Annotated in this window: 50 protein-coding genes (1 of these 50 only partly in view); 30 read left to right on the top strand and 20 right to left on the bottom strand. The window is 64.9% G+C overall.

The window, feature by feature from the left end:
* Window positions 1-141 precede the first annotated feature (141 nt).
* Window positions 142-900, top strand: a complete 759-nt coding sequence (locus RBB16_RS00750; protein ID WP_306044292.1) for an HpcH/HpaI aldolase/citrate lyase family protein — start codon at window positions 142-144, stop codon at window positions 898-900.
* Window positions 897-1,343 (top strand): YaiI/YqxD family protein, encoded by a 447-nt coding sequence (locus RBB16_RS00745; protein WP_306044291.1) that lies wholly within the window; start codon window positions 897-899, stop codon window positions 1,341-1,343. The genes RBB16_RS00750 and RBB16_RS00745 overlap by 4 nt, the downstream gene beginning before the upstream one ends.
* 256 nt (window positions 1,344-1,599) lie before the next feature.
* On the opposite strand, the gene mazG is transcribed toward RBB16_RS00745, so the two are convergent.
* Entirely contained in the window at window positions 1,600-2,409 is an 810-nt protein-coding gene (gene mazG / locus RBB16_RS00740) for a nucleoside triphosphate pyrophosphohydrolase (RefSeq protein WP_306044290.1), read from the bottom strand.
* A 67-nt stretch (window positions 2,410-2,476) separates the two neighbouring features.
* Here mazG and RBB16_RS00735 point away from each other — a divergent pair, with 67 nt between their 5' ends.
* Window positions 2,477-3,640 carry a M20 aminoacylase family protein gene (locus RBB16_RS00735; protein ID WP_306044289.1) on the top strand — a complete coding sequence of 388 codons (1,164 nt, stop codon included), beginning with the start codon at window positions 2,477-2,479 and terminating at the stop codon, window positions 3,638-3,640.
* A gap of 229 nt (window positions 3,641-3,869) precedes the next feature.
* On the opposite strand, the gene RBB16_RS00730 is transcribed toward RBB16_RS00735, so the two are convergent.
* Window positions 3,870-4,373, bottom strand: a complete 504-nt coding sequence (locus RBB16_RS00730; protein WP_306044288.1) for a flavin reductase family protein — start codon at window positions 4,371-4,373, stop codon at window positions 3,870-3,872.
* Between the two features lie 124 nt (window positions 4,374-4,497).
* Here RBB16_RS00730 and speB point away from each other — a divergent pair, with 124 nt between their 5' ends.
* From speB to RBB16_RS00700, 6 genes are all read left to right on the top strand, one after another.
* Complete coding sequence (gene speB, locus RBB16_RS00725) at window positions 4,498-5,469, top strand: agmatinase (protein WP_306044287.1); 972 nt, start codon at window positions 4,498-4,500, stop codon at window positions 5,467-5,469.
* A 78-nt stretch (window positions 5,470-5,547) separates the two neighbouring features.
* A complete protein-coding gene (locus RBB16_RS00720; RefSeq protein ID WP_306044286.1) occupies window positions 5,548-6,462 on the top strand; it encodes a lysophospholipid acyltransferase family protein in 915 nt (304 codons plus the stop codon).
* Entirely contained in the window at window positions 6,443-7,255 is an 813-nt protein-coding gene (locus RBB16_RS00715) for a glutamate racemase (RefSeq protein WP_306044285.1), read from the top strand. Before RBB16_RS00720 ends, RBB16_RS00715 begins: the two co-directional genes overlap by 20 nt.
* A gap of 80 nt (window positions 7,256-7,335) precedes the next feature.
* A complete protein-coding gene (gene ccmE, locus RBB16_RS00710; RefSeq protein WP_306044284.1) occupies window positions 7,336-7,806 on the top strand; it encodes a cytochrome c maturation protein CcmE in 471 nt (156 codons plus the stop codon).
* Window positions 7,807-8,045: 239 nt separating this feature from the next.
* Window positions 8,046-8,657 carry a holin-associated N-acetylmuramidase gene (locus tag RBB16_RS00705; RefSeq protein WP_306044283.1) on the top strand — a complete coding sequence of 204 codons (612 nt, stop codon included), beginning with the start codon at window positions 8,046-8,048 and terminating at the stop codon, window positions 8,655-8,657.
* Entirely contained in the window at window positions 8,648-9,175 is a 528-nt protein-coding gene (locus tag RBB16_RS00700; RefSeq protein ID WP_306044282.1) for a holin family protein, read from the top strand. The genes RBB16_RS00705 and RBB16_RS00700 overlap by 10 nt, the downstream gene beginning before the upstream one ends.
* A gap of 16 nt (window positions 9,176-9,191) precedes the next feature.
* Here RBB16_RS00700 and RBB16_RS00695 read toward each other — a convergent pair whose 3' ends face one another.
* On the bottom strand, window positions 9,192-11,618 hold the full coding sequence (locus tag RBB16_RS00695; protein WP_306044281.1) for an FAD-dependent oxidoreductase: 2,427 nt from the start codon (window positions 11,616-11,618) through the stop codon (window positions 9,192-9,194).
* Window positions 11,619-11,828: 210 nt separating this feature from the next.
* Here RBB16_RS00695 and RBB16_RS00690 point away from each other — a divergent pair, with 210 nt between their 5' ends.
* Window positions 11,829-12,224 (top strand): hypothetical protein, encoded by a 396-nt coding sequence (locus RBB16_RS00690; RefSeq protein WP_071690019.1) that lies wholly within the window; start codon window positions 11,829-11,831, stop codon window positions 12,222-12,224.
* Between the two features lie 3 nt (window positions 12,225-12,227).
* On the opposite strand, the gene RBB16_RS00685 is transcribed toward RBB16_RS00690, so the two are convergent.
* Together RBB16_RS00685 and RBB16_RS00680 are read right to left on the bottom strand one after the other, a co-directional pair.
* The gene (locus tag RBB16_RS00685) at window positions 12,228-13,595 is read right to left on the bottom strand and encodes a M20/M25/M40 family metallo-hydrolase (protein WP_306044280.1); all 1,368 of its coding nucleotides are present in this window, start codon (window positions 13,593-13,595) and stop codon (window positions 12,228-12,230) included.
* A gap of 60 nt (window positions 13,596-13,655) precedes the next feature.
* Entirely contained in the window at window positions 13,656-14,387 is a 732-nt protein-coding gene (locus RBB16_RS00680) for a VIT1/CCC1 transporter family protein (RefSeq protein WP_306044279.1), read from the bottom strand.
* A gap of 165 nt (window positions 14,388-14,552) precedes the next feature.
* On the opposite strand from RBB16_RS00680, the gene lipA reads away from it, so the two are divergent.
* Entirely contained in the window at window positions 14,553-15,506 is a 954-nt protein-coding gene (gene lipA / locus RBB16_RS00675; RefSeq protein WP_306044278.1) for a lipoyl synthase, read from the top strand.
* 55 nt (window positions 15,507-15,561) lie between these two features.
* On the opposite strand, the gene RBB16_RS00670 is transcribed toward lipA, so the two are convergent.
* Window positions 15,562-15,993 carry a hypothetical protein gene (locus RBB16_RS00670; RefSeq protein ID WP_306044277.1) on the bottom strand — a complete coding sequence of 144 codons (432 nt, stop codon included), beginning with the start codon at window positions 15,991-15,993 and terminating at the stop codon, window positions 15,562-15,564.
* A gap of 202 nt (window positions 15,994-16,195) precedes the next feature.
* Here RBB16_RS00670 and RBB16_RS00665 point away from each other — a divergent pair, with 202 nt between their 5' ends.
* From RBB16_RS00665 to RBB16_RS00655, 3 genes are all read left to right on the top strand, one after another.
* Window positions 16,196-17,479 (top strand): tetratricopeptide repeat protein, encoded by a 1,284-nt coding sequence (locus RBB16_RS00665; RefSeq protein ID WP_306044276.1) that lies wholly within the window; start codon window positions 16,196-16,198, stop codon window positions 17,477-17,479.
* Between the two features lie 66 nt (window positions 17,480-17,545).
* Entirely contained in the window at window positions 17,546-18,913 is a 1,368-nt protein-coding gene (locus tag RBB16_RS00660) for an SEL1-like repeat protein (RefSeq protein ID WP_306044275.1), read from the top strand.
* A gap of 23 nt (window positions 18,914-18,936) precedes the next feature.
* Complete coding sequence (locus RBB16_RS00655) at window positions 18,937-20,280, top strand: SEL1-like repeat protein (protein WP_306044274.1); 1,344 nt, start codon at window positions 18,937-18,939, stop codon at window positions 20,278-20,280.
* On the opposite strand, the gene RBB16_RS00650 is transcribed toward RBB16_RS00655, so the two are convergent.
* The 3 genes from RBB16_RS00650 to hpt all read right to left on the bottom strand — a co-directional run bounded on the left by RBB16_RS00650 (window position 20,272) and on the right by hpt (window position 22,424).
* Window positions 20,272-21,162 (bottom strand): cytochrome c, encoded by an 891-nt coding sequence (locus RBB16_RS00650; RefSeq protein WP_306044273.1) that lies wholly within the window; start codon window positions 21,160-21,162, stop codon window positions 20,272-20,274. The genes RBB16_RS00655 and RBB16_RS00650 overlap by 9 nt on opposite strands.
* A gap of 60 nt (window positions 21,163-21,222) precedes the next feature.
* Window positions 21,223-21,708: a cytochrome c gene (locus RBB16_RS00645; RefSeq protein ID WP_306044272.1), complete on the bottom strand. Its 486-nt coding sequence runs from the start codon at window positions 21,706-21,708 to the stop codon at window positions 21,223-21,225.
* 173 nt (window positions 21,709-21,881) lie between these two features.
* Window positions 21,882-22,424, bottom strand: coding sequence for a hypoxanthine phosphoribosyltransferase (gene hpt, locus RBB16_RS00640; protein WP_306044271.1), 543 nt, complete (start codon window positions 22,422-22,424; stop codon window positions 21,882-21,884).
* A gap of 95 nt (window positions 22,425-22,519) precedes the next feature.
* On the opposite strand from hpt, the gene RBB16_RS00635 reads away from it, so the two are divergent.
* From RBB16_RS00635 to RBB16_RS00625, 3 genes are read left to right on the top strand one after another with little or no spacing between them, the layout of a single operon-like run.
* The gene (locus tag RBB16_RS00635) at window positions 22,520-22,981 is read left to right on the top strand and encodes a type II toxin-antitoxin system RatA family toxin (RefSeq protein ID WP_306044270.1); all 462 of its coding nucleotides are present in this window, start codon (window positions 22,520-22,522) and stop codon (window positions 22,979-22,981) included.
* An 8-nt stretch (window positions 22,982-22,989) separates the two neighbouring features.
* Window positions 22,990-24,057, top strand: coding sequence for a nitronate monooxygenase family protein (locus RBB16_RS00630; protein ID WP_306044269.1), 1,068 nt, complete (start codon window positions 22,990-22,992; stop codon window positions 24,055-24,057).
* 23 nt (window positions 24,058-24,080) lie between these two features.
* Window positions 24,081-25,385, top strand: coding sequence for an MmgE/PrpD family protein (locus tag RBB16_RS00625; RefSeq protein ID WP_306044268.1), 1,305 nt, complete (start codon window positions 24,081-24,083; stop codon window positions 25,383-25,385).
* A gap of 13 nt (window positions 25,386-25,398) precedes the next feature.
* Here the strand turns inward: RBB16_RS00625 and RBB16_RS00620 are convergent, their stop codons facing one another.
* The 4 genes from RBB16_RS00620 to RBB16_RS00605 all read right to left on the bottom strand — a co-directional run bounded on the left by RBB16_RS00620 (window position 25,399) and on the right by RBB16_RS00605 (window position 28,897).
* Window positions 25,399-26,595: an ammonium transporter gene (locus RBB16_RS00620; RefSeq protein ID WP_306044267.1), complete on the bottom strand. Its 1,197-nt coding sequence runs from the start codon at window positions 26,593-26,595 to the stop codon at window positions 25,399-25,401.
* A 114-nt stretch (window positions 26,596-26,709) separates the two neighbouring features.
* Window positions 26,710-27,234: a CinA family protein gene (locus RBB16_RS00615; protein ID WP_306044266.1), complete on the bottom strand. Its 525-nt coding sequence runs from the start codon at window positions 27,232-27,234 to the stop codon at window positions 26,710-26,712.
* Entirely contained in the window at window positions 27,234-27,725 is a 492-nt protein-coding gene (locus RBB16_RS00610; RefSeq protein WP_306044265.1) for a phosphatidylglycerophosphatase A, read from the bottom strand. The genes RBB16_RS00615 and RBB16_RS00610 overlap by 1 nt, the downstream gene beginning before the upstream one ends.
* Window positions 27,722-28,897, bottom strand: coding sequence for a bifunctional 2-C-methyl-D-erythritol 4-phosphate cytidylyltransferase/2-C-methyl-D-erythritol 2,4-cyclodiphosphate synthase (locus tag RBB16_RS00605; protein WP_306044264.1), 1,176 nt, complete (start codon window positions 28,895-28,897; stop codon window positions 27,722-27,724). Before RBB16_RS00605 ends, RBB16_RS00610 begins: the two co-directional genes overlap by 4 nt.
* A 169-nt stretch (window positions 28,898-29,066) precedes the next feature.
* Between RBB16_RS00605 and dusB the strand changes: the two genes are divergently transcribed.
* The 5 genes from dusB to RBB16_RS00580 all read left to right on the top strand — a co-directional run bounded on the left by dusB (window position 29,067) and on the right by RBB16_RS00580 (window position 36,272).
* Entirely contained in the window at window positions 29,067-30,050 is a 984-nt protein-coding gene (gene dusB / locus RBB16_RS00600; protein ID WP_306044263.1) for a tRNA dihydrouridine synthase DusB, read from the top strand.
* Window positions 30,047-31,129 carry a nitrogen regulation protein NR(II) gene (locus tag RBB16_RS00595; RefSeq protein ID WP_306044262.1) on the top strand — a complete coding sequence of 361 codons (1,083 nt, stop codon included), beginning with the start codon at window positions 30,047-30,049 and terminating at the stop codon, window positions 31,127-31,129. Before dusB ends, RBB16_RS00595 begins: the two co-directional genes overlap by 4 nt.
* 11 nt (window positions 31,130-31,140) lie before the next feature.
* Window positions 31,141-32,517: a response regulator gene (locus tag RBB16_RS00590; RefSeq protein WP_306044261.1), complete on the top strand. Its 1,377-nt coding sequence runs from the start codon at window positions 31,141-31,143 to the stop codon at window positions 32,515-32,517.
* A 138-nt stretch (window positions 32,518-32,655) separates the two neighbouring features.
* Complete coding sequence (locus RBB16_RS00585) at window positions 32,656-34,872, top strand: PAS domain-containing sensor histidine kinase (RefSeq protein ID WP_306044260.1); 2,217 nt, start codon at window positions 32,656-32,658, stop codon at window positions 34,870-34,872.
* The gene (locus RBB16_RS00580; RefSeq protein ID WP_306044259.1) at window positions 34,869-36,272 is read left to right on the top strand and encodes a sigma-54 dependent transcriptional regulator; all 1,404 of its coding nucleotides are present in this window, start codon (window positions 34,869-34,871) and stop codon (window positions 36,270-36,272) included. Before RBB16_RS00585 ends, RBB16_RS00580 begins: the two co-directional genes overlap by 4 nt.
* 4 nt (window positions 36,273-36,276) lie before the next feature.
* Here the strand turns inward: RBB16_RS00580 and RBB16_RS00575 are convergent, their stop codons facing one another.
* A complete protein-coding gene (locus RBB16_RS00575) occupies window positions 36,277-36,726 on the bottom strand; it encodes a hypothetical protein (protein WP_306044258.1) in 450 nt (149 codons plus the stop codon).
* Between the two features lie 157 nt (window positions 36,727-36,883).
* Here RBB16_RS00575 and trkA point away from each other — a divergent pair, with 157 nt between their 5' ends.
* The 5 genes from trkA (at window position 36,884) to RBB16_RS00550 (ending at window position 42,240) form a co-directional block, all read left to right on the top strand.
* Window positions 36,884-38,260, top strand: a complete 1,377-nt coding sequence (gene trkA / locus RBB16_RS00570) for a Trk system potassium transporter TrkA (RefSeq protein ID WP_306044257.1) — start codon at window positions 36,884-36,886, stop codon at window positions 38,258-38,260.
* 24 nt (window positions 38,261-38,284) lie between these two features.
* A complete protein-coding gene (locus RBB16_RS00565; RefSeq protein ID WP_306044256.1) occupies window positions 38,285-39,778 on the top strand; it encodes a TrkH family potassium uptake protein in 1,494 nt (497 codons plus the stop codon).
* A gap of 145 nt (window positions 39,779-39,923) precedes the next feature.
* Complete coding sequence (hfq, locus tag RBB16_RS00560) at window positions 39,924-40,157, top strand: RNA chaperone Hfq (RefSeq protein WP_071689997.1); 234 nt, start codon at window positions 39,924-39,926, stop codon at window positions 40,155-40,157.
* Window positions 40,154-41,455: a GTPase HflX gene (hflX, locus tag RBB16_RS00555; RefSeq protein WP_306044255.1), complete on the top strand. Its 1,302-nt coding sequence runs from the start codon at window positions 40,154-40,156 to the stop codon at window positions 41,453-41,455. The genes hfq and hflX overlap by 4 nt, the downstream gene beginning before the upstream one ends.
* Window positions 41,456-41,511: 56 nt before the next feature.
* Window positions 41,512-42,240, top strand: coding sequence for a class I SAM-dependent methyltransferase (locus RBB16_RS00550; protein ID WP_306044254.1), 729 nt, complete (start codon window positions 41,512-41,514; stop codon window positions 42,238-42,240).
* Window positions 42,241-42,243: 3 nt separating this feature from the next.
* Here the strand turns inward: RBB16_RS00550 and RBB16_RS00545 are convergent, their stop codons facing one another.
* The 6 genes from RBB16_RS00545 to RBB16_RS00520 form a co-directional block, all read right to left on the bottom strand.
* Window positions 42,244-42,465, bottom strand: a complete 222-nt coding sequence (locus RBB16_RS00545) for a ribbon-helix-helix domain-containing protein (protein ID WP_306044253.1) — start codon at window positions 42,463-42,465, stop codon at window positions 42,244-42,246.
* Between the two features lie 27 nt (window positions 42,466-42,492).
* On the bottom strand, window positions 42,493-43,419 hold the full coding sequence (locus RBB16_RS00540; RefSeq protein ID WP_306044252.1) for a Hint domain-containing protein: 927 nt from the start codon (window positions 43,417-43,419) through the stop codon (window positions 42,493-42,495).
* Window positions 43,420-43,478: 59 nt separating this feature from the next.
* Window positions 43,479-43,667, bottom strand: coding sequence for a DUF4169 family protein (locus RBB16_RS00535; RefSeq protein ID WP_306044251.1), 189 nt, complete (start codon window positions 43,665-43,667; stop codon window positions 43,479-43,481).
* Window positions 43,667-45,061, bottom strand: a complete 1,395-nt coding sequence (gene fumC, locus RBB16_RS00530; RefSeq protein ID WP_306044250.1) for a class II fumarate hydratase — start codon at window positions 45,059-45,061, stop codon at window positions 43,667-43,669. Before fumC ends, RBB16_RS00535 begins: the two co-directional genes overlap by 1 nt.
* A gap of 163 nt (window positions 45,062-45,224) precedes the next feature.
* Complete coding sequence (locus RBB16_RS00525; RefSeq protein WP_306044249.1) at window positions 45,225-45,785, bottom strand: methyltransferase type 12; 561 nt, start codon at window positions 45,783-45,785, stop codon at window positions 45,225-45,227.
* 95 nt (window positions 45,786-45,880) lie between these two features.
* Window positions 45,881-46,363 (bottom strand): SspB family protein, encoded by a 483-nt coding sequence (locus tag RBB16_RS00520; RefSeq protein ID WP_306044248.1) that lies wholly within the window; start codon window positions 46,361-46,363, stop codon window positions 45,881-45,883.
* Between the two features lie 222 nt (window positions 46,364-46,585).
* On the opposite strand from RBB16_RS00520, the gene RBB16_RS00515 reads away from it, so the two are divergent.
* The 3 genes in view from RBB16_RS00515 to RBB16_RS00505 are tightly spaced (at most 3 nt apart) and all read left to right on the top strand, a layout consistent with a single transcriptional unit that may run on beyond the window.
* Window positions 46,586-52,939 carry a type I polyketide synthase gene (locus RBB16_RS00515; protein WP_306044247.1) on the top strand — a complete coding sequence of 2,118 codons (6,354 nt, stop codon included), beginning with the start codon at window positions 46,586-46,588 and terminating at the stop codon, window positions 52,937-52,939.
* Complete coding sequence (locus RBB16_RS00510; protein WP_306044246.1) at window positions 52,926-53,924, top strand: glycosyltransferase family 2 protein; 999 nt, start codon at window positions 52,926-52,928, stop codon at window positions 53,922-53,924. Before RBB16_RS00515 ends, RBB16_RS00510 begins: the two co-directional genes overlap by 14 nt.
* Before the next feature lie 3 nt (window positions 53,925-53,927).
* On the top strand, window positions 53,928-56,992 hold the 5' portion of the coding sequence (locus RBB16_RS00505) for a MupA/Atu3671 family FMN-dependent luciferase-like monooxygenase (RefSeq protein ID WP_306044245.1). The gene runs 1,495 nt beyond the window's last position; only the first 3,065 of its 4,560 coding nucleotides appear in the window; it begins with the start codon at window positions 53,928-53,930; its stop codon lies beyond the right edge, outside the window.

Here is a 56,992-nt window from a genome sequence, read left to right as displayed (position 1 = left end):
AAAAGGGCCGAAATGGACCCTTTCAGCCTGCCAACCGATATTTTTTGTCAGAAAAGGCAAAGCGGCTGAAACCGGCTTTCAAATCGGGTGTTTTTCCTACAGGTTCGCCGCATACAGCCTTTCAGACCAAGGACCATGCCCATGCCCGCCCCCAGGAACAGGTTGAAATCGGATCTCGCCGCCGGGCGGCTTTGCAAGGGGATCTGGCTGAACCTCGGCTCGCCGCTGGTGGCAGAGCTGGCCGGGAACAGCGGTTTCGACTGGTGCCTCATTGACGGTGAACACGGGCCCTGGGACCCGACCGCGATCCGCGCGCAGCTGATGGCGCTGGCGGCAACACCCGCGCAGGCGGTGGTCCGGGTGCCGGTGGCCGAGGACTGGGTGATCAAACAGGCGCTCGATCTGGGGGTGCAGACGCTGCTGGTGCCCATGGTCGACAGCGCCGAGGAAGCCGCCGCCGTGGTCCGCGCCTGCCGCTACCCGCCTCAGGGTTTGCGCGGGCAGGGCGCGCTCGTCGCCCGTGCCACCGGCTTCAACGCGATTGCCGATTACACCACCAATGCCAATGACGAGATCTGCATTCTGGTGCAGGCCGAAAGCCGCGCCGCGCTGGTCGATCTTGACCGGATCGCCGCTGTTGAGGGCGTTGACGGCGTCTTCATCGGCCCCGCCGATCTCGCCGCCGATATGGGCCACCGCGACGATCCCGGCCATCCAGATGTGCAGGCGGCCATTGCGGCGGCCATCCCGCGCATCCGCGCGGCGGGCAAGGCCGCGGGCATAATTCTCGGCACGCCCGAGGCGCGTGCGACGGCGGTGGCGCAAGGCGTCAACTTCCTGGGGCTTGGCAGTGAAGCGACACTGCTCACCGATGCGCTCCGCGCGCTGGCCGCGGAATGATCCTCGTCGATGCCGATGCCTGCCCGGTCAAGCAGGAGGCCATTCGCGTGGCGCTGCGCCACGGGCAGGTCATTGTCTTCATCGCCAATCAGGGCCTGCGCCTGCCGGATCATCCGCTGATCAAACAGTTCACCGTCGCGGACGGGTTCGACGCCGCCGACGATGCCATCGCTGAAACGGCTGGCCCCGGCCACCTGGTGATCACCGCCGATATCCTGCTGGCCGAACGCTGCCTGAAAGCCGGGGCAGAGGTGATGGACCCAAAGGGCCGTGCCTTCACCAAGGACAGCATCGGCAGCCAGATCGCCACCCGCGCCATCATGGCCGATCTGCGCGCGGGTCTCGATGGTCAGGGGATCGGCGGTCAGAAACCCTTCTCGAAGACCGACCGCAGCCGCTTCCTCGACGCGATGGAAACCACGCTGAGACGGCTCAAAGCCTGACCTCTTTCATCTTGGCAAAAATACCTCCGCCGGAGGCATCCTGTCCCCGCCACACGGACAGTCGTCCTCGCTGCAAATCCCCCTTCCCACAGGTCCGTGGCAACGCGGGCCGACGAGGCCTCCCGCGCAAGCGGGGGGTTGAGGAGGGCCGCTCTCCGGTCGACGCCGGCAGGCGGCGAAATCGCCGTTTCGTCTGCACGGGGGGTGTACAGGGGGTGTACGGGGGGTGCACGCATGGCGACGGGCCGAATCGGGGTCAAAGCCCCGCCGCCTTCGCCGCGTCCCACAGCGCGTCCATCTCCTCCAGATCGCTCTCCGAGGGCTGCGTTCCCCGCGCCTCCAGCTCCCGTTCGATGAAGTGAAAGCGCCGCACGAACTTCGCGTTCGCATTGCGCAGGGCGGTCTCCGGATCGACCTTCAGATGCCGCGCCAGATTGGCCATGACAAAGAGCAGATCACCCATTTCCTCGGCGATCTTCTCCTGCGGCAATGCCTCCCGCGCTTCTGCCAGTTCGCGGGCTTCTTCGGCAATCTTGTCAACCACATGCCCGATATGCGGCCAGTCGAACCCGACCCTTGCGGCACGTTTTTGCAGCTTCTCGGCGCGCATCAGGGCAGGCAGCCCGATCGCCACGTCATCCAGCACACCGCCCCGCGCTTTCGCCGCCCGTTCCGCCGCCTTGATCGTTTCCCAATCCTGCGTCTGCTGTTCCGCCGATTTCTCCCGCGGCTGGTCGCCAAACACATGCGGATGGCGGGCAACCATCTTGTCCGACATCGTGTCGGCCACGTCCTGAAACGAAAATAACCCTTTCTCTTCCGCCATTTGCGCGTGAAAGACAGATTGGAACAACAGGTCGCCCAACTCGCCCTTCAGCTCGCCCCAGGACTCGCGTTCGATGGCGTCGGCGACCTCATAGGCCTCTTCGATCGTGTAGGGCGCGATGGTGGCGAAATCCTGCTCGATATCCCAGGGACAGCCTGTATCGGGGTCGCGCAACCGGCGCATGATTTCCAGCAGGCGGGGCATGCCGCCATGGGGGTCATTGATCAGCGCGTCATCCATTGCCGGGCCTCCGGTTTTCGGTCAGGGTGCCCCCGACTAACACCCATGAGCCCCGGAGAGTCCACCCATGCCCGTCCTCAACCGCATCGCCGGATTCGCAGATGATATGACCGCCTGGCGCCGCCATCTGCACGCCCATCCGGAACTTGGCTTTGCCTGCCACGAAACGGCTGCCTTCGTGGTCGCGCGGTTGAAGGACTTCGGGATCACCGAGATTCACACCGGCATCGCCGAATCGGGTGTCGTGGCGATCATCGAGGGGCAGGGCGAGGGGCCGACTATCGGGCTGCGCGCCGATATGGATGCGCTGCCGATCGAGGAGGAGACGGGGCTCGATTATGCGTCTGAAAACAAGGGCGTGATGCATGCCTGCGGTCATGACGGGCATACCACGATGTTGTTGGGGGCCGCGAAATATCTCGCGGAAACACGGAATTTCCGAGGCCGCGTGGCGCTGATCTTCCAACCCGCCGAGGAGGATGGCGGCGGGGCGGACATCATGTGCCGCGAGGGGATCATGGACCGGTTCGGCATCGCTGAGGTCTACGCGATCCACACCACGCCCGCGCTGCCCCTGGGCCATTTCCAGACGACGCCGGGGCCGGTCATGGCCGCTGTCGACAGTTTCGACGTGCATATCAAGGGCAAGGGCGGGCACGGGGCCTATCCGCATGAATGCGTCGATCCGGTGATTGCCGCCGTCCACATCGCGCAGGCGCTGCAAAGCATCGTCGCGCGCAACCATTACGCGCTGCAGGATCTGGTGGTGTCGGTCACCATGATCCACACCGGCACGGCGGAAAACATCATCCCCGACACCGCCTATCTGGGCGGCACGGTGCGCAGCTTCGACCCGGATGTGCGGGACATGGTCGAGGCGCGGATGGGCGAGATCGTGGCCGGGCAGGGGGCCAGCTTCGGGGTGGAGGCGGTGCTCGACTACAGGCGCAGCTACCCGGCGACGGTGAACGATCCGGCCAAGACCGAATTCGCTGTGGGCGTGGCCGAGGAGATCGTGGGACAGGGGGCCGTGGATGGTGCCCAGTGGCGCGAGATGGGGGCAGAGGATTTCAGCTACATGCTGGAGGAGCGGCCCGGTGCTTACCTGTTCCTGGGGCAGGGGGAGGCGGCGGGGCTGCACCACCCGCGGTTCAATTTCAACGACGAGGCCGCGCCCTATGGGGCGAGCTTCTTCGCGCGGCTGGTGGAGAGGGCGCTGCCCCTTGGATAGCGGTTTTCTGGCGACGCGGGCCCGCCTCTGACCAAATTGTGTGGGCTGCGCCCACGCTCTATTCTTTGGATTGGCACTTGCGATGGAAGATGGACATGTCGCCGGTCGCCATGGCGGCGCGAAGCCGAGAGTGCAGAACGCCTATGCCCGACTGCGTTCCTCCGGAACCGAGGCAGCGGCCGGTCGCCGAGGAATATCTGCTGCGCGCGGGTGCAGTGCTGAGAAAGGATCAGTGCTTTTCGGCCCGCAGATAGCTGCGCATTCCATAGAGAAGCGGCGAGCCATCGGGGGCGACGCGCACCTCTCGCACGGCGCCGATGCAGATATGGTGGGTGCCGATCTTGTCGGCCGAGACCAGTTCGCAATCGAAGCTGACAAGGGCGCTGTCCATCATCGGCGCGCCGGTGGGTCCTGGGGTGAAGGGCGCGGCGTTGAAGCGGTCGCCATCGGGTGCGGGCAGCCGGCCCGAGAACGTATCGGAGATTGCCTGCTGGTCGATCCTCAGCACGTTGATGCAGAAACAGCCATTTTCCAGAAGCGGCGGCAGGACGGAGGAGGCGGCGTTCAGGCAGACCAGCATCGTGGGGGCTTCGCCATCGGCGCTGACCGAGGTCATTGCGCTGACCGTGATCCCGTGCTGTCCCGCCGGCCCGTCAGTGGTGACCACGCTGACCGAGGCGGCGGCACGGCTCATGCCTTCCAGGAACTGCTGGCGTAGCGTGGTGTCGGGCATGGGGCGGCTCCTGCTCTGCTCTGTCCCCTTGATGTAGGGCGCGGGCTGCGCTTGCAAGCTGGCATTGCCTTTTTCCCCGGGACAGGCTTTGCATGGGGCGCGGAAGTGACAGGAGAGGCCCGAAATGGCGCTGGAAGATGCAAAGAAGGATATCGACGGGGCATTCACGCGGGAAGGGCTGAAGGGGCGCGCGTTCGAGAACACCTTCGGGGGGGCGGTGAGTTTCCTGCGCCGTCGCTACACCAAGGACCTGACATGCGTCGATGTCGCGGTGACGGGTGTGCCTTTCGATCAGGCGGTGACGAACCGGCCCGGCACCCGGCTTGGACCCCGTGCCATCCGCGAGGCGAGCGCGTTGCAGGTCTATGACCCGCCCTATGGCTGGGGCGGCTATGACCCGATGAGCGATCTGGCGATTGCCGATTATGGCGATCTGGCCTTCGACTATGCCAATCCGGGCGAATTTCCCAAAGTGCTGGAGGCCCATGCCGATGGCATTCTGTCCCAGGGCGCGGCGATGGTGACGCTTGGGGGCGATCATTCGATCACCCTGCCGCTGTTGCGGGCGCATGTGAAGAAGCATGGGGCCGTGGCCCTGCTGCAGTTTGATGCCCATACCGACACCTGGCCCGATGATGATCCGGTACGCGTCGATCACGGCACCTTTGCCTATAAGGCGGTGAAGGAGGGGCTGATCGACGTGGCCCGCTCTGTTCATGTGGGCATCCGCACGGTGGTGGAGGACAATCTCGGCATCGAGATTCTCGACGCGCGTGCCGTGCATGAGCAGGGGCCGCAAGCCATCGCCGCGCGGATCAAGGAGATCCTGGGCGACGCGCCGGTTTACCTCAGCTTCGATATCGACTGCCTCGACCCGGCCTATGCGCCGGGCACCGGTACGCCGGTCTGGGGCGGGCTGACCTCGGCTCAGGCGGCGATGATCCTGCGCGACATTGCCGGGATCAACCTGGTGGGGGGCGATGTGGTCGAGGTCTCTCCGCCCTTCGACTCGGCCCAGATCACCGCCGTGGCGGGGGCGCATGTGGCGATGGAGCTTTTGTGCCTCTGGGGATGGGCGCGGCGCGGGATGTCATGAAACTGTGACGTGCTTTCGCTAGCGGGAATCGCCCAAGGGGCGTATCCAGCATCAACGGCAGCGGTGTGTATCAGGACCATGGCACGCAAGCGACATTCCAAAGAAGACAGGCAGATCGCGCGCGAGATCTCTTATGCGCATTCGGCCCGGACCAAGGGCGGGCGGGCGATGATCCGCGCGATGGAGAACACCACCGGGCGGCTGAAGCTGATCAAGCAGGCGCAGGGCTACGAGACCGAGGTCGCGGCGGGCCGGGATTTCTGGCAGGTGATGGTGGACCGCTACGGGCTGACGCTGGAGGTGATGGGCGGCAGCCTGGACAATATCCCGCGCGAAGGGCCGGTCATCGCCATCGCGAACCACCCCTACGGCATTCTCGACGGGCTGATGCTGGGGCATATCCTGTCGGTCGCGCGCGGGGATTTCCGCATTCTGGCGCATCGGATTTTCCGCAAGGCAGAGGATCTGGACAAGGTCATCCTGCCCATTTCCTTCGATGAGACGAAAGAGGCGGTGGCGCTGAATATCCAGACCCGCAAGACGGCGCTGCGCTACCTGTCGGAGGGCGGCGCGATCGGGATTTTTCCGGGCGGTACGGTGTCGACGGCGCAAAAACCCTTCGGGCGGCCCATGGACCCTTATTGGCGCGGCTTCACGGCGCGGATGATCACCAAGTCAGCAGCCACCGTTGTGCCGATCTATTTCGACGGGCACACCAGCCGGCTCTTTCAACTGGCCAGTCACCTGCACAACACGCTGCGTATGGGGCTCTTGATCAAGGAGTTCAAGAAGCGGGTGAACACACCTGTGCGCGTGGTCATCGGCGACCCGATCCCGCGGGCCGAGCTGGACCGTTTCGCAGGCGATACGCGGGCGATGATGGACTTCCTGCGGCAATCGACCTACGAATTGTCGCCAACACCCATAAACCCGGCTGAAATCGGGTTCGAATTCGAGGAAAAGCACAAGCGAAATGGCGGTCGGGATCTTTGACAGTGGCTTGGGCGGGTTGACGGTGCTGGATGCCGTCAGCAAGCGCCTGCCGGACGTGCCCTTTGTCTATTACGGCGACAATGCCCATGCGCCCTATGGCGTGCGCGATGCCGATGACGTCTACGAGTTGACGACAGCGGGGGTTCAGCGCCTCTTTGAGGCGGGCTGCGATCTGGTGATCCTTGCCTGCAACACCGCAAGCGCCGCGGCCCTGCGGCGGATGCAGGAATCGTGGGTGCCAGCGGACAAACGGGTTCTGGGCGTCTTCGTGCCGCTCATTGAGGCTCTGACCGAACGTCAATGGGGCGACAATTCCCCGCCGCGTGAAGTGGCCGTGAAACATGTGGCACTGTTTGCCACGCCCGCGACGGTCAGCAGCCGGGCGTTCCAGCGCGAACTGGCCTTCCGCGCCATCGGTGTCGACGTCGAGGCGCAGCCCTGTGGCGGCGTGGTGGATGCCATCGAGGATGGCGACATGATTCTTGCGGAAGCCCTTGTGCGCAGCCATGTGGAGGCGCTGCAGCGGCGCATGCCCAAACCCGAGGCGGCGATCCTCGGCTGCACCCATTATCCGCTGATGGAAGACGTCTTTCAGGACGCGCTTGGGGAGGGGGTTGCGGTCTATAGCCAGGCCAATCTGGTGGCCGAAAGCCTTGCCGACTATCTGACCCGTCATCCCGACAAGCTGGGGGAGGGGGCTGAATCCGCCTTCCTGACGACCGGCGATCCGGCAAGGGTGTCGAACAAGGCCACCCAGTTCCTGCGGCGCAAGATCGCGTTCGTCAAAGCCTGAGGCAACCTGTCAAGGCGGCACCTCTCGACGCGGGGCGCGGCCTTGCCTATCTGTGGGGCAGCAGGACGTGGAGGACAACCATGCGCGGATTGAAGAAACAACGCCGGATCCAGGTGATCATCGTCGCGATGGTGGCGCTGGCGGTGTCTGCGGGGCTGATCGGCTACGGGTTGCGTGACGGCATCAATTTCTTCCGTACCCCGACCGAAGTGGCGGAAACCCCGCCACCGCCCGATGAGGTCTTCCGTATCGGCGGGTTGGTTCTGGAGGGCACGCTGGTCCAGGATGAGGGGCTCGATTTCACCTTCACCGTGACCGATGGCGGTGCCGATATCCCGGTGCGCTATATCGGGACCGACGCGCCGCCTGATCTGTTCGGGGAAGGCCAGGGGACTGTGGCGACCGGCACCTATGAGGACGGGGTGTTTCTGGCGACAGAACTGCTGGCCCGCCATGACGAGACCTATATGCCCGCCGAGGTGATCGACGCGCTGGAGGCGCAAGGGGTCTACCGGCACGCGGAAGATGAGGAGCCGGCGCCGAGCTATTGAGGGCGGGCGCTTCTCCTCAAGCCCCCTTCGGGAGCCTTCGTCGAAGCGCGCTGCCGCGGATGCTTGGCCGGGTTGTGTGAGGGTCGATCCGTAAGTGCCTGTTTATACGTCAGGATCGAGGGCTCTGCCCTCGAGCTCCCGAGGTATTTTTGCCAAGATGAAGGGGCTTTAGCGAAATCTTAATCCTCGTGTGATTGGCTTTTGCGTATCTTGAACCTTGAGCATGGGAGGGCTGAACCATGCTGTCGGTTCGCCAGATTGCGTCTGAAATCGTCGATCGAGAGGGAGGATTTGTGAATGACCCCAATGACCCCGGGGGCGCGACAAATTACGGGGTGACAATCCATACGATGCGGCGTTTCGGGCTGGACCTGGATGGCGATGGCGATGTGGATGAGGCCGATGTGCGCGCCCTGCCGCGGGAGCGGGCGGTCGAGATCTTCATCGAGCATTATTACCATGCCCCCCGGATCGACCAATTGCCGGAACCATTGCAGCCCACGGTCTTCGACATGCAGGTCAATGCCGGATCGAACGCAGTGCGCATTTTGCAGCGGCTGATCAGGGATATGGGGCTGGAGATTGCCGTTGACGGGGTGATCGGGCCGCAGACCATTGCAGCGGCGACTGCGGCCCATGACAGCGCAGGGCAAAGCATGGTGGATGCCTACGGCATTGCCCGGCGCAATTTCTACTATCGGATCGGGGACCGGCGCCCGGCCTCTCGCCGCTATGCCACGCGGCGTGATGGGGGCAAAGGGGGCTGGATCCGGCGGGCGGAGGAATTCATCTCGCCTGAGTTTCATCTTACGGACGCGGAACACCGCGCGCGGGTGGCGGCATGGGGTTGATGCAGCGCATTCTTGGCGGGCCTCAGACCATTGCGGCAGCGGGCGAAGCCGTCAGCGATGTGGCCGAGATCTTCCACGCCAATGAAACAAGGGCGATGGAACTGTCGGCCGAGGCGCATCGGGCGGCGCTTGACGCCCATGGTGACGAGTTTCAATACGCGAGACGGGGGCTGTTCGACCGCGTGATCAACGGCATCAACCGGATGCCACGCCCGATGCTGGCGCTTGGCACGATCGGGCTGTTCGTCTTTGCCATGGTCGATCCGGAGGCCTTTGCCTCGCGGATGGTGGGGTTGAACGAGGTGCCGGAACCGCTCTGGTGGCTGTTGGGCGCCATCGTCAGCTTCTATTTCGGGGCGCGGGAGATGCACTATTTCCGCACGCCCAATGGCGGCAGGCTGCCCCGGATGCGACCCCGAGACCTGGCGGAGGACGCAACCGAAACGGCAGCGGACCCCAACCCGGCGCTGGAACGGTGGTTCCGCGAGCAGCGGGACAGTGAAGAGGGCGGGGATTGACCCCGCCCTGATCGTGTCAGCCGCGCATGCGTTCGAAATTGGCGTCGAAGAGCGGTGAGTGCTGGGGCTGTGCATCCAGCATCTGGCCGAGCAACTCGATGGCCCAGGGGCCCTCGCTGTCGGCAACCTCTTTCGCGACATAGCCCATGGCCACGGACTGGCCCGCGTTATGGGCATAGCCGCCAGAGGTGACCCAGCCCACGACCTTGCCGTCATGCCAGATGGGTTCGTCCCCGATAACATCGGCGTCAATCGCGGCAACGGTGAAGGCGCGCAGGCGCAGTTTGCCGCCGCTGTCCCGCTCCGCCAATGCTGCGGTTTTCCCAATGAAATCAGCGTCTTTTTCGTAGGCTATGAAGCGGTCGAGACCAGCCTCCAAAGGCCCGTAGACGGGGCGGAATTCGCGCGCCCATCCGCCGAAGTTCTTTTCCAGACGCATGGCGTTGAGCGCGCGCAGGCCGAAGGGTTTGAGGCCCAGATCCTTACCCGCCTCCAACAGGCGGTCAAAGACATGGCGCTGGTATTCGGGCTTCATCCAGATCTCGTAGCCCAGATCACCGGTGAAGCTCACGCGGCCCACGAGACAGGGGGCAAAGCCCACATCCATGCGCTGGATGTCCATGAAGCGGAACCCGGCGTTGGACACATCCGCAGGAGTCAGGCGCTGCAACAGGTCACGAGATTTGGGGCCTGCGATGGACAGGCCGACCATGCCGAGCCCGACGACTTCCAGCGATACCGACCCGTCCTGCGGCATATGGCTTTCCAGCCAGCGGGCGTAGAACACCTCCGCCATGCCGGAGCCTGCGAGGAAATACTCGGTCTCGGACAGGCAGGCGACGGTCAGGTCACCCTGTAGCTTGCCGTTTTCCTTCAGCATCGGGGCCAACGTCATGCGGCCTGGTTTGGGCAGCTTGCAGGCCAGCACCTTGTCGAGGAAGGCCGTTGCCCCCGTGCCGCGCACGTAGAACTTGGAGAAGCCGGAGATTTCCATCACGCCCACGTCTTCACGACAGGCGCGGACCTCTTCCTTCACATGCTCGAAATCGGTGGAGCGGCGCCAGCTGAATTCGTCCTTGGTGCCATCGGGCGAGAACCAGAGCGGTGCCTCAAGACCCCAGCTATCCCCCATCTGCGCGCCGAGCGACAGCATGCGGTCATAGATCGGCGTGGTCTTGTAGGGGCGGGCGGCCTGCAATTCCTCATTCGGGAATTTGATCGAGAAGCGGCGGGAGTAGTTTTCCTGCACCTTGGGGTTGGTGTAGCTCATCGTCGCCCAATCGCCATAGCGCGCGATGTCCATGGCCCAGACATCGAAGCCGGGATCGCCCTGGGTGATCCAGTTGGCCAGCGCCAGACCCACGCCGCCACCCTGAGAAAAGCCCGCCATGACGCCACAGGCCGACCAAAGCCCTGGCATGCCACGAATGGGGCCGATCAGCGGGTTGCCGTCGGGGGCGAAGGTGAAGGGGCCGTTAATGATCTGCTTGATGCCGGCATTGGCGAAGGCGGGGAAATGTTCGAAGCCCACTTCCAGCGACGGCGCGATGCGGTCGATATCGGGTTGCAGCAGCTCATGCCCGAACTCCCATGGCGTCGTGCGTTCCGACCAGGGCACGCAGGCTTTCTCATAGGTGCCCATTAACATGCCGCCGCGTTCCTGACGCAGGTAGAGCTCGCCGTCGAAATCGACCGCGTGGATCACTTCCTTGCCGGTTGTCTTATTGATTTCAGCGACTTCCGGCATGTCCTCGGTGATCAGGTACATATGTTCCATCGCCAGAACCGGCAGTTCGAGCCCCACCATGCGGCCCACTTCGCGGGCCCAGAGGCCACCGGCATTGACCACATGGTCACAGGCGACATCACCCTTGTTGGTCTTGACGATCCAGCCGCCATCACGGGCGCGCAGGATCTCTTCGACCTTGCAATGCTGTTCATAGGACGCGCCCAGTTTCTTCGCCGATTTCGCATAGGCCCAGGTCACGCCGGAGGGGTCCAGATGGCCATCGACCACGGTTTCCAGCCCGCCCACGAATTGCGCGGGGTCGATCAGCGGCATCAGCTCATGCGCTTCTTCAGGCGTGATCACGCGGGACTGGATGTCCTGATAGCGGCCCTTGGCCATGGTGGATTTCAGCCAGTCGAACCGTTCGGGGGTGGAGGCCAGCATGACACCGCCGGTCATGTGAAAGCCTGTGGACTGGCCCGACAGTTCCTCGATCTCCCGATAGAGCTCGATCGTGTATTTCTGCAACTTGGCGACATTGGGATCGCCGTTGATCGTGTGGCAGCCCCCCGCCGCGTGCCAGGTGGAGCCCGAGGTCAGTTCGGACCGCTCCAACAGCAGGCTGTCGGTCCAGCCCGCCTTGGCCAGATGATAGAGCACCGAGCAACCGACGACGCCGCCGCCGATCACCACAACACGTGCCTGGGTCTGCATGAAAATCTCCTGTTTCGCAGTCCTGATTTCCGGAAAGGGTAGCGTGACGGTCGGGTTTCGGATCGCACGTTTTCGACAAAGACAGGGGGCGATTTGGCGGGAACGGGCGTTGTCATGGGCAATTGTGAACTGCACCAGCGGGCGAATTGTGATAGGGTCCCCCGCATTAGAGGCCCCTTGGGGCCAGCAATCATTCAACGGGAGGATCTCATGTTTGTACGGATCGTGGCCTTTGCGGCCTTCTTGTTCGGGGTGATACCTGCAGGACCGGCAGCAGCGCTCAATTGCGACAATCGCGGCGTGAACTGGCAAGGCCGCATCGACCTGCCAAGCGGGATCTACGGGTTTGAACTCAGGCGCCTGACCTGTGCGGCTGACAGTCTGTGGAACTACTATATCTGGAACACCACCAGCCGTTGGGAGGGCACGGCCACGGTCGGCCTCGTGGGGACGTCCCTGACGGTCAATACCGTGTCGGGCAGCCTTGCGGGCTGTTCCCTGAGCGGTACGTGGTATCCGCGCGATACCACCAACGGCATCCCCTATAGCGGGCGCGGTGCGGCCAGTTGTTCCGGGACCGGCAGCTGGAGCGCGACGATCCAGTAGGGATCACGCCAGCCCCAGGCCGGACCGACCGGCAGCGCCGATGTCGTGGTAAAGCCCCGCCATCAGGGCAATCGCACCGGGGATCATCGCCTTGGGCAGATGTTCATCGGGGGCGTGCTGGCTGCAACCGGGATAGCTGTGCGGCACCCAGACTGCGGGAAGGCCAAGCGTTTCGGTGAAGACGTGGTTGGGAAGAGAACCGCCAAGCGAGGGCAGCAGCACCGGATCTGCCCCGGTGCTGCGGGCAATGGACTGTACTGCGAAACGGGCGAAAGGGTGATCTGGCGGCGTGGCCGAGGCGGGGAAGCGGGCGTCGGGTTCCTCGATGTCAACAAAGTCGAAGCCTTCAGCATCCAGATGCGCGCGCAGGGCGGGCATGATCGCTGTGGGGTCCAGCCCGGTCACATAGCGCAGCTGGATATGGGCCTGCGCCTCTGGCGGGATGGCATTGACGGGCCGTTCCGGGGTGCCGCAGGTGAAGGCCAGCACCTCGACCGCAGACCACGCAAAGACCCGTTCGGCGGGCGTCAGGCCGGGGGTGCCCCAACCGGGGTCGATCTCTCCGCCTGCGGGGGTGATGCCCGACAGGATCGCGCGGGTGTCGTCCGGCACCTTCTCCGGTGTCCAGCCGGGTACGAGACATTCGCCGCGCGGGCCGATGATGCAGGCAAGGGCGTGGGCCATCTCGGTGCCGGGATTGCGCAGAAGGCCGCCGAAATTGCCGGAATGGCGCCCGGCCTCGCGGTGACAGATCGACAGCTTGACGGTCACGGCCCCACGTGCGCCAAGAAACACGGTCGGTCGATCCCGAGACAGGCGCGGCCCGTCAGAGGCCAGCACCAGATCGGCGTTCAGGTCGTCCTTCAGCCCCGCGCAGATCGCATCCAGCCCCGGCGAGCCGACCTCCTCGCCCATTTCCACCAGCATGTGGCAGTTGAAGCCAAGCGCGCCTTGTTGCTCCAGCACCAATCGTAGCGCCGTCAAGTTCACCAACAGTTGTCCCTTGTTGTCGGCCACGCCGCGCCCGTAGAGCTTGCCGTCGCGTTCGGTCAGCGCCCATGGCGCCAGACCCTGTTGCCAGCGCCCCTCCATCCCCGGAACCGTATCGGCATGGCCATAGCCGAGGATCGTCGGCAGCCCGTCGCCCTCGTGGCGCGACAGGACCAGCGCGGGCGGATGGTCGCCCTCGATCCAGCGGGCTACGAAGCCGTGTCCCGCCATCAGCCCGGCGATATGCTTCAGGCAGGCGGCATGGGCATCAATTGCACCCGGTTCCGTCGGGAAGGCCACCAGCGCGGTCAGGTTCTCGACAAAACGGTGAAGCGTCTCGGGCGTGTCGGCGCGGGCTGTGATCTGGTCGCGGGCGGTCATGGGGCATCCTTTTTCGGGCTTGGCCCGCAGCCTGCCGGTTTCGCCCGGTTTTGCAAGCTTCTAGCCGCCGACCAATACGCCGACGCCGAAGGCCACGAAGGCACAAAGCCCCCCGACGATCACCGTTTCGCCGATGCAGCGCAACGCCGTCTCGCCTGTCACACGCCAGCGCAAAACCCCGAGGCCGAACAGGGCAAGGAATGTCGCCGCGACGGATATGGGGAAGGCGCGGGCCGGGTCCAGACCCGCGATATAGGGCAGCAACGGGATAGAGCCGAGCGTGATGAACGCCATGAAAGTGGACATCCCGTCGCCCGCGGGATTGGTGCTGCGCGGGTCGGTCATCTCGAATTCATAGGCCATCATCAGGTCAGCGGCGAAATCATGGTTGCGCATCAGGATATCCGCCACCTGATCGGCATCCCCCCCCGGCAGCCCGCGTTCGCGCAGCATCTGTTGCAGCTCCAGCCGTTCACGATCGGGATCGGTGGACAGTTCCTGCAACTCCATCGCGCGCCGCGTATGATAGAGATCGCGTTGCGACCGGCCCGACAGGAATTCCCCAAGCCCCATCGACACCCCGTCGGCAAAGAGGTTGGCCAAACCGAAAACCAGCACCGCGAGTGCCCCGATCTGCGCGGTGTTTTCGGCAGAGGCCCCGGCGAAGCCCGCCACGATGGCGAAGGTTGTGACGATGCCGTCATTGCCGCCATAGACGATTTGCTTGAGAAACTCCTGCGCGCGGGTGATATGATGATCCTGCGTGCGGTGCTGCGCCCAGTTGATGGCCATGCCGTTTGTCTCCTGTCCGGTCGGGTCAGTCTGGACCTGCGCACAGGGCCTGACAACCGGCAGGGCTGCGCCAAGGAATCGCAGGGCTGCATAGCCGCTTCCCGCGCGAGACGGGGTTACTTTTGGATCGTTTAGCGTTAAACAGTCGCCAGTTGGAGGAACCCCATGCGCGATCTCAAGATTCCCGAACAGCGCCACCCCGAAAAGGCGCGCCGCCCGGACAACCCGCAGCCCAAGAAACCGTCCTGGATCCGGGTCAAGGCGCCCGTGGGCGAGGGCTACAAGAAGACCCACAAGATCATGCGAGAGCACAAGCTGGTGACGGTCTGCGAAGAGGCGGGCTGCCCCAATGCCGGCGAATGCTGGAGCCAGGGCCACGCCACGATGATGATCATGGGCGAGGTCTGCACCCGCGCCTGCACCTTCTGCAACATCGCCACCGGCAAGCCACCCGAGGATCTCGATGTGTTCGAGCCGGGTCGCGTCGCGGATGCCGTGCAGAAACTGGGGCTGAACCATGTCGTCATCACCTCGGTGGACCGCGACGATATCGAAGATGGCGGGGCGGAACATTTCGCCCAGACCATCCGCGCCATCCGTCATCGCAGCCCGGACACGACGATTGAAATCCTGACGCCCGATTTCATCCGCTGCGCCCCCGAGGCGCTGGAGGTCGTGGTCGCGGCGAAACCGGATGTGTTCAACCACAATCTCGAAACCGTGCCGGGGCTCTACCCCGAGGTGCGCCCCGGTGCCCGCTATTTCCATTCCCTGCGGCTGTTGCAGCGGGTGAAGGAACTGGACCCGACCATGTTCACCAAATCGGGGATCATGGTGGGGCTTGGCGAGGACAGGCAGGCGGTCATCCAGGTCATGGAAGACATGCGCGCCGCCGATATCGACTTCCTGACCATCGGCCAGTACCTGCAGCCCACGCCCAAACACCACGCGGTAGACCGGTTCGTGACGCCCGAGGAATTCAAGGCCTATGAAAAGGCCGCCTATAACAAGGGGTTCCTGATGGTCTCGGCCACGCCGCTGACACGGTCGAGCTATCACGCGGGTGACGATTTTGCGCGGCTGCGCGCGGCGCGGATGAAGAAACTGGGACAGGCCTGATACGAAAAACCCCGGCGCGAGGCCGGGGTTTTCTTTTTCGACTGCAACTGAGGGATCAGGCGCCCCAATAGACCGGCGTTCCGGGGTATTCGTCGATTGCCCAGGTTTCACCACCCGAGGCATAAGTTGTGCCGTCATTGCTGGTATAGACGACGTTGCCGGTGGCGGGATCGACCAGGGGGCTGTCGAAATTGTAGCCTTCCGGCATATCGGCAATCGCTTCCTGCTGCGCCCAGTAATAGGTGGCACCATTGTTGCCGGGGGCGAGGGCTGCGCCGATATTGTAGTAGTCCTGCGATGTGCGGCCCGACCAGGACCAGCCGCTGTCGCCGCCAGCCACGCTGGCGAAGCTGGTCGAGATGGTCTGGCTTTCCATCTGGCCGCGCATGTCGCCGCTAAGATCCTCGACCCCGGTGCTGACCACGGCCATGGTGGCCAGCCCAAGGCCGACCAGCCCGGCGGTCAGGACGACCCAGTCGACGGTCACGGCGCCGCTCTCGTCTGAAAGAAAGTTCTGTTTCTGTTGCATTTCTGGATACTCCAAATTGCCGTCTTCCGCGGCTGTACTGCTTGTGTTGCTCCGAGATACACTCCAAAGTTGCAGAAATGGTGGCGCTGATGGGGCGCTGTCATGGGATGATCAGGGCCGATGCCGATCACGGCGCTGACGGCCAGGCAGGGGGACACGCATGCGCCGGGACAGGATGACGGATCGCTACGGGCTGGACATTTCGACAGGGTCCGATCTGGCCGCCGAGGCCTATCAGCGCGGGATGGACCTCTATCTCGCTGGAATGGCCGGAGTGGAAGCGGCGCTACAGGCAGCCATCGCGGCGGACCCGGAGTTTACCCCCGCCCATGTGGCGCTGGCCCGGAATTATCAAACCTTTGGCCATATGCCTCAGGCAAAGGCGGCTCTGGCGGCGGCGAGGGGCTGCGACCGGGCGCTGACCCCGAGAGAGGCCGCGCAACTGGAAATCTTCGGCCATCTGATCGAGGGTCGCGCGGGGCAGGGCTATGCGCTCATCCGTGCCCATATTCGCGAATACCCCCGTGATGCGCTGGTGGCGCAGACCGTTCTTGGGGTCTTCAGCCTGATCGGCTTTTCCGGCCGCGTGGGCCGCGAGGCGGAACATCTGGCGGTGGCCGATTTCCTGGCCCCCCATTACGAGGGCGACTGGTGGTTTCCCGCCCAGATGGCCTTCGCGCATCTCGAAATCGGGCAATTCCAACAGGCCGAGGGGCAGATCGACCTGGCGCTTGCGCGCAACCCCCACAGCGCCCATGCCGCCCATATCCGTGCGCATCTCTACTACGAGGTCGGGGAAACGGCGGACGGGCTCGCGTTTCTGGGCGACTGGATGCAGGGCTATGACCGCACGGGCCTGATGCATTGTCACAATACGTGGCACGTGGCGCTGTGGGCGATGGCGACGGGCGACGAGGCGCGCATGTGGCGGGCGGTGGACGAAGACCTGGCCCCCGGCGTCAGCCAAAGCCCCGCGATCAATATCGTGACCGATCTGGCAGCGCTCTATTATCGCGCCTCGCTGGCGGGGGTGGAGATCGGGCAGGCCCGCTGGCAGGCTCTTGGGGATTTTGCGATCTCCGCCTTCCCAAACCCCGGAATGGGCTTCGTCGATGTGCATGCGGCGGTGATCCATGCCATGAGCGGCAATGCAGAGGCGCTCGACCGGCTCATATCGGACGCCAAGGGGCCGATTGGTGACATGGTGCCGGGCTGCGCCGAGGCGTTCCGGGCGATTGCCGCCGAAGACTGGGCCGGGGCCGAGGCGCGGCTGATCCCCGTCGTGGCGCAGTCGGAACGGGTGGGCGGCAGCCGGGCACAGCGCGATATCCTCGAATTTGCCCTGATGAATGCGCAGATCCAACAGGGTCGGGCGGACGAGGCACTGCGGCTGCTCGCCCTGCGCCGCCCCCATATCGACGCGCCGGCGCATCTGAGCCACTGACCGCAAAGCATTTTGCGATTTTGCCATGTTGCGCTAGCATTCCCGCATTTAAGGGAGGTTTTTGCCATGGTTCGTGTTCGCGCCGGTCTGTCCGCTGTTGCTGTCTGTCTGTTCCTCGCGCCCCTGTCGGTCCATGCCGACTGGCTGGACGATGCCCGCACGGCCTTTGATGGCGGCGACTATGACACCGCACGCCAATTGTCGGAACCGATGGCCGAAGCGGGCGATCCCGCGGCCCTGAATATCCTCGGGGTGATCTATTTCCACGGCCAAGGGGTGGAACAGGATGTGCAACGCGGGCTCGACTATTACGAGGCTGCCGCCGCACAGGGCTATGCGGTTGCACAGGCAAACCTGGCCTGGATCTTGTATAAGGGCGTATACGGTGCCCCACGCGACCTGACCCGCGCATGGGAGCTGGCAGACGCCGCCGCAGAGGCGGGCAATGCCGAAGCACTGAACACCCTTGGTGCCATGTCCGAGGAAGGCGCCCTTGGCAGCCCGGACTATGCCGCAGCAGCGGCCTATTACCGGCAGGCCATGGATGGGGGCTCGGCGGCGGCCCATAGCAATATGGGGGCGCTCTATGCCCAGGGGTTCGGGGTGATCCAGGATGATGCGCAGGCACGGCTTCTCTTCGAACAGGCGGCAGCGCTTGGCCACGGGCAGGGCACCCGCAACCTCGCCTATATGATGGAGCTTGGCCGGGGCGGCCCGCAGGACATTCCCGGGGCGATTGAAACCTACCGGCAGGCCATCGCGCTTGGCTATGGCGGGGCGGGGAACGATCTGGGCATTCTGCTGCTCAATGGCGCGGCGGGGATGGCCCCCGACCCGGCAGCCGCCGCCGAAGCCTATGAACAGGGCACGGCCCTGGGCCATGAGTGGGCGCCTGCCAACCTGGCCTATCTTCTGTCCGATGGTGACCCGTCAGTGCCGGATGATATCGACCGGGCGGTGACGCTCTATCACCTCGCCTATGAGCGCGGGAATATCGAGGCGCTGTCCGATCTGGCCTATATGCACTGGGACGGCGTCGGCGTCGCGCAGGACCATGCAGAGGCCCGCCGCCTGTTGCAGACCCTGGCCGATCTGGGCTTGCCGGGGCCGATCAACGATCTGGGCTACATGCATGAGGCCGGGCTTGGCGGGCCAGTGGACTTTGACGGCGCGCTGGCGCTTTACCAGCAGGCTGCCGCTATGGACTATCCCTTCGCGGCCTGGGGCGCGGCGACGGTCTATCTCAACCCCGACTATGCCGGGGCCGACCGGGTCGAGGGCTATGCCTGGTGCGCCTATGCCATTGCGCGCGAAACCGATTCCGGCCGCATCGCCGAGTATCAGGAAAGCTGCGGAACCCTGCCCGAAACCCTGTCCGAGGCCGATATCGAAGCGATCGCGACCCGGACCGAGGAATTGCTGACCACCTACTGACCCATTCAAGAAGGAGAGCCATTATGAATCTCAAAGCCATCTCCGTCGCCGCGCTGCTCTGCCTTGCGGCCCCCCTTCACGCGCAAACGGCCGATGACGCCGTCGAAGCCTATCGCACGGGCAACTACGCGCTGGCGCTGGAAATTTCCCGCCCACTGGCCAATTCCGGCGACGCGGTGGCGCTGAACATGATGGGCATTCTCTACGAGAACGGGCTTGGCGTTCCCGCCGACGGGTTCCGGGCTGTCAGCTACTATCAGGCCGCCGCCGATCAGGATTTGCCGCAGGCGCTGAACAATCTGGCCGATCACTATCTCGACGGCTGGTCCGGGCAGGACCCGCGCCCCGATCTGGCCATCCCGCTGATGCTGCGGGCCGAGGAAATGGGCTATGCCGGGGTCTACAACAACCTTGGCGTGTCCTATTTCGAAGGCCATTTCGGCACCCCGGATTCGCGCCGCGCGCTGGAGTATTTCCGCCGGGCCCATGAGGCGGGCTATGTGGACGGCACCGCGAATGTGGGCTGGATGTATGCCCATGGCGAAGGGGTGGAGGAAAACCAGGCCGAGGCGCGGCGCTTCTATGCGCTGGCCCATGACAATGACGGCCCCCTCTGGGCGCTGGAAAATCTTGCCGACATGCTGCGGGAAGGCGAGGGCGGGCCGGTCGATCAGCCACAGGCGGTGGCGCTCTACGAAGAGGCCGCCGAGCGGGGCAGCGCCTATGGGGCGAACTGGCTTGGGTATTACTATGACAATGGCGAAGGCGGCCTTCCCGTCGATCACGACCGCGCGGTGGCCTATTTCCTGCAGGCTGCCGAACAGGGCAGCACGACCGGCTATTACAACCTGGGCTCGATGTATGAAGGCGGGCGCGGGGTCGAGGCCGACCCTGATATGGCCCGACACTACTATCAACTGGCCTCCGATCAGGGGGATGCGGATGCGACCTATGAACTGGCGGTCATGTATTGGCACGGGGATCTGGGCTATTCCGATGAAATCGAGGCCCGCCGGCTGATGGAACTGGCCGCCGAACGCGGGGCCGAACTGGCCTTTGGCGATCTTGGCCTGATGCTGCGCAACGGTGTGGGTGGCGCCCGTGATCTGCTGCGCGCGGGCGAGATGTTTCAGCGCGGACTGGAGGAGAACGACTCGCTGGCCTACGTGAACCTTGGCGAGGTCATCTCCGATCCGGCCCATCCCGGCCACGATCCGGTGCGCGGCCTCGCCCTTTGCCTGCGTGCGGTCGAGATCACCTCGAGCGAGGAGCGGCAGGTGCAATACAGCCGCCGCTGCAATCGGCTATCGCGGGCGCTCAGCCCGGCGCAGCAGGCCGAGGCGCGGGAGATGATGGGCTCACTCTGAGGCGGGAAGCGCCTGAAGATAGGCGGCAATGGCCGCGCGGTCGGCGTCGGGCAGGTGGGCCATGTTCAGGATCACCTCGGCCATCTCGCCGCCCGCGCTGTCGAACTCGGGCGTGAACCCGTCGCGCAGGTAATTGGCGATGTCAGAGGCCGACCATGTCAGCGCGGCGGGCGTGATGTTGGGAATGCGCCCTTCGCCAGAGGGGTTCGGCGCGCCCGCCAGCCAGTTCGCGTAATCGAGCCCCCCAAGCGCGTTCCGTGGCGTGTGGCATTCGCCGCAATGGCCGAGCGATTCCACAAGGTAGCGCCCGCGCATCACCTGAGGCGACAGGTCATCGCCCTCGATCACCCAGTCATCCGAGGCAAAGAGAAGCTTCCAGCCGCCAAGCGACCGTCGGATCGAGAACGGAAAGCCCACATCATGATCGCGTGACGGCGTGGCATCGGCGGGCAGGGTCTGCATGAAGGCCCAGAGGTCTTGCAGATCCGTGATCCCGGCCCGCGCATAGGTGGTGTAGGGGAAGGCCGGGTAATAATGCTGCCCCTCGGGGCTGACCCCGTTCCTGACGGCGGACAGGAATTCCGCCTCGGACCATCCACCGATCCCGTGGTCGGGGTCCATGGAGATATTGGGCGCGTAGAAGGTGCCGAAATCCGACGGGAAGGCGCGCCCCCCGGACATGATCAGACGCGCGTCGCCCTCTGCGTCCTCGGCGGCGTGGCAGGATGCACAGCCAGCGGCCCAGAAGACCAGCTCTCCATGTTCTGCATCCCCGTCTCGCTCGGGAATATCCGAAGCAGCCAGTGACTGCGGGGCGGTCAGATACCACCCGGCGGCGGCACCCAGAATGGCGAGAATGACGAGAAACCGAAGAAATCGCATAGGGAAATGGCCTTTCATCGGGACGGCAAGGCGGAATTGCGATGCCGTCCCGAGACGAACTTAGTCGTCGGACTGACGGAAGTTCCGGTGGCAGCTGCCACATGCGCCGCCAAGCGGGCCGATGGCTGCCTGAAGCGCCTCCAGCCCGTTGCCGGCTGCGTCGGCCATGCCGCTCGCAGCAGCACCATAAGCCATCCACTCTTCACCGAAACCGCCCATATCTTCCCAGATCGCGGGCAGGGCGCGGGTGGCATCGCCAAGCGCGGCATTGTCGGACCCGGCGGGCCAGGTCGGACGCCCATCGACGCCCGCCATGGCAGCAAGGTTGTTGGCGGCGGTCTGCGCGGCCTCGGCGTCATAGTCGATATTGCCCCGCGCCATGCCTCCCAGAACGCCGATATTGAAGGCGAGGATCTGCATATAGCCCTGACGGGCCGCGATATGGCTGGCATAAGGATTGTCGCCATGGCCCGCGCCCTGAACCGTGGCAGCCAGCGGCAAGGTCAGCGCCGCGGCGGCGAGAAGGGATTTGGAGAAGATACGCATTGGGAACTCCCTGATGAAAACGTGCGATGCCCATGAGCATCACGGCAACAGGAGCCATCACGCAAGCCCCTCACCCCCACCTCACGCGGGTGTGATCCGCACAGGGTCTGTGCGGAAATGCAGAGTTGCCATGTGCGTGATTGCACTGTCGGGGGGGGTAACCTGCTGCCCCCTCACTCCTCCGTAAACCGCACCTTCCCTATATGGCCGAGGTTGCGGTTGTTCTGGGCGAAGTCGATGCCATAGCCGACGACGAATTCATCGGGGATCTCGAAGCCGATCCAGGTGGCTTTCACGTCCACTTCGCGGCGCGAGGGTTTGTCGAGCAGCGCGATGGTTTCCAACCGCTTGGGATGGCGGCTTTCCAGCAGGTGCAGCACGTGATTGAGCGTGTGGCCGGTGTCGACGATATCCTCCACCACCAGCACATCGCGGCCCTCGATCTCGCCGCGGATATCCTTGAGGATACGCACCTCGCGGCTGCTTTCCATGCCGCTGCCGTAGGAGGAGGTTTCGAGGAAATCGACCTCAACGGGCAGGTTCAGTTCCCGCACCAGATCGGCGATGAAGACGAAACTGCCGCGCAACAGCCCCACGACCACCAACTTGTCGGTGCCCGCGAAGGCGCGTTCGATCTCTCGCGCCAGTTCCTCGATCCGCGCCGCGATGGCCTTGGCCGAGATCATCTTGTCCACTACGTAAGGTTTCTGCGCCATATCGCCCCTTTTGGGCGGCAAAACCGCCCCTGTCCCTTGAATTCCCGCAGGAACTTTAGGACATGGGACGCGCAAGAGGAAACCGGAAAAGACGCATGCCAAGCCACGCCGAGACCCGTCTGCTGCCATATAGCGCAGCCCAGATGTATGATCTGGTGGCCGATGTGGCGCGATACCCGCAGTTCATCCCGTGGATCATGGGGGCGCGGGTGCGCTCGGTGACGCCGATTGAGGGCGGCGATGTGATGCTGGCCGATCTGGTGGTGGGCTTCAAGATGTTCCGCGAACGGTTCGGGTCCCGCGTGACCCTGCGCCCGGAGCTGAGCGAGATCGACACCGAATATATCGAGGGGCCGTTCAAGCATCTGATCTCGCATTGGCGGTTCCGGGACGTTGAGGATGGCGGCTGCGAGGTGGCCTTCGACGTGGATTTCGAATTCAAGAGCAAGCTCTTGCAGGGCGCGGCGGGGCTTTTCTTTCACGAGGCGATGATGCGGATCGTGCAGGCCTTCGAGGACCGCGCGAAGGTGCTTTACGGACAGGGTGCGCCCGGCTAGCGTCGGGTATGGCCTGGCATGACACACCGCTGACGCGGACACTTAATATCGACTTTCCGATCATTCAGGCCCCGATGGCAGGCGCGACGACACCTGCCATGGCGGCGGCTGCGGCGAATGCGGGGGCGCTCGGCTCGCTCGGCTGCGCGATGATGGGGGCCGAGGCGATGGCGGAGGAGCTGCGCGCGGCGCAGGCCGGGACCAATCGCAGCCTCAACGTGAATTTCTTCGTGCATGACCGGCCCGTTCCTGATGAGGACCTGAATGCGGAGGTCGCGGCGAGGCTGGCGCCCTGGTATGACCGTTTCGGCGCGGGTGTGGTGAAAGCCCCTGCCGATGCAATCCCCATGTTCGACGAGGCCCTGTGCGAGGCGGTGATTGCCTGCGGGCCGACGGTGGCGTCGTTCCATTTCGGATTGCCGGAGGCGGCGCTGGTGGACCGGCTGAAGGCGGCGGGCATCCTGATCCTGTCCTCGGCCACATCTGCGGCAGAGGCCCGCTGGCTGGAGGATCACGGCGCCGATATCATCGTCGCCCAAGGGGCAGAGGCCGGGGGCCACAACGGCTGGTTCCTGCCGCGCAGGGGGGCGGACCTGACGGGCACTATGGCGCTGGTGCCGCGCGTGGTGGATGCAGTCAGCGTGCCGGTGGTGGCCGCAGGCGGCATTGCCGACGGGCGTGGCGTGGCGGCGGCGCTGATGCTGGGGGCTGCCGGCGTGCAGGTGGGCACGGCCTTCCTCGCGACACCGGAATGCAGCAGCCCCGAGGTGCACAAACAGGCGGTGATAAACGCGACGGGCGACGACACCATGGCCACGCGCGCCTATTCCGGGCGTCTGGCGCGCGGGGTCGCGAACGACTTCTCGCGCGAAATGGCGTCGCATGCGGACTGGCCCGACTTTCCGCTGATGAACGCGGCGACCGGCCCGATCCGCGCGGCCTCGGCCAAGGCGGGGCTGCCCGATGCGGTGGCGCTCTGGTCGGGGCAGGGGGCGGGGCTGGTGCGGGCTGAAACCACCTCGCAGGTTGTCGCCCGGCTGGTCGCGGAAACCGAGGCGGCGCTGGCGCGGGTCTGACGTATGACCTTGGCGGAGAAACCATGACAAAGACCCCCTTCACCGATGCCCTTGCGGCTTTCGCGGCGGCCCCTATCGCGGGGGCGGACAACGCGCGCGCGGTTCTGCGGCTGTCCCTTCTCGATTGGTGCGCGGTGGCCCTCGCCGGACGGCAGGAGCCGGTGGCGCAGGTCCTGCGCGCTCTGGCAGAGGAGGAGGGTGGCACGCCACAGGCCCATGCGCTCGGGCTGGACCAGCGCGTTCCCGCCCGCATGGCGGCGCTGGTCAATGGCACGCTCTCCCACGCACTCGACTATGACGACACCCATTTCGCCCATATCGGCCACCCCTCGGTTGCCGTCATCCCGGCGGCTCTGGCCATGGGGGAACGGATGGGCGCAGGCGGAGCGGCCATGCAGGAGGCGGCGCTTGTGGGCGTCGAGGCCTCGGTGCGTGTGGGCGTCTGGCTGGGGCGCGGGCATTACCAGGCGGGGTTTCACCAGACCGCCACGGCGGGCGCGTTCGGGGCCGGGCTTGCGGCGGGGCGGCTTCTGGGGCTCTCGGCCGCGCAGCTTGCCGATGTGATCGGCCTTCTGGGCACCCGCGCCTCGGGGCTGAAATCGCAATTCGGGACCATGGGCAAGCCCTTCAACGCCGGGATCGCGGCGGCCAACGGGGTGGAGGCGGCGCTGCTGGTCGCCCACGGTTTCGACCCGCGCCGGGCCGGGTTGGAGGAGGCGCAGGGCTTCGGCCCTACCCATCACGGGGCGGGCGACATGCACGCGCTGGACGGGCTCGGGGAAAGCTGGCTTTTCGAACAGGTCAGCCACAAGTTCCACGCCTGCTGCCACGGGCTGCACGCGGCGCTGGAGGCGGTGGCGGTGCTTCTGCCCGTAGACCCTGACGGGATCACGGCGATCGAGGTGACCACCCACCCGCGCTGGCTGACCGTGTGCAACATTGCATCGCCCGCCACCGGGCTGGAGGCGAAGTTTTCCTATGCGCAGGTGATGGCACTGGCGGCGCTCGGGCACGACACCGCGCGGCTCGACACGTTCACCGATGCGCTGGCCTGTGATCCGCAGGTCATGGCGCTGCGCCGTCGCGTGCGCGTCATCCCGGACGAGACCCTGCCGGAAACCGCCGCGCGGGTGCGCCTGACGCTGAACGGCGGCACGCGCGAGGCCAGTCATGACCTGCTTACCCCGCTGCCATTGGCCAGACGCGCGGCGAAGGTGCGCGCCAAGGCCGAGGCACTGCTTGGTCAGGACAAGGTCCGCGACCTTCACGATCTGATAGAAAAAAGCGCCGCGCCGGGAGAGATCGGCGCGACGCTTTGCAAGCTGTGACCCGTCCGTCAGGTCAGCTCGACATATCGTAGGCGCGCTCCCCGTGCACGGCGAGGTCGAGCCCGTTGGTCTCGGTCTCCGCATCGACGCGCAGGGGGGTGATGGCCTTCACGGCGTAGATCAGCACCAGCGTCACCACGACCGTGTAGACCCCCACCACGACCAGCGAGCCAAGCTGCGCCGCCCAGGCCCCCGGTACGAAAACCGCAATCATGATCGTGCCGAAGATGCCGCCCACGCCATGCACGGCGAAGACATCGAGCGTGTCGTCGATCTTTGCCTTGTTGCGGATGAAGTTCACCGCTTCCTGGCAGAGGATGCCGGCAACGGCCCCGATGATCAGCGCGGGCAGCGGCCCGACGAAGCCCGAGGCGGGGGTGATCGAGGCAAGCCCCGCGATGGTGCCGGTCACGACGCCCACAAGGCTGACCTTGCCGTATTTGATCTTCTCCCACAGGCCCCAGCTCAGCGACGCGGTGGCCGCAGAAATATGGGTCACGGTCAGCGCCATGGCCGCGCCCCCGTCGGCCGCCAGCTGCGAGCCGCCGTTGAAGCCGAACCAGCCCACCCACAGCATCGCGGCCCCGATCATCACGTAGCCGGGATTGTGCGGCGGCGTGGTCGTGTGGCGGCGCGGGCCGAGGAAGAAGGCGATCATCAGAGCCGCGATTCCGGCGGTTTCATGCACCACGATGCCGCCCGCGAAATCGCGCACCGCCGTGCCGAAGAGCGGCGCAAGCCCCGCGTCCTCGTTGCCCGCCAGCAGCCCGCCGCCCCAGACCCAGTGCACCACGGGCGCATAGCACAGCAGCATCCACAGCGAGGAGAACAGAAGCACGAAGCCGAAGCCCACCCGTTCCACATAGGCACCCACGATCAGCGCGGGCGTGATGATGGCGAAGGTCATCTGGAAGGCGAAGAACAGCACCTCTGGCAATGTCCCCGACAGGCTGTCGGCGGTCACACCCGACAGGAAGACCCGGTCAAGCCCGCCCCAGAACGCATTGCCCGACCCGCCAAAGGCGATGGAATAGCCAAGCGCCAGCCAAAGGATGCTCATCAGGCAGGCGATGGCGTAGCAATGCATGAACACGCTCAGCACATTGCGGGCCCGCACGAGGCCCCCGTAGAAAAGCGCCAGCCCCGGCAATGTCATGAAGAGAACCAGCGCCGTGGCGACGATGATCCATGCTGTATCTGCACCGTTCATGGTGATCTGTCCCTTCGCATGCTTGTTTTTTCAGCGGTTGAGTGCCGAAAAGCGGAAGGCGGGCAGATAAATAAAGAGGCAAGGGGCGTTTGAAGCGATCAAACAGGGGGCAATTCAGAAACTGCGTAAATCTTGGGCGTTCCCACGGCGGTTTGCCTCAGTGTCATGCGCATCCTGTCTGATGCTTGTCAGGATCATTCCCAGAGCATGTTCCACCGCCGCCGCGCGGACCTGATCGCGGCCAAGCGCGCCAAACTCGACGGTTTCGGTGCGCAGCCCGTTTTCCCAGGCCAGGCCGAAGCAGACGCGGCCCTCTGGCTTGTGCTCGGACCCTCCGGGGCCTGCGATGCCGGTGATGGAGACGGCGATTGTGGCTTGTGAGTTTGCAAAAGCCCCGGCCACCATTTCCTGCGCCACGTGTTCTGACACGGCACCATGTTCTCTCAACGTGTCGGGGCTGACACCCAGCATCTGCACTTTGGCGCGGTTGGTATAGGTCACGAAGGCCCGGTCGAAAATGTCGGATGACCCCGCCACGCTGGTGATCGCGCCCGCCACCAGCCCGCCGGTGCAGCTTTCCGCCGTGGCGATAACGTGATGGCCCGCGCGGGCCTCCTCCAGCAGGGTCTGGGCAAGCATCACATCCGCCCCGGCAGATGCGCCAGAACCGCCAGCACCGCGACAACCATCATCGCCAGTCCCCCGGCGATGGCATCGTCCAGCATCACCCCAAGCGCATCGCCGCGCCGGTCGGCAAGGCCCACGGGCCCGGGCTTCCAGATGTCGAACAGCCGGAAGGCCAGGAAGGCCGTCAGAACACCGGGCCAGAGCGCAAAGAAATCCGCCCCCGCCATCATCGCGCCATAGGAGACCGGCCAGAGCGCCAGGAACATGCCTAGAACCTCGTCGATCACGATCTCTGACGGGTCCTTGTCGGCACTGTCCCGCGTCACTTCATTCGTGGCCCACCAACCTGCAGCGGCCACGATCAGCGTGCCCGCTGCAAGGGCGACAAAGCCGCCAAGCTGGTGCAGCAGATAGGCCAGCGGGATGGCGGCAAGGCTGCCCCAGGTGCCGGGGGCGGGGCGCAGCAGGCCCACATAGAAGACGGTGGCGATAAGACGGTTCATGATTTCACCAATGTGACAGTGGCCATGGCGGCGATGCCCTCTTCGCGCCCGGTGAAGCCGAGCCGTTCGGTCGTGGTCGCCTTCACGGAAACGCGCGTCGGGTCGATGCCCAAAAGCTCTGCCAGACGGGCGCGCATGGCGGCGGCATGGGGTCCGATCTTGGGCCGTTCGCACAGGAAGGTCAGGTCGGCATTGCTGATCACAAAGCCCTTTTCCGATGCCAGATCAACGGCATGGGTCAGGAAGATGTGGCTTTCGGCGCCCTTCCACTGGGGGTCGGAGGGCGGGAAATGGGTGCCGATATCGCCCTCGGCCAGCGCGCCGTAAATCGCATCCGTGACCGTGTGCAGCCCCACATCCGCGTCGGAATGGCCCTGAAGCCCGCGCCCATGGGGGATTTTCACACCACAAAGCCAGACATGATCGCCGGGGCCGAACCGGTGCACGTCGAACCCGTTGCCGGTGCGAATGTCGATCATGGCTCGGGCCTCCAGCAGCCGCTCGGCCCGGGCGAAATCTTCGGGCCTTGTCAGTTTCAGATTGTCTTCGTCGCCCGGCGTGATGGCAATGTCCAGCCCATGGGCGAGCGCGACCTCCACGTCATCGGCAGCCCCGCCGGGATGGGCGGCATGGGCGGCGCGGATCGCGGCGAGGTGAAAGCCTTGCGGGGTCTGCGCCCGGAAAAGCCCGTCGCGGACGCGGATCGCCTGAACGGTGCCGTCGCCCTGCCACAGCGCATCGACCACCGGCAGGCCGGGCGCCGCGCCGGGATGGGTGGCGAGTGCTTCGATCACCCCGCCGATCACCTCGGGACTGACCAGGGGCCGGGCGGCGTCATGGATCAGCACGTAGTCCACCCCGTCCGGCACAGCAGACAATCCCGCACGGACCGAGGCATCGCGCGTCGCTCCGCCGACCGTGGTGATGACCGATTGATCAAGCGGCGCCAGCGCTGCGGCCAGCAGGCCCGAGTCGTCTTGGTGGTGGACGACGACAAGATCCCGGATCACCGGATGCGCAGCCAAAGCCTTGAGGGTTCGCGTCAGAACGGCCTTGCCCTTGAGCGGTTGATATTGCTTGGGAATATCGCCACCAGCCCGCAGACCACGGCCTGCCGCGACGACAAGCGCGGCGACGCGGGGGGCTTGGGGGATCGAGGCGCGTTTGGTCATGGCGTTCTGATAGGGCGAAAGCGCGGCTGGCACAATGTCGCTGAATTTCCCGCCTCAAGCGCCTAAAAAATGGGCAATGCTTGCGTGACCCCTGTTTTCCGCCGCGAAACTTTTGCAACCACCGGGGAAACCCCCTACATCGAGGGGTGACTGCTCAAGGATTAAGCAATTGGCCATTTTGCTGGCAGAAAAGCCCCTCGATCCCCCGGTCTTTCTGGCCCCCTTGGCCGGAATCACCGATCTGCCGTTCCGCAACCTGGTGTCGGGCTTCGGCGCGGGTCTTGTGGTGTCGGAGATGGTGGCCAGCCAGGAAATGGTCGAGGCCAAGGCCAGTGTCCGCGCGCGGGCAGAGCTTGGCTTCGGGCTGGATAACACCGCCGTGCAATTGGCAGGACGCGAGGCGCATTGGATGGCCGAGGCGGCGCGTTTGGCTGAAGGGCAGGGCGCGCGGATCATCGACATCAACATGGGCTGTCCCGCCAAGAAGGTCGTGAACGGCTATTCCGGCTCGGCGCTGATGAAAGACCTCGACCATGCGCTGACGCTGATCGAGGCGGTGGTGGGCGCGGTTTCGGTGCCCGTGACGCTGAAAACGCGATTGGGCTGGGATGACGACCTGCTGAACGCGCCCGATCTGGCACGGCGGGCCGAGGCGGCGGGCATCCGTATGATCACCATCCACGGGCGCACCCGCTGCCAGTTCTACAAGGGCGCTGCCGATTGGGCCGCGATCCGCGCCGTGACAGAGGCCGTGTCGATCCCCGTCATCGCCAATGGCGACATCATCGACAGCGCCACGGCGGCGGATGCCCTGCGCCTGTCCGGGGCCGATGGCGTCATGGTCGGGCGCGGCGCGCAGGGACGGCCTTGGCAATTGCAGCAGATCGCCCATGATCTCTTTGACGCCGAGGCACCCGACATCCCCGAGGGTCGCGCGCTGGCCGACATGATCTCCGGTCACTACGAGGCGATGCTGTCCTTCTATGGCGCGTCCCTTGGCACCCGCGTCGCGCGGAAACATCTGGGCTGGTACATGGATGAGGCGGGCACCAGCAAAGCGCTGCGCCGCGAGGTTCTGACCGCCAGCGACCCGGCCCGCGTGGTTCGGTTGATCCCCCGGATGCTGACGGAAACCGAGGAGATGGCGGCATGATCGACCTGACCGCGACGCTCTGGGCCGCGCTGCCGATTCCGGCGGTGATCATCGACGGCGAGGACCGCATCGCCGATGTGAACCCGGCGGGGGAGCTGTTCCTCAATGCCTCTTCCCGGTCGCTGAAAGGCAACCCGGTCTGGGACAAGATTTTTGTCGATGCGCCGCTGGAAGAGGCTTTCGCGCGGGTCCGTTCGGGGCGTGCGCCGCTCTTCGTCAATGCGGTCGACGTGGGCACGGGCAGCCGCAAGCCCGAAAGCTGCGACGTGCAGATCGCGCCCCTGGCGGAACAGGGCGATCATGTGCTGGTGCTGCTGGAAAGCCGGGCCCTGGCGGGCAAGCTGCACCGGGCGCTGACCTCCAAATCTGCGGCGAAATCCGCCATTGGCATGGCCGAGATGCTGGCCCATGAGATCAAGAACCCGCTGGCAGGCATTACGGGCGCGGCGCAGCTTATTTCCATGTCGGTCACGGGCGAGGATCTGGAACTGACCGACCTGATCGTTGCCGAAACCCGGCGCATCGTGAAGCTGCTCGACCAGGTGGAGGAGTTCGGCAATGTCCGCCCGCCTGCCGTCAAACCCGCGAATATCCACGATATTCTGGACCGCGCCCGGAAGTCCGCCGCCGTGGGGTTCGCCGCCCATATGCGGATCGAGGATGACTATGACCCGTCGCTGCCCCTGACCATGGCCGATCCCGACCAGTTGCAGCAGGTGTTCCTGAACCTTCTGAAGAACGCTGCCGAGGCGGGCCAGCAGGGCGGCACCATCCGTTTGCGCAGCTTTTACGAACCAGGGCTGCGCGTGCGCCGGTCCGATGGCACCCGAGGCGCGGTGCCCCTGCATGTGGAGATCAGCGACGACGGCCCCGGCATCAAGCCGGAGATTGCCGCCCATATCTTCGACCCTTTCGTGTCGGGGCGTGAAAACGGCACCGGGCTGGGGCTGGCGCTGGTGTCCAAGATCATCGCCGATCACGACGGCTGGATCGCGGTGGAGTCCGTGCCGGGCCGCACCGTGTTCCGCATTTCCCTGCCGGTCGCACCGTCGCGACCGGCCAAATCGACTGACCGCTAAGGACGACCCAAATGGATGGCACCGTACTTGTCGCCGATGATGACCGCACGATCCGCACCGTTCTGACCCAGGCCCTGACGCGCGCGGGCTGCAAGGTTCATGCCACCTCGTCGCTGGTGACGCTGATGAGATGGGTGGATGAGGGCAAGGGCGATCTGGTGATCTCGGACGTGATGATGCCCGACGGGAACGGGTTGGAAATGCTGCCAAAGATCAGCGAAAAACGCCCCGGCCTGCCGGTCATCGTGATCTCGGCCCAGAATACGATCATGACGGCCATTCAGGCGACCGAGGCGGATGCCTATGACTACCTGCCCAAGCCCTTCGACCTGCCCGACCTGATGAAGCGGTCGGCCCGCGCGCTGGAACAGAAACGCCGCGCGCCCGCGACCCGCGCGCCGAATGTGTCCAGCAGCGAGGCCCCGCAGGAAGACCTGCCGCTTGTGGGGCGGACGGCGGCGATGCAGGCGCTTTACCGTCTGGTGGCGCGGGTGATGAATGCCGATCTGCCGGTGCTGGTCACGGGCGAAAGCGGGACGGGCAAAAGCCTGATTGCCCGCGCGATCCATGACTTTTCCGACCGGCGCACCCTGCCGTTCGTGACCGTGACCGCCTCTGATCTGGATGCCCCGGACGGTCCGCAGCAGGTGCTGGCACGGGTGCGGGACGGGTCGCTCCTGTTCGATGAGATCGGGGATTTCGACGATGCGGCACAAGGCAAGATCGTGCGGATGCTGGATGGGTTCGGCGATGGCGCGCCGCGTATCATGGCCACCAGCCAGAAGGATCTGACCGAGCGGATGGAGGCAGGCGCCTTCCGGCAGGACCTGTTCTACCGCCTGTCCGGTGTCACCCTCTCGGTGCCGGCGCTGCGCGAACGGGTGGATGACATCCCGCTGCTGGCCGAGCATTTCCTTGCCCGCTCTGAACGCGACGGTCTGCCCGTCCGCCGGATGTCGCCCGGCGCGATGGAAATGATCCGCGCCTATAGCTGGCCGGGCAATGTGCGCCAGTTGGAAAACACGGTTCGTCGATTGAGCGTGACCAGCCCCGTCGAGGTGATCGGCAAGCCCGAGGTCGAGGCGGTTCTGGGTAACCAGCCCGAAATCGAGCCGCTGATCGGATCGGGCGACGGAGAGAAGCTCTCGGCCTCGGTCGCCAAGCATCTCAAGCGCTATTTCGACCTGCATGGGGGCGTGCTGCCGCCGCCGGGGCTTTACACGCGTATCCTGCGGGAAGTGGAAATGCCACTCATTGAGATCGCGCTGGATGCCACCGGCGGAAATCAGGCGAAATGCGCCGATCTGCTTGGCATCAACCGCAATACGTTGCGTAAGAAGATCACCGACCTTGATATTCGCGTGACTCGCCGCCGGAAGTTGATGTAAAACCGCAACAGTAGCGTTGCCTGCATGTAACGGCGGGAATTGTGCTACCAGATTTTGCGGTCGGGCGGATCGTCTGCCCAACATAAGAGGCTTTTCCGGGTGAGCACCCCTGCGCAGAGTGATGCGGATTCCCCACTGATGCGGTTGCTGGCTCTGCGTCAGCAGCGCCGTCTGCGCACCATCGGCACATTCGCGCTGGTTCTGCTCGGCCCGGTTCTGGCGGTTGCGACCTTCCTTGTCATGGGGCCGCTTGGGCAGGCGGTTGCCTCTCCGTCGTTGCGCCTGGTGCTGCTGGCGGACCTTGTCTACACGCTGGTTGTGGCGGCGCTGGTGCTCTATCGCGTGGCCAAGATGATTGCCGCGCGCCGCGCGCAATCGGCGGGGTCGCGGCTGCACTTGCGGCTCACGGGCGTCTTCGTGCTGCTGGCCCTGTTGCCCACGGTGGCGGTGGCGATTTTTGCGACGATCACCGTGAATATGGGGCTGGAGGGCTGGTTTTCCGACCGCGTCCGCAATGCGCTCGGCCATTCGGTGGACGCCGCCCATGCCTATCAGGAAGAACATCGTGACGACCTGACCGAAGACGCGATCGCGCTTGCCGCCTTCCTGAATCTCAATCGCCGCGCCACTCCGTTTCTGGCCGATGGCGACCTGCGCCAGGTGCTCAGCCAGGGGCAGGTGGCGATTCAGCGCGGGTTGAGGGAGGCCTTCGTCATCGACGGCGGCGGCGAGATCCGTGCGCGGGGCGAACGCAGCTATCTGTTCGATTATGAACGCCCATCCGACGAGGATCTGACCGCCGCAGCGGAAGGCGATGTCATCCTGATCGAGGACCGGACAACCAATGAATTCCGGGCCCTTGTACGCCTGACCGCCTTTGCCGACCGCTATCTCTATGTCAGCCGAGAGGTGGACGGTCAGATCATCGCGCTGCTGGATGAAACGCAGGCGACCGTGGGCCTGTATCGCCAGTTGGAAAGCGAGCGGGGGCAGTTCCTGTTCCAGTTCGGCCTGATCTACCTGGGTTTTGCCGTCATCCTGATCCTTGCCGCGATCTGGCTGGGGCTTTGGTTTGCCGAACGGCTGGCCCGCCCGGTCGGGCGGCTGGCGGGGGCCGCGCAGCGGGTCGGTGTGGGCGATCTGGATGTGCGGGTTCTGGAAGAGCCGGGCGATGATGAGATTGCCATGCTGGGACGCCTGTTCAACCAGATGACCCGGCAGTTGAAAGGGCAGCGCGAAGCGCTGATCGAACAGCACGACCAGACCGAGGAGCGTCGCCGCCAGTTCGACTCCGTGCTGTCCTCGGTGACTTCGGGGGTGATCGGGCTGGACGCCGATGGCCGGGTCGATTTCATGAACCGGTCCGCCATTCGTCTGCTGGATCTCGTGGAACAGCGCGATCTCGGGATCAGCCTTGCCGTGGCTGTCCCGGAATACGAGGCCTTGTTTGCAAGGCTGCGCGACCGGGCCGCGCCGGTGGTGCAGGAGGAAATCAAGGTCACACGCCGGGGCAAGGCGGAAAGCCTGCTGGTGCGCATGTCGGTGCGGATGGATGAGACCGGCGATCTGGAAGGCTACGTCGTGGCCTTCGACGATGTGACTGACCTTGTCAGCGCGCAGCGGATGGCGGCCTGGGGCGACGTGGCCCGCCGCATCGCGCATGAGATCAAAAACCCGCTGACCCCCATCCAGCTGAGCGCCGAACGGGTGCGGCGCAAGTTCAGCAAGCTGCTGGACGAGGCCGATGCGGAGCAGTTGGGGCAATTGACCGATGTGATCGTGCGCCAGACCAACGACCTGCGCCGGATCGTCGATGAATTCTCCAAATTCGCGCGGATGCCGGAACCCGAACGCCAGCCGGAGGACATGTCGCGGCTGTTGTCCGATGCGGTTCTGCTGCAAAAGGCGGGCCAGCCCGGCACCCGCTTCGCTGCGGACATTCCCGAGGGGCCGGTTCTGGCCGATCTGGATGCCACCATGATCGGGCAGGCGCTGACCAACCTGATCAAAAATGGCGGGGAAGCCATTGAATCCTTGCAGGAAAAAGGAGCGCCAGAGGGGCATGAGCCGGAAATTCGCGTGGTGATGACCTTGCAGCCGGAAACGGTCGAGATCACCATCAGCGACAACGGGATCGGCCTGCCGCCCGACCGGGCGCGGCTGTTTGAACCTTACGTAACGACACGGGAAAAGGGCACCGGCCTTGGCCTGCCGATCGTCAAGAAAATCATCGAGGAACATGGCGGGTCGCTGGACCTGCTGGATGCGGAACCGTTTCAGGACGGCGCGCATCCGGGTGCGATGGCACGGATCATCCTGCCACGCCTGCCCGAGAGTGAAGGAGACGCGACATGAGTGATATTCTGGTTGTCGACGACGAGCGCGATATCCGAGAGCTGATCTGTGACATCCTGCAGGACGAAGGCTTTTCGACTCGCATGGCGTCAAACTCCGACGAATGCATGGCCGAGCTGAACAAGGAGCCGCCGGGGATGATGATCCTCGATATCTGGCTCAAGGACAGCAACATGGACGGGATCGACATCCTGTCGCACGTCAAGCGCGACAACCCGGATGTGCCGGTGGTGATCATCTCGGGCCATGGGAACATTGAAATCGCGGTGGCCGCGATCAAACAGGGTGCCTTCGACTTCATCGAGAAACCCTTCAACATCGACCAGCTTCTGGTGGTGATCCGCCGCGCGATGGAAGTCAGCCGCCTGCGCCGCGAAAACTCGGCGCTCCGCCGTCAGGATGGCCGCTCGGATGAGATGATCGGGGCGGGCGCGGCCTTCAAGACGCTGAAATCGCAGCTCGACAAGGTCACCAAGTCAAACGGTCGCGTGATGCTGACCGGCGGGCCGGGGTCGGGCAAGGAGGTCTCTGCCCGCTACATCCACGCGCAATCCGACCGGGCCAATGCCCCTTTCGTGACGGTCAGTTCCGCCTCGGTATCGCCGGAGCATATGGAAGAGGTTCTGTTCGGCCGCGAAAGCCCGGAACGCGGGGTGGAACAGGGGCTGCTGGAGCAGGCCCATGGCGGGGTGATCTTCTTCGACGAGATCGCCGATATGCCGCTTGGCACCCAGTCCAAGATCCTGCGCGTGCTGGTGGATCAGAGCTTTACCCGCGTCGGCGGCACCTCGAAGGTGCGGGTCGATCTGCGGGTGATCTCCTCCACCACCCGCGACCTGAAGGTCGAGATCGCGGCCGGGAATTTCCGGGAAGAGCTCTATCACCGGCTCAACGTGGTGCCGATTGACGTGCCGAGCCTAGAAGAGAGGCGCGAGGACATTCCCGATCTGGCCCGCCATTTCATCGAGCGCTTCAACCGCGAACAGGGCCTACCGCTGCGCGATCTCGGGCAGGATGCCGAGGCGATGCTGCAAACCATGCGCTGGCCCGGCAACATCCGGGAATTGCGCAACATGATCGAACGGGTGCTGATCCTGGGCGACGGCACCGGCCCGATCGAGGCGCGCGACCTGCCGGGGCAGGGGGCTGTTGCCAGCGAGGACGAACAGATTGCCCTGTCGCCCGGCCTGACCACGCTGCCCCTGCGCGAGGCGCGGGAGCTTTTCGAACGGCACTACCTGATGGCCCAGATCAACCGCTTTGGCGGCAATATCAGCCGCACCGCGAATTTCGTCGGCATGGAGCGCAGCGCGCTTCACCGCAAGCTGAAATCGCTTGGCGTGGTGACCACGAACCGCGCCGGGGCCAGGGTGGCGCAGGTTGGCGACGTCGAGGAGTGATCCCTCAGGGGTTCACGATCATCGACGCGCCACCGCTGCGCACGACGCAGGTGTCATCGGTCAAGGGCGCCATGATGGTCGAGGCGCGCACGGGCTGGTCCGAGGAACACACCGGCAGGCTGACCCGCGCATAGCCGCGTCCGCCCATGCAGCCGGCAATGGCGCGCCGGCGCAGATCCTCGTTCACATCTTCGGAATAGGGGTCGCCGCCTTCCCAGTAACCCGCGCTGGTCACACAGTTTCCGGCGGCATCGCAGGTCGTTTGACCGGGGTGGAATATGCGGGGCGTGTAGAGCGTGACGATGCTGGGGGGATAGGCGCTTACCGCCTCAGCTTCGCACAGGGCGATATCGCGGTCGCGATCGGCCACTGAACGGCCTTCGGCATAATACTCGGTCACGTTGCAGGCGGCGAGGGTCAGGAAAGTCAGGGCAAATGCAGCGGGGCGGATCATGGCGGCCTCAGGTCTTTGAAATCAATGGGCGGATCATAACCGGAATCCCCGCCCGCGCCAGAGGGTCTGGCCGGGTCTGACAATTGACGGCTGCGCCTGTCTCTGCCATGCAGAAGGCCCGGCCGCAGCGCGGTCAGACGAGGACGGGCAAGGGCCGATGAAGATCATCATTTGCGGGGCAGGTCAGGTGGGCTGGCAGATTGCGCGTCACCTTTCCGGCGAAAACAACGACGTCACCGTGGTGGACAACAATCCCGAACTGGTGCGCCGCGCGACCGATACGCTCGATGTGCAGGGGATCACCGGCTTTGCCTCTTACCCCGATGTGCTGGACAAGGCGGGTGCGCGGGACGCGGATATGATCATCGCCGCCACCTTCTCTGACGAGGTCAACATGGTCACCTGCCAGGTGGCCCATTCGATCTTTGCCGTGCCGCGCAAGATCGCCCGTCTGCGCGCGCAAAGCTATCTAACGGCGGTTTATTCCGATCTTTACCGGCGTGAACATCTGCCCGTTGACGTGGTGATCAGCCCCGAACGAGAGGTCGCCAAGGCGGCGCTGCGCAGGCTGGCGTCGCCCTCGACCTTCGACACGGAATATTTCCTTGGCGGCGAAGCGCTGTTGATGGGCATCCGGCTGGATGACGATTGCCCGGTCGTGAACACGCCGCTGAAGCAACTGTCCGAACTCTTCTCCACCCTGCGTGCGATCGTTGTTGGCGTGCGCCGCGGCGGGACGCTGTTTGCGCCCGATCCGGGCGACCAGCTGTTCGCGGGCGACGAGATCTACGTCTTCACCCATGACAATGACGCCGCCCGCACGCTCGAGATTTTCGGCAAGCCCGTGCACCGGCAGGAACGGGTGGTGATCATCGGGGGCGGTAATGTCGGCCTTGCGGTGGCGCAGGAGCTGGAGAAATCCTCCACCCGTATCCGCGCCCGCGTGATCGAGAAAAGCCGGGAACAGGCCGAACGTGCCGCCGATGCGCTGAGCCGGACCATCGTGCTGCATGGCGACGGGCTGGATATCGAGATCCTGCGCGAGGCCGGGGTGGAACGGGCCGATGCGGTGCTGTGCGTCTCGGACGATGACAAGACGAACCTGCTGGCCTCTGTTCGCGCCAAGGCGGCGGGGGCGGGTATGGCGATTGCACTGGTCAACGACCCGACCATGGTGCAGATGATGGATGCGCTCGGGATCGACGCCTATGTGAACCCGCGCGCCACCACCGTCAGTTCCATACTGCGGCACATCCGGCAGGGCCGGGTGCGTGGGGTCTATTCCATCGGCGATGCCGAGGCCGAGGTAATCGAGGCACAGGTTCTGTCCACCTCGCCCATTGCAGGCCGCGAGCTGCGCGATATCGACATCCCGGAAGGTGCGCTGATCGGCGCGGTGCGCAAACGCGACAAGGTGATCCGCCCGACCGGGTCCACCCGGATCGAGGAGGGCGACACGGTGGCGATCTTCGCGCTGTCCAAGGATGTGCCCGCGGTCGAGGCCCTGCTGCGCGTCTCGGTCGATTTCTTCTGAGCCATGGGCGCGTATCTTTCCAGAATGCCGCTGCTGGTCCTGCTGGTCGGGATCTGCGCCCTGGCCATGCTGGTGCCCGCCGCTGTCGCGATGATCGAGGAAGACTTTCGCACCGGGCGCAGCTTCTTCTACTCGGCGCTGCTGTTTTTCATCCTGACCGTGGTTCTGGGCTTCGCCACGCAAGGGCTGAAGCCGGTGACAACTGCGCGAAGTCACTTGGCGGGGCTGGCCCTGGCCTATCTGTTCCTGCCTGCGATTCTTGCGGTTCCACTGGCAGATGCCATTGGAAATACGCGGTATTTCAACGCCTATTTCGAGATGCTGTCCTGCCTGACCACCACCGGCGCGACGTTGTTCGATCCGGCCCGGCTCGGGGATGGGGAACATCTGTGGCGGGCGCTTGTGGGCTGGCTTGGCGGGCTGCTGGTCTGGGTCACCGCGATGGCGGTGATGGCGCCGCTGAACCTTGGCGGCTTCGAGGTGTCCTCGGAATCGCAGGGGCGGCAGGTCGTGTCCAGCGGCGCGCAGATGCAGGCCGCCGCGCCGGCGGTCCGCCTGCGGCGGGCGGTGCTGTTTCTGGCCCCGACCTATGCCGGGCTGACATCGCTGCTGTGGTTGCTGCAGGTGCTGGCGGGGGAAAGCGATCTGACGGCGCTGGCCCATGCCATGGCGGTGATGTCCACCTCCGGCATTTCGCCCGAGGGTTCTCTGAATGCCCAACCCGGCGGCTTTCTGTCGGAACTGGTGATCTTCTTTTTCTTCCTCTTCGCGCTGACCCGGCACAGTTTCGCCGATCGCGTCACCCCCGAAACCCCGCGCATGCTGTTTCACGACCGGGAATTGCGTCTGGCCGCCTATGTGGTGATTGCCCTGACCGGGCTGTTCTTCCTGCGCCACTGGATCGGCGCGTTGGAGATCGAGGCCGGGGTCGAGGGACGCTCGGCGCTGACAGCCCTGTGGGGGAGCTTGTTTACCATCACCTCTTTCGTGACCACGACCGGGTTCGTGTCCGACTACTGGGCCGAAGCGCGGGGCTGGTCCGGTCTGCCGACGCCGGGGCTTCTGCTGGTCGGGCTGGCGCTGATGGGGGGCGGGGCCGCGACCACGGCGGGCGGCATCAAGCTGATCCGGGTCTATGCGCTTTACAAGCATGGCGCGCGGGAATTGGGCAAGCTGACCCATCCCCACTCGGTGGCCGCGGGCGGGCGCATGGGGCGGCGCATCCGGCGCGAGGGCGCCTATATCGCCTGGGTGTTCTTCATGCTGTTCATCCTGTCGACCGCCGCGATCATGCTGGCCCTGTCGATGACCGGGCTCGATTTCGAGGACTCCTTCGTGCTGGCCGCCGCCGCACTGTCCACAACCGGCCCGCTGGCGGCGTTCGGCGGAGAGCAGCCGATCATCTATGCGGCCCTCAGCGATCCGGCGAAAATGGTGCTGATGGGGGCGATGATCCTCGGACGGCTAGAAACGCTGGCCTTGATCGCCCTTTTCAATCCCGGTTTCTGGCGAATCTAGGCCGAATTGCTGCCTTTGCAGCATTCCAAGGCCAAGTTGCGGGAATCGGGGTGGAAATCCGCGAAAAACATGCACATACTCAGGAACAGGATTTCAGCGCGTTCCGCAATAAGGGACGGTAACAAAGAATAAGGCAAGGTTCCCGATGGCCGAAAGCAAGCAGAATCTGCAGGATGCGTTCCTGAACCATGTTCGCAAGACCAAGGTTCCGGTAACGGTTTTCTTGATCAATGGCGTCAAGTTGCAGGGCGTTATCACCTGGTTTGACAATTTTTGCGTCCTGTTGCGCCGCGACGGGCAATCGCAGCTTGTCTACAAGCACGCGATTTCCACGGTGATGCCGGCGCAGCCCATCAATCTCTATGACGGGGAAGAGTGAGCGCACCTGACCTGCACGGGACCGGCAAGTCCGGCCCGACCCGCGCCATTGTCCTGCATCCCGATATCAAGTCGGACCGCGACCGCCGTGACGCAGGGCCCGCGCTGCAAGAGGCCGTGGCCCTTGCCGCCGCCTTGCCGGATCTGGACGTCGTCGATGCCGAGGTCGTGCGCCTTCCCAAGGCTCAGCCGGGTCTTCTGTTCGGAACCGGCAAGATCGCCGAACTGAAGGAGAAGATCCACGCATCCGAGGCCGAGCTTGTCTTGGTCGACGGTCATGTGACCCCTGTTCAGCAGAGAAACCTTGAAAAGGAATGGGGGGTCAAGCTGCTGGACCGGACCGGGCTGATCCTTGAAATCTTCGCGGATCGCGCCCGCACGAGGGAAGGCGTCTTGCAGGTCGAACTGGCGGCGCTGTCCTATCAGCGGACCCGGCTGGTCCGGGCCTGGACCCACCTTGAACGCCAGCGTGGCGGGCTTGGCTTTGTCGGCGGCCCCGGTGAAACCCAGATCGAGGCCGACCGTCGTGCCATTGACGAGGCGGTGACCCGGATCAAGCGGCAGCTTGGAAAAGTGGTGAAAACCCGCGCCCTGCACCGGGCATCGCGCAAGAAGGTGCCGTATCCGGTGGTCGCGCTTGTTGGCTATACCAACGCGGGAAAATCCACCCTGTTCAACCGGTTGACCGGGGCGGAGGTGCTGGCCAAGGACATGCTGTTCGCCACGCTTGACCCGACGATGCGCGCCGTGGAACTGCCCGACGGCACCGAGATCATCCTGTCGGACACCGTTGGCTTCATCTCGGACCTGCCGACTCAGCTTGTGGCCGCCTTCCGTGCCACGCTGGAAGAGGTTCTGGATGCCGATCTGGTCCTGCATGTGCGCGACGTGGCCCATGCGGGAACCGAGGAACAGGCCGCTGACGTGGCCGCGATCCTGTCCGATCTGGGGGTAGATCAGAACACCCCGATGATCGAGATCTGGAACAAGATCGACCTGCTGCCGGCCGAGCGTCAGGACGAGCTGCGCGCCGCAGCGTCCCGGCGAGAGGACGTTGTCGCCCTTTCGGCCCTGACCGGGGCCGGGCTGGATGAATTCCTGGAGGCAGTGACCAGCCATCTTTCGCCGCCACGGTTTTCCTCGGTGGTGGAACTGCCCTATTCTGCGGGTCGCGCGCGGGCCTGGCTGTTCGAAGAGGGCGTTGTGGAAGCCGAAAGTCAGGGTGAACAGGGCTATCGGTTCGACGTGTTGTGGACCGCTCGGCAGAAAAAGGCCTTTCATGCGCTGCCGCGCAGCTAGGCCGCTATGCTTGGGCGGGTCGCCTGCGCTGAGCCGGAAGAACAGGGGACCGGACCATGGGGTTCTTTTCAGACTACATCCCGCGCTCGGGCGACAAGCTGCTGACGAAATGGGCGCATTACTTCGAGGTCTATGAGCGGGAGCTGACCCGCTTTCGCGCCCGGCCGGTGAGGTTCATGGAAATCGGTGTGTTCCGGGGCGGATCGCTGCCAATGTGGAAAGAGTTCTTCGCGCCCGGTTCGACCCTCGTCTTCATCGACATAGACCCAGACTGCAAAGCCCATGAAATCGAAGGCACACATGTAGAGATCGGCAGCCAGGCCGACCCGGAGTTTCTGGCATCGCTTGCGGACAGATACGGCCCCTTCGACGTCATATTGGATGATGGCAGCCATCTGTGCCCGCACCAGATCGCCTCTTTCGAGGCGCTATGGCCGCATCTGACTGATCGGGGCGTCTACATGGTGGAGGATTGCCACAGCTCCTATTGGCCGGGCTTCGGTGGCGGATACCGGAACGAGGCGAGCTTTATCGAGTACAGCAAACGCCTGATCGACCGGATGCATTCCTGGTACACCGATCAGGACGCGCTGTTTCCCTTCGACGACATGGCGCGACAGCTGAACAGCGTGCGGTTCTATGACAGCATCGTCGTGTGCGAGAAGCTGGACAAGCAGCAGCCGCCGACCTCGCTGGCCATCCGTAACGGGAAGGTCGAACCATCCCGCAAGGCGCTGACCCTGCGCAACCGCACCTCTGTCTTTGCGAACAAGGATGGGCGCTAGGCATCAGGGTCGGCGCTGAACCTCGTCCAGCACAAAGACCCGGATGGCCGAGGCCAGACCGCTTTCCATGCCCCGATCGGCGTCCACCATGGCGGCCAGTTCGTTGATGGACAGGCCGCGCGCCTCTGCGATGCGGCGGAATTCCTGCCAGAACGGCTCCTCCAGCGAAACGCTGGTACGATGACCGTGCAGGGTAAGCGAGCGTTTGACGGGGCGCGAGGGCATGGCCGTATTTGGCACGATATCGGCGGGTCAGGAAACCCTTTGCAGCAACGGGGCCTCCCACGGGCGCAGGGCCGGGCGCACGGCGGTATAGTGCGCCATCCGATCGCCAATGGCCCGCGCAAGGTCTGACCGGGTGCGGGGGTCCATCATCGCCATGGTGCGGAATGCGGGTTGAAAGCTTTCGGTCTGCACCCCGTCGCAGAACAGCAATTCATGCCGGTCGAGCAAAAGATGCACATAGCTGACGGGCCGGGCCGAGCGATCCACGACCACGCGGGTGCCATCCACCAGGCCCTTGGCGGGCGCGAGCATCTCCTCGTCATGGAACATCAGTGCCGCATCGCCAAGGCAGAACCGGTGCTGCGGCGAAACGCGGATGTCGCGGGCCGGGCGTCCGGGACCGAAGGCATCCTTGCGGATCAGAACAGGGTGCAGATCGCCAGCCACGCGTTTCAGACCCGGAATATCGCTGCGCCCGATCCAGCGCAGGGGTTGCGGGCCATTATCGGCGGTCAGCAGCATGTCACCGGGGCGCAAAGCCGTGACGGGAACCGGCCCGCGCGGCGTGTCAATGCGGCAATCGGGGGTGAAGCAGACGACCTCATCATATTCAATGCCGTCGGTATCCGACCATCCGCCCGAAAAACACCTGATCGTGCTGCCCTCGTCGAAGGCGGAGTCAGCCTGCGGGATCAGATAGTAACCGTCCGATGTGTAACTGTAGACAATTTCCTCGGTGTGGACGTGCCCGTCGCTATCCTCGAACCGAGTCTTGATCGTGCCGGACCACTGGATCGAATGGCCAACACCGTCAATCGAGACCATCTCGGCGCTGCCGGTGTCCTGCCCGTACCAATCGAGCTGATCGTCATCATCGGTGACGGTGAAGTCCACCGAATCCGAGTATTTCGTGAACCCGGCCCATTTATAGGCCGTCATATCATATGTCGGCATCGCGAATCCCCCAAGCGCGGCATTGGGGGGACTGTCGGACAAAGGGCTTGAGAAAGGGTTTACGCGTCCGCGTCGTCTTGGCTGCGATGCGCGTCCAGATCGCGACGGGCCTTGTCGCGGCGGGCGGTGTCCAGCGATTTCTCGGCCTTCGTCCGCCCGTATTTCACGGCGTTCTCATCGGCACGGGCCTTGCGTTCGGCCCGCGCCTTTTCTTTCCGGAACCGGTTCAGGTTGACCGGCTCTGCCATTACGCCTTGGGGCCGATCATCTGTTCGGGCCGCACAACGGCCTCGAAGGTCTCTGCGTCCACGAAGCCAAGCGCGATGGCCTCTTCCTTCAGGGTCGTGCCGTTCTTATGCGCGGTCTTGGCGACCTTGGTGGCATTGTCATAGCCGATGGTGGGGGCCAGCGCCGTCACCAGCATGAGCGATTCCTTCATCAGCTTGTCGATGCGCGGCTCATTGGCCTGGATGCCCATCAGCATCCGTTCGGTGAAGCTGTCAGCCGCATCGCCAAGCAGCTGGATCGACTGCAACAGGTTATAGGCCATCATCGGGTTGTAGACGTTGAGTTCAAAGTGGCCCTGAGATCCCGCGAACTTGATCGCCGCGTCATTGCCCATCACATGAGCCGCGACCTGCGTCAGCGCCTCGGCCTGCGTCGGGTTCACCTTGCCCGGCATGATCGAGCTGCCGGGCTCGTTCTCGGGCAGGATCAACTCGCCAAGGCCCGAGCGCGGGCCGGAGCCAAGCAGGCGGATGTCATTGGCGATCTTGTAGCAGCTGCCTGCAACGGTCGCGAGCGCACCGGACATGAAGACCATCGCGTCATGGGCGGCGAGCGCCTCGAACTTGTTGGGGGCGGTCACGAAGGGCAGGCCGGTGATCTCGGCCATGTGGCCTGCAACGGCGCTGTCCCAGCCCACTTGCGTGTTGAGCCCCGTGCCCACGGCGGTGCCGCCTTGGGCCAGTTCGTAGATGCCGGGCAGACAGGCCTCGACCCGGGCGATGCCCTGCCGGATCTGGTGGGCGTAGCCGGAGAATTCCTGCCCGAGCGTCAGCGGCGTCGCGTCCTGCGTATGGGTGCGGCCGATCTTGATGATGTCCTTGAACTCCTCGGCCTTGGCGTCCAGCCCGGCCAGCAGCTTGTTCAGCCCCGGCAGCAGCACGTCCCGCACGCTCATCGCCGTGGCGATATGCATGGCCGTGGGGAAGGTGTCATTCGACGATTGCCCCATGTTGCAGTGATCGTTAGGGTGGACAGGGTCTTTCGACCCGATGACGCCGCCCAGGATCTCGATCGCGCGGTTGGCGATGACCTCGTTGGAGTTCATGTTGGACTGGGTGCCGGACCCGGTCTGCCAGACGACCAGCGGGAAGTTGTCGTCGAACTTGCCCTCGATGACCTCACCCGCGGCCTGAATGATCGCGTCGGCGAGTGTCGCATCCAGCTTGCCGGTGGATTTGTTCTCCATCGCGCAGGCCTGTTTGATCACGCCAAGCGCGCGCACGATGGCGACGGGCTGCTTTTCCCAACCGATGGGGAAGTTCATGATCGAGCGTTGCGTCTGTGCGCCCCAGTACTTGTCGGCGGGAACTTCCAGAGGTCCGAAGCTGTCGGTCTCGGTGCGGGTTGCGGTCATGGATTGGCCTCCTGCGAATGCGTTGCGACAGGCTATAAGGCGCAAGCGACACGGGGGCAATCATCGCCGCGCCCTGTTGGCGCAATCAGCCGCAGTCAGGGGCGCGGGGAAGGATCTTCGAAGATCCTTTAAAAGCCCTTGCAAGGGCTTTCCCCCGCCCCGATCAGACGGCTAGGCAGGCGAAGCGGTAGACACGCGCGGGGGGCAGGTTGCCCCAGATCTTGCGACTGGTGGTCCAGGTCAGACCCATGGCCGCGCGGATCTCGGCCTTGACGGGCGGTTTCGGGCCATAGGTGAACTGGATATAGGTACCGATCGGTCCCACTTGCCTGAACGTGCCGGTCAAAATGGCGTTCTGCAGATCATAGGGCATCGACAGCAGCGGCAGTCCCGACACCACCGCCTGCGCGCCCTCAACGGGCAGTTCGCCCACGTCGCCCGCTGACATTTGGTAGACATTCAGCCCCGGGAAATCTGCCCGCAGCCGGTCGCAGAAGACCGGGTTCATCTCGATGGAATGGATTTTTTCCGCCGGAATGCCCCGGTCGATGATCGCCTGCGTGATCCGGCCCGTGCCTGCCCCCAACTCGATGACAGGGCCGCCCTCAGGGTCCAGCGTCGCCGCCATCTCCGCCGAAAGCGCACGGGACGAGGGCGCCAGTGCCACCACCTGATGGGGTTTCTTCAGAAGCTGCGCAAGGAACAGACCAAGATCGCCGGACATGGGACACCCTCAGGAAAATGCTTTCCCGCGCCATAAGCCACGCCCCGCGGTCCCGCGCAAGGGACAAGGGCGCGCGTCATCAAAGCGTCATGGCCTCAGTGGTTCTTGCGGAACGTATCCAGCCGCACGACCTCGGCATCGTGATGCGGTTCGTGCCCGGTCTCATCCTCTGCCGCATCATCGCCGGGCGGTTCATCGTCGGGATCCTCCTCGACCTGGGTCTCGAACCGAAGGCCGAACTCCACCGAGGGGTCGACGAAGGTCAGGATGGAATCGAAGGGAATGCGCAGCGGCTCGGGGTTGTCGCCGAAATTCAGCGTGACCCAGAACCCGTCATCATCCACCCGCAGATCGTCGAACCAGTGCTGGATGACGATTGTCATTTCGCCCGGATAACGATCATGAAGCCAGGGGGCGATGTCCACATCGGGGTGGCGCGTGTCGAAGGTGATGAAAAAGTGGTGCTCGCCGGGCAGTCCGGTTTCCGCCACGCCTTCCAGAACGGATTGTATCAGGCTCCGCATGGCGCGGTGCATCAGGCGGCCATAGGCAATCGTTTCGGAAGGTTCGTCAGTCATCCACAGCATCCCGGTCCAGTTGGCCCTACCATAGAAGATTCGGGGCCGATGAAAAGATGCGGAAGACGCAAGCGGCCCGGCGCTGTGCTGCAAACTGTTGGCAGAACATGCAGGCCGTCGACATTTTTCACACCCGATCCGTGCCTTTGCCCTAAAATCACCAAGATGGGGGGGCAGTCTGACGGTTAATCAACATGCGAAAAAAGCTGGATAAAAGCTGTCATGACCCGAGCAGACCAAGGCCCCGAGATCGGGGAAAACGATATCGCCATCGTCGGGATGGCCGCGCATCTTCCGGGGGCGGAGGATGTGCAGGCCTATTGGCGCAACCTGCGCGACGGTATCGAATCCATCCGCCGGCTCAATCGAGAGGACCTGCTGGCCGCGGGCGAGGCACCGCATCTGATTGACCGGCCCGACTATGTGCCCGCCGCCGCCGTATTGGACGGGTTCGAACGGTTCGACGCCGACTTCTTCGGGCTGTCGCCGAAAGAGGCCGCGATCATGGACCCGCAGCACCGCCAGTTCCTGGAAGTGGCCTGGGAAGCGATGGAACAGGCGGGCCATGTCCCCGATAATTTCGATGGAAATATAGGGGTTTACGCGGGCTGCGGCATGGGCAGCTATTTCTATTTCAACATCTGTTCCAACCGCGATCTGGTGGATCAGACCGGCATGTTCCTGCTGCGTCATACCGGCAATGACAAGGATTTCATGGCCACGCGGGTGAGCCATATCTTTGATCTGCACGGCCCCTCGATCAACCTTCAGACCGCCTGTTCCACCTCGCTTGTGGCGACCCACTACGCCTGCCAGGCGCTGTTGATGGGGGAATGCGACATGGCGCTGGCGGGGGGGGTGACGATCGAGTTGCCGCATGCGCGCGGTTACCTCTTCAAGGAGGGCGAGATCCTGTCGCCCGACGGCCATTGCCACGCCTTCGACCATCGCGCGCAAGGCACGGTCTTCGGCTCGGGCGCGGGCTGCGTGGTGCTGCGCCGGGCAGCCGATGCCATTGCCGATGGCGATCATATTTGGGCCATAATCAAGGGCTCGGCGGTGAACAATGATGGCGCTGACAAGGCGGGCTATCTCGCGCCCTCCGTCGGCGGGCAGGCCGAGGCGATTGCCGAGGCGCAGGCGCTGGCGGGCGTGCGTGCCGATACCGTCGACTATGTCGAATGCCACGGCACCGGCACCTATCTGGGCGATCCCATCGAGGTCGCGGCGCTGACCGATGCGTTCCGCCGGACGACCAAAGCCGTGGGCACCTGCCGGATTGGCTCGGTCAAGACCAATATCGGGCATCTGGACACGGCGGCGGGGGTGGCGAGCCTGATCAAGGCCTCGCTTTCGCTGCATCACCGGCAGATTCCGCCCTCTCTGGGCTATGAAAAGCCGAACCCGGCGATTGGCTTCGAGGGCTCGCCGTTTCTGGTGAACGACCGGCTGACCGACTGGCCCCGCACCGACCACCCGGCGCGGGCGGGCGTCAATTCTCTCGGCGTGGGCGGCACCAACGCCCATGTCGTGCTGGAGGAAGCGCCCGCGCGCGTGGCGTCGGAGCAGTCCGATTTTCCGTTCCAGCTGCTCTGCCTGTCCGCGCGCGGAAAATCCGCGCTGGAGGGGAATGCAGACCGGCTGGCCACGCATCTGGAGGCGAACCCGGACGAAGACCTTGCCGACGTGGCCTGGACTCTGAAGGAGGGCCGCAAAGCCTTCGAACGGCGCCGCGTGGTCGTGGCCGAAACGCCCGAGGAAGCGGCCGCCGCCCTGCGCGAGAACGATCCGCGCCGGGTGTTCACGCATACACTCGTCAGCGACAGCCCCGAGATAACCTTCATGTTCCCCGGCGGGGGTGCGCAATATGCGGGCATGGCGCGCGATCTCTATGAGACCGAGCCGGTCTTCGCAGACTGGATGGATCGCGGGCTGGAGGTGCTGGAACCCAAGCTCGATTTCGACATTCGTGCCCTGTGGCTGCCGGAACCAGGCGATGAGGGTGCCGCGAATGAGCGGCTGAAAACGCCCTCCGTCCAACTGCCGCTGATCATGATCGTGGAATATGCGCTGGCGCAGTTGTGGATGAGCTGGGGGGTGGAGCCGAAGGCGCTCATTGGCCATTCCATGGGCGAAAACACTGCCGCTTGTCTGGCTGGCGTGATGTCATTCGAGGATTGCATCGGCCTTGTCCACCTGCGCGGGCAGCTGATGGATTCGGTCGAACCGGGCGGGATGCTGTCCGTGGCCCTCAGCCCCGAGGCGCTGGCCCCCTATTTGGGCGACGATCTCGATCTTGCCGTGGTGAACGGCCCCGAGATGTGCGTCGCCTCCGGGGCGGATGCGGCGTTGGACCGGCTGGCCGAGCGGCTAGAGGCCGAGGACATCCACTGCCAGCGCATCGCCATCAACATCGCGGCGCATTCGAGGCTGCTCGATCCGGTTCTGGACCGGTTCGGGGATTACCTGCGCTCGATCACTCTGAATGCCCCGCAGATCCCCGTGATCTCCAACCGCACGGGCCAGATCCTGACCGATGCCGAGGCGCAAAGCCCCGACTACTGGGTCAGCCACCTGCGCGGCGCGGTGCGGTTTGCGGACGGGTTGGCGACGCTCGCGGAGACGCCTTCGCGCGTTTACCTCGAAGTCGGCCCCGGCAAGGCGCTGACCTCGCTGGCCGGTCAGCATCCGAAGATAGACGCCAACCAGGTCATCAACTCCCTTCGTCACCCCGATGACGACACCGCAGATGATGCCTATTTCCTGGCCACCCTGGGCCGCATCTGGGCCGTTGGCGGTCAGTTCGACTGGGGCCAGTACTGGGGTGAGGCGCGCAGGAGCCGCGTGGTGCTGCCCACTTATGCCTTCCAGAAAAGCCCCTACTTCATCGAACGCGCCGAGCCGCAGCTTGAGGTCTCAAGTGACTGGCTGATGCGAGAAGATGACCCCGCGAATTGGGGCTGGAAACCCGTCTGGCGGCCGACCTACGCGCCTTGCGAGGTGGATGTTGCGGGCGATCTGTCGGACGCCGCGCGGGAAAGCTGGCTGATCTTTGCGGATGAGACCGGCGTCGCCGGCACATTGGCCGATCGGTTGCGCGCCGCTGGCCATCCCGTGAATCTAGTCACCCCCGGCGATGCCTTCGCGCGCACGAAAACTGGCTTTGTGCTGCCGCCCGAGAGGGGTCGGGAGGGCTATGACCAACTGCTGCGCGCGCTTTCCGAAGAAGGCAAGCTTCCCACCCGCATCGCGCAACTGTGGTTGCTGACCCAAGGGGAACAGCACCGTCCCGGATCGAGCTTCTTCCACCGGATGCAGGAACAGGGGTTCTGGTCGCTCTTCTACCTTGCGCAGGCATGGGCCGATGACGGGCAGGGGGCTCTGCATATCGACGTGGTCACGAACGGTGCCGCGCAGGTCCGCGCCGAGCCGCTGCCGTACCCGTCGAAATCCACGATCATGGGGCCTGCGAGGGTGATCCCACGGGAATTCCCCGGTGTGTCGGTCGCGGTGCTGGACGTGGACCGGCCTGATCCTCTGCCAGTGCTAGAGGAACTACTGTCCGACCCCGCAAGCCGTGTCGCCGCGATCCGCGCGGGCAAACGGTATGAACAGGGCTGGAATCGCGTGAACCTGCCCGAGGCTGACACGCTCGATATCCGCGAAGGCGCAACCGTGCTGCTGACGGGTGGCTATGGCGGCATCGGCACGAGCGTGGCCGAAGAGCTGATCCGTCGCCACAAGGCCAGGATCGTGCTTGTTTCCCGCACCGGCCTGCCGCCGCGCGACCGTTGGCAGACGCTGCTGAAAAACGCCGCGCCCACGGACCGCACCGCCGCCCGCATCCGCGCGGTGGAACGGCTGGAATCCGCCGGGGGCGCGGTGCTGCCGCTCGCCGCCGATGTCTCCAACGTCGAGGACATGCGCGCCGCCGTGGCAAAGGCCGAGGCGACGTTCGGCGCAATAAACGGCGTGATCCACGCGGCGGGCGTCATCGACGACGCGCCTATCCTGGCGAAGTCGGCGACCAGTATCGAAGAGGTCTTCACGCCGAAGATCCACGGCACGCAGGTGCTCGATACGCTCTTCCCCGATGGCACGCTCGACTGGATGGTGCTCTTCTCCTCCAGCTCTACCGCGACCGCTCCTGCGGGGCAGGTGGATTACGTGGCCGCAAACGACTACCTCAACGCCTTTGCCAAATCGCGCAGCGGTGGCAAGACGCGGGTGCTGGCCATCGACTGGGGCATCTGGTCGGGCGTGGGCATGGCCGCCGAGGCGATGCTGGCGCGAGAGGCCGAGCCGCCCGCGCCGGTGCCCGTGACGCTGCCCCTGCTGGATACTGCCGGCTTCGACGCCGATGGCAATCGCCGGTTCGAGGCCCAGTGGCGGCCCGAAAGCCGGTGGGTTCTGGACCAGCACCGGACCAAGGCGGGCGACGCGCTGCTGCCCGGTACCGGCTATCTGGAACTGGTGGCCGAGGCTTTGGAGGGGCAGGGCGAAGACCGCCCGTTCGAGATCCGCGATCTGTGGTTCCTGCGCCCCCTGCGCACCGAAGACGGCCAGACCACCCGCATCCGCCTGACCCTGCCGCGCAGCGATCAGGGCTATGGGCTTCGCGTCGAAAGCGCGCCCGAGGGCGCGGGGTGGGACGTGAATGCCGAGGCGGATATCCGCCTTCTGCCGATGGACCCGCCCGCGCCGCTGGATATCCCGGCGTTGGAAGCCCGCATGGGCACGGCCACCCGCGCTGAACCGGGCGCAAGCCTCACCTCCCCGCAGGAGGCGCATCTGCGCTTCGGCCCCGGCTGGCGCGTGCTGCGCGAAACCCGTCTTGGGCAGGGCGAGGGGCTGGCACGCCTGTCGCTCGACCGCCATGACGCCCGCTGGCGCCTGCCGCCGGGGTTGGTGGATCTTTCCACCGGATGGGCGATGGAACTGATCGAGGGCTACCGCCCCGATGCGCTGTGGGTGCCGGTCAACTATGCCTCGGTCAAGGTCTACCGGGCGCTGCCGTCGGACGTGGTGTCCTACGTCCGCAACGCGGGCGACAACCGGGCATCGGACCAGACCGCAAGCTTTAACATCGCCCTCGCGGCCCCCGATGGCACCGTCTGCGTGGAGATCGCGGGCTTCACGATCCGCCGCCTTGTGGGCAACATCGCCTTCGCCGCCGCGCCCGCGAAACAGGCCGAGGCAGAGGGCCCGCGCCCGCTGTCGCCTGCAGAGGAACGGCTGCGCCACAACATTGCGCAGGGCATCCGGCCTGAGGAAGGCGCGGAGGCCTTCCTGAAGGCCTTGGCAAGCCCGCTGCCGCAGGTGCTGATCTCCTCGCTCGACCTTGACGCGCTGATCGCGCAGGCGGGAACCGAGACCGAGGAGGCGCAGGCGAGCCATGGGTTCGAGCGACCGGAATTGGACAGCGACTTCGTGGACCCCGAAGGGCCTATCGAAGAAACGCTCGCAGGCTTCTGGCGCGACCTTCTGGGCGTGGCGCAGGTCGGGGCGGAGGACAGTTTCTTCGACCTCGGGGGGCATTCCCTCATCGCCGTTCGCCTCTTCGCCATGATCAAGAAGACATGGGCGGTGGACTTCCCCATCTCGGTCCTCTTCGAGGCGCCCACGATTCGCAAGATCGCCGGTCTGGTCGAGGCACAGGGGATCAGCGCCGATCCCGGCGAAGACACCCCGAAACGTGAAGACCCTGCCCGCCGCTTCACCCATCTGGTGCCGATGCATCAGGGGGAGGGAGGGCCGAAAACGCCGTTCTTCCTCGTCGCGGGCATGTTCGGCAACGTGCTGAACCTGCGCCATCTTGCGCATCTTCTGGGCCATGACCGGCCCTTCTACGGGATGCAGGCCAGGGGGCTGTTCGGAGAGGACGAACCGCACCGCTCCGTCAAGGAAGCGGCACGCGACTACATCGCGGAAATCCGGCAGGTGCAGCCGCAGGGGCCCTACATGCTCGGCGGTTTCTCGGGCGGTGGCATCACCGCCTATGAAATCGCGCAGCAGCTGACGGCGGAAGGCGAGGAGGTGGCCGCGCTCATCATGCTCGACACGCCCCTGCCGCAGCGCCGGGAACTGACGCGCGCCGACCGCATCGCCATCCAGATGCAGGAGTTGAAAGCAGGCGGCTTTGCCTACCCGTTCACATGGCTCGCCCGCCGCATCCGGTGGGAATTCGCCAAGCGGCGCCAGAAGCAGGACGATGCGGGCGATAGCCCAGTGTTCCACAATGCTGCGATCGAGGCGGCTTTCCTGGAGTCGGTTGCCAGCTATCATTTGCAACCGTGGCACGGGCCGCTGACGCTGTTCCGTCCGCCATTGGTGGGCAAGTGGCAGCTTGCCGAAGCGCGGCTGGTGAACTCGGAACGTGCCTATGTGACCCATGACAACGACTGGTCGGAATGGGCGCCGGAGCTGAAGGTCTTCGAAGTGCCGGGCGACCACGATTCCATGGTGCTGGAACCCAATGTGCGGGTGCTGGCCGCCCGCATGGGCAAGGTGATTGAGGCCGCCGACCGCGCGCGGCTGGTGGCGCAGGCCTGGGAGGGCAGCCATGCCGCCGAGTGATCCCAAACTTCTGACCGTGGTGCTGAACTGGCGCACCGCCGACATGACCCTGCGCGCCGCCGAAACCGCTCTGCGGGAGATGGAGGGCATCGGGGGCGAGCTGGTGATCGTCGACAACGATTCCCGCGATGGATCCTTCGAGCGGATGGCCGGTGTGGTCGCGGACCGCGCCTGGCCCCGCACCCGCGTGATCGACGCAGGCCGCAATGGCGGCTTCGGGGCGGGCAACAACGTGGGCATCCGGGCTGGCCTGTCGGATGGCAGCCGCCCGGACTATGTCTATATCCTGAACTCCGACGCCTTCCCCGACGCGGGCGCGATCCGCGCGTTGCTGGATCATTTGCAGGCGCATCCCGAGACTGGGTTCGCAGGCAGCTACATTCACGGGCCCGAGGGCGATCCGCACCTGACCACCTTCCGCTTTCCCTCGATCGCGAGCGAATTCGAAGGGGCCGTGCGCCTTGGCCCGGTCAGCCGCTGGCTGCGCAACCGGGCGGTGCCGGTGCCGATCCCGGAGCAGACCACGCGGGTCGACTGGCTGGCGGGCGCGAGCCTGATGATGCGGATGGAGGTTTTGGAGGAAGTCGGCCTCTTCGATGAGAGGTTCTTCCTCTATTTCGAGGAAACCGACCTGTGTCATCGCGCGAAGAACGCCGGGTATCCAACGGATTTCGTTCGGGAAAGCTCCGTCACGCATATCGGGTCGGCCTCAACCGGCATGAAGGAATGGCAGGAGGTTCCGGGCTACTGGTTCGACTCGCGCCGCCACTATTTCGAGAAGACCCATGGCCGCGCCTATGCGCGTCTGGCCACGGCGGCCCATGTCGCGGGCGCTCTGCTGCACCGGCTGCGTTGCCTGCTGACGGGCCGCAAGCCCGCAGACCCGCCGCGCTTCCTGCGCAGTTTGATTTCACACGAGTTTTCAGCGCCCCGACCCGGGGCCACACGCGGCGGCGACCGCGCCGCCCGCCTGACCGGAGGTTGATCCATGTCCCTGTTTTCCTCGCTCATCATCGGCCACGATACGCTGGCACTGAACTGCGCGAAAATGCTGGCGGGCACTGGCCACCCGATCCGCGCCGTTGTCACGCGTTGCCCAGAATTCCGGGCCTGGGCCGAGGCGGAGGGCGTGACGCTGATCGCACCGGGAAGCGGGTTGAAGGACCGGTTGCAGGGAATTGAATTCGAATGGATTTTTTCCATTGCGAACCTCGATATCCTTCCCGCCGACCTGCTGTCCATGGCCGCCAAGGGCGCGGTCAATTTCCATGACGGGCCGCTGCCCGCCTATGCCGGGCTCAACGCCCCGGTCTGGGCGTTGCTGAAGGGCGAAACCACCCATGGCATCACCTGGCACCGGATCGCGGGCGGCGTAGACGAGGGCAATATCCTGGCGCAGCGCCGCATCGACATCGCGCCGGGGGAAACCGCGCTGACGCTTAACACCAAGTGCTACGCCGCCGCGCTGGACAGCTTTGGCGAGGTGATCGCCGCACTTGCCGAGGGGCGCGCAGAGGGCACGGCGCAGGACCTGTCGCACCGCAGCTACTTTGCCCGCGATGCTCGGCCAGAGGCGGCGGCTCTTCTGGATTTTTTCAAATCAGCCAATGAGATCGCGGCCATTGTTCATGCACTGGATCATGGCGGATACTGGAACCCGCTTGCCTGCCCGAAACTCGACACCGGCCGCGAGATTCTGCTGGTCGGCAGCGCGGAGCCGGTCGAGGGCACAGGCGCGCCCGGCGAGGTTATGGAGGTCACCGGCGGCACCGCGACCGTGGCCGTTCCGGGCGGCGCCGTGAGGCTGGGCGGAATGCGGTCTGTTGACGGGGCGCCGGTGATCCTTGCCGATCACCTTGCCGCTGGCACCCGCCTGCCGCTGGCACAGGACCGCGCCGCGATCAGCGCCGCCATCGCCGCCGCCGCCCCTGCGGAAGGCTTCTGGCGCAAGCGGCTCGAGGCCATGCAGCCCGCGACTTTCACCTTCCATCCGGGATCGGGTGAGGGGAAAGCGACCCGTCGGGTCACGCTGCCCTCGTCGCTTTCCGCCACGCAGGCCCTTGCCCGGTTCGCGCTGCTGGCCCTGCGCAAGGGCGAGGGCGGGGCCGTCGACCTCGCGCTCGGACTGCCGATCACATGCCCCGGCTATCTGACCCCGTGGGTGCCGGTTGCCATCGACCCGGAGGGCAGCGTGGCCAAGGCCGAGGCGCGCTTTGCCGAACGGCTGGAGGTTGCCCGCGCCAAGGGCCCCTTCGCTGCCGATCTGCCCGCGCGCATCCCCGGCCTGTCCGGGCTGCCGATTCCCGATTTCGCCATCGGGGAGGTTCCCGGCGCGGCGCTTTGCCTGTCCGAGGACGGCCAGACGCTCACCGCCGATGCCGCCCGCGTCACGGCCCAAGAACTCGACCTCATCGCCGCCCGGCTGGAACACGTGTTGCAGGCGGACCCAACCACCCTCGTTGCCGATCTATCCATCGTGCCTGAATGCGAGCGGAAGAAGCTGATCCATGACTGGAACGCGACGGAAACGGACTATGACCGCGCCCGCTGCATCCACCAGATGTTCGAGGCGCAGGCGGCCAAGACCCCCGACGCCACGGCGCTGATCTTCGAGGGCGAACGCCTGTCCTATGCCGCGCTCAACGCGCGTGCCAACCGGGTGGCCCATGCGCTGGCCGGGATGGGGGTGCGCCGCGGCGATCTGGTGGGGCTGCATGTCCGCCGCTCTGCCGATCTGCTGATCGGGGCCATTGCCATCCACAAAGCGGGCGGGGCCTATGTGCCGCTCGACCCCGATTACCCGGCGGATCGGGTGGCGCTTTATGTCGAGGATAGCGGCGCGCGCGTGATCCTGACCGAGGCCGCGCTGACCCCGCATCTGCCCCCCCATCAGGCGCAGGTGCTGGAGATCGACCGCGACCCGCGTATCGCCGCCGCGCCGGACACCAACCCCGACAGTGGGGTGACGCCGGAGGATCTGGCCTATCTGATCTACACCTCCGGCTCCACGGGACGGCCCAAGGGGGTGATGATCGAGCATCGCAATGTCTCGAACTTCTTCACCGGGATGGATGCGCGGATCGACCACGCGACCGGCGGCGTCTGGCTGGCCGTGACCAGCCTCAGCTTCGACATTTCGGTGCTGGAGCTTTTCTGGACCCTCGCGCGCGGATTCACGGTCGTCATTTCCGGCGATGAAAACCGCACGCTCGTCAGCAATGGCCGCATTGGCCAGACCGGCAGGGGGATGGAGTTCAGCCTGTTCTACTGGGGCAATGATGATGGTGTTGGCCGTGACAAGTACACGATGCTGCTGGAAGGGGCGAAGTTTGCCGATCAGAACGGGTTCTGCGCGGTCTGGACACCGGAACGCCATTTCCACGCCTTTGGTGGGCCGTACCCGAACCCTTCCGTGACCGGGGCCGCCGTGGCTGCGGTGACGAAGAATATCGGCGTGCGCTCGGGCTCTGTCGTGGCGCCGCTGCATCACCCCGCCCGGATCGCCGAGGAATGGGCGGTGATCGACAACCTGACGAACGGGCGCGCGGCGCTTGGCATCGCCAGCGGATGGCAGCCGCATGATTTCGTGCTGCGCCCGGAAAACACCCCGCCCAACAACAAGCCCGCCATGTATGAGGCGATCAACACCCTGCGCGCGCTCTGGCGTGGCGAGGAGGTGGCCTTCCCGATGGCCGACGGGACCGAACACAAGGTGCTGACGCAGCCGCGCCCGGTGTCGAAGGAACTGGCCATCTGGGTGACGACGGCGGGCAACCCCGACACCTGGCGCGAGGCCGGAGAGATCGGGGCCAATGTGCTGACGCATCTTCTGGGCCAGTCAATTGATGAGGTGGGCGACAAAATCAGGATCTACCACGACGCCCTGCGCGCCGGTGGCCGCGATCCGGCGGATCACACTGTCACGCTGATGTTGCATTCCTATCTGGCCAGTGACCGAGATCAGGCGCGCGAGGTCGCCCGTGGCCCGATGAAGGATTACCTGCGCTCGGCGGCTGGTCTGATCAAGCAGTTTGCCTGGGCCTTCCCGGCCTT

This window comes from Nioella sp. MMSF_3534 (assembly GCF_030732985.1).
Classification (GTDB): Bacteria; Pseudomonadota; Alphaproteobacteria; order Rhodobacterales; family Rhodobacteraceae; genus Nioella.
The sequence above is the reverse complement of the archived record's forward strand: the minus strand, read 5'-3'. Positions and strand labels throughout refer to the sequence as shown.

Bases quoted from the DNA above. Each gene is read 5' to 3' on its own strand.
- RBB16_RS00685 (WP_306044280.1), bottom strand. From the start codon at position 13,595: ATGACCGCCCGCGACCAGATCACAGCCCGCGCCGACACGCCCGAGACG.
- RBB16_RS00665 (WP_306044276.1), top strand. From the start codon at position 16,196: ATGCGCCGGGACAGGATGACGGATCGCTACGGGCTGGACATTTCGACA.
- RBB16_RS00610 (WP_306044265.1), bottom strand. From the start codon at position 27,725: ATGAACCGTCTTATCGCCACCGTCTTCTATGTGGGCCTGCTGCGCCCC.
- fumC (WP_306044250.1), bottom strand. From the start codon at position 45,061: ATGACCGCAACCCGCACCGAGACCGACAGCTTCGGACCTCTGGAAGTT.
- RBB16_RS00575 (WP_306044258.1), bottom strand. From the start codon at position 36,726: ATGATCCGCCCCGCTGCATTTGCCCTGACTTTCCTGACCCTCGCCGCC.
- RBB16_RS00705 (WP_306044283.1), top strand. From the start codon at position 8,046: ATGCTGTCGGTTCGCCAGATTGCGTCTGAAATCGTCGATCGAGAGGGA.
- hpt (WP_306044271.1), bottom strand. From the start codon at position 22,424: ATGGCGCAGAAACCTTACGTAGTGGACAAGATGATCTCGGCCAAGGCC.
- RBB16_RS00645 (WP_306044272.1), bottom strand. From the start codon at position 21,708: ATGCGTATCTTCTCCAAATCCCTTCTCGCCGCCGCGGCGCTGACCTTG.
- RBB16_RS00615 (WP_306044266.1), bottom strand. From the start codon at position 27,234: ATGCTTGCCCAGACCCTGCTGGAGGAGGCCCGCGCGGGCCATCACGTT.
- mazG (WP_306044290.1), bottom strand. From the start codon at position 2,409: ATGGATGACGCGCTGATCAATGACCCCCATGGCGGCATGCCCCGCCTG.
- RBB16_RS00690 (WP_071690019.1), top strand. From the start codon at position 11,829: ATGTTTGTACGGATCGTGGCCTTTGCGGCCTTCTTGTTCGGGGTGATA.
- RBB16_RS00515 (WP_306044247.1), top strand. From the start codon at position 46,586: ATGACCCGAGCAGACCAAGGCCCCGAGATCGGGGAAAACGATATCGCC.
- RBB16_RS00715 (WP_306044285.1), top strand. From the start codon at position 6,443: ATGGCGGTCGGGATCTTTGACAGTGGCTTGGGCGGGTTGACGGTGCTG.
- RBB16_RS00745 (WP_306044291.1), top strand. From the start codon at position 897: ATGATCCTCGTCGATGCCGATGCCTGCCCGGTCAAGCAGGAGGCCATT.
- RBB16_RS00580 (WP_306044259.1), top strand. From the start codon at position 34,869: ATGAGTGATATTCTGGTTGTCGACGACGAGCGCGATATCCGAGAGCTG.
- RBB16_RS00680 (WP_306044279.1), bottom strand. From the start codon at position 14,387: ATGGCCATCAACTGGGCGCAGCACCGCACGCAGGATCATCATATCACC.
- RBB16_RS00735 (WP_306044289.1), top strand. From the start codon at position 2,477: ATGCCCGTCCTCAACCGCATCGCCGGATTCGCAGATGATATGACCGCC.
- trkA (WP_306044257.1), top strand. From the start codon at position 36,884: ATGAAGATCATCATTTGCGGGGCAGGTCAGGTGGGCTGGCAGATTGCG.
- speB (WP_306044287.1), top strand. From the start codon at position 4,498: ATGGCGCTGGAAGATGCAAAGAAGGATATCGACGGGGCATTCACGCGG.
- RBB16_RS00650 (WP_306044273.1), bottom strand. From the start codon at position 21,162: ATGCGATTTCTTCGGTTTCTCGTCATTCTCGCCATTCTGGGTGCCGCC.
- RBB16_RS00535 (WP_306044251.1), bottom strand. From the start codon at position 43,667: ATGGCAGAGCCGGTCAACCTGAACCGGTTCCGGAAAGAAAAGGCGCGG.
- RBB16_RS00590 (WP_306044261.1), top strand. From the start codon at position 31,141: ATGGATGGCACCGTACTTGTCGCCGATGATGACCGCACGATCCGCACC.
- RBB16_RS00720 (WP_306044286.1), top strand. From the start codon at position 5,548: ATGGCACGCAAGCGACATTCCAAAGAAGACAGGCAGATCGCGCGCGAG.
- RBB16_RS00545 (WP_306044253.1), bottom strand. From the start codon at position 42,465: ATGCCCTCGCGCCCCGTCAAACGCTCGCTTACCCTGCACGGTCATCGT.
- hfq (WP_071689997.1), top strand. From the start codon at position 39,924: ATGGCCGAAAGCAAGCAGAATCTGCAGGATGCGTTCCTGAACCATGTT.
- lipA (WP_306044278.1), top strand. From the start codon at position 14,553: ATGCGCGATCTCAAGATTCCCGAACAGCGCCACCCCGAAAAGGCGCGC.
- RBB16_RS00540 (WP_306044252.1), bottom strand. From the start codon at position 43,419: ATGCCGACATATGATATGACGGCCTATAAATGGGCCGGGTTCACGAAA.
- RBB16_RS00620 (WP_306044267.1), bottom strand. From the start codon at position 26,595: ATGAACGGTGCAGATACAGCATGGATCATCGTCGCCACGGCGCTGGTT.
- RBB16_RS00630 (WP_306044269.1), top strand. From the start codon at position 22,990: ATGGCCTGGCATGACACACCGCTGACGCGGACACTTAATATCGACTTT.
- RBB16_RS00730 (WP_306044288.1), bottom strand. From the start codon at position 4,373: ATGCCCGACACCACGCTACGCCAGCAGTTCCTGGAAGGCATGAGCCGT.
- RBB16_RS00585 (WP_306044260.1), top strand. From the start codon at position 32,656: ATGCGGTTGCTGGCTCTGCGTCAGCAGCGCCGTCTGCGCACCATCGGC.
- RBB16_RS00520 (WP_306044248.1), bottom strand. From the start codon at position 46,363: ATGACTGACGAACCTTCCGAAACGATTGCCTATGGCCGCCTGATGCAC.
- RBB16_RS00655 (WP_306044274.1), top strand. From the start codon at position 18,937: ATGAATCTCAAAGCCATCTCCGTCGCCGCGCTGCTCTGCCTTGCGGCC.
- RBB16_RS00635 (WP_306044270.1), top strand. From the start codon at position 22,520: ATGCCAAGCCACGCCGAGACCCGTCTGCTGCCATATAGCGCAGCCCAG.
- RBB16_RS00550 (WP_306044254.1), top strand. From the start codon at position 41,512: ATGGGGTTCTTTTCAGACTACATCCCGCGCTCGGGCGACAAGCTGCTG.
- RBB16_RS00700 (WP_306044282.1), top strand. From the start codon at position 8,648: ATGGGGTTGATGCAGCGCATTCTTGGCGGGCCTCAGACCATTGCGGCA.
- RBB16_RS00595 (WP_306044262.1), top strand. From the start codon at position 30,047: ATGATCGACCTGACCGCGACGCTCTGGGCCGCGCTGCCGATTCCGGCG.
- RBB16_RS00625 (WP_306044268.1), top strand. From the start codon at position 24,081: ATGACAAAGACCCCCTTCACCGATGCCCTTGCGGCTTTCGCGGCGGCC.
- RBB16_RS00510 (WP_306044246.1), top strand. From the start codon at position 52,926: ATGCCGCCGAGTGATCCCAAACTTCTGACCGTGGTGCTGAACTGGCGC.
- RBB16_RS00565 (WP_306044256.1), top strand. From the start codon at position 38,285: ATGCCGCTGCTGGTCCTGCTGGTCGGGATCTGCGCCCTGGCCATGCTG.
- RBB16_RS00695 (WP_306044281.1), bottom strand. From the start codon at position 11,618: ATGCAGACCCAGGCACGTGTTGTGGTGATCGGCGGCGGCGTCGTCGGT.
- ccmE (WP_306044284.1), top strand. From the start codon at position 7,336: ATGCGCGGATTGAAGAAACAACGCCGGATCCAGGTGATCATCGTCGCG.
- RBB16_RS00605 (WP_306044264.1), bottom strand. From the start codon at position 28,897: ATGACCAAACGCGCCTCGATCCCCCAAGCCCCCCGCGTCGCCGCGCTT.
- RBB16_RS00750 (WP_306044292.1), top strand. From the start codon at position 142: ATGCCCGCCCCCAGGAACAGGTTGAAATCGGATCTCGCCGCCGGGCGG.
- RBB16_RS00525 (WP_306044249.1), bottom strand. From the start codon at position 45,785: ATGTCCGGCGATCTTGGTCTGTTCCTTGCGCAGCTTCTGAAGAAACCC.
- RBB16_RS00660 (WP_306044275.1), top strand. From the start codon at position 17,546: ATGGTTCGTGTTCGCGCCGGTCTGTCCGCTGTTGCTGTCTGTCTGTTC.